The 57,671-nt window shown below is 61.0% G+C and carries 49 protein-coding genes and 1 pseudogene (2 of these 50 cut by a window edge); 23 read left to right on the top strand and 27 right to left on the bottom strand.

Translation table 11 applies throughout. From position 1 onward, the window contains the following. From V7M64_RS06020 to V7M64_RS05995, 6 genes are all read right to left on the bottom strand, one after another. On the bottom strand, positions 1-442 hold the 5' portion of the coding sequence (locus V7M64_RS06020) for a hypothetical protein (RefSeq protein WP_333677783.1). The gene continues 50 nt to the left of window position 1, outside the view; 442 of the gene's 492 nt are visible here — the first part of the coding sequence; it begins with the start codon at positions 440-442; the stop codon falls past the left edge of the window. Between the two features lie 215 nt (positions 443-657). After that, complete coding sequence (locus V7M64_RS06015; RefSeq protein ID WP_333677765.1) at positions 658-2,181, bottom strand: glycosyltransferase family 39 protein; 1,524 nt, start codon at positions 2,179-2,181, stop codon at positions 658-660. A gap of 357 nt (positions 2,182-2,538) precedes the next feature. Then, positions 2,539-3,279 carry a LytTR family DNA-binding domain-containing protein gene (locus V7M64_RS06010; RefSeq protein ID WP_333677763.1) on the bottom strand — a complete coding sequence of 247 codons (741 nt, stop codon included), beginning with the start codon at positions 3,277-3,279 and terminating at the stop codon, positions 2,539-2,541. Continuing rightward, the gene (locus V7M64_RS06005; protein ID WP_333677762.1) at positions 3,276-4,391 is read right to left on the bottom strand and encodes a histidine kinase; all 1,116 of its coding nucleotides are present in this window, start codon (positions 4,389-4,391) and stop codon (positions 3,276-3,278) included. Before V7M64_RS06005 ends, V7M64_RS06010 begins: the two co-directional genes overlap by 4 nt. Before the next feature lie 114 nt (positions 4,392-4,505). After that, on the bottom strand, positions 4,506-5,492 hold the full coding sequence (locus V7M64_RS06000; protein ID WP_333677761.1) for a phytanoyl-CoA dioxygenase family protein: 987 nt from the start codon (positions 5,490-5,492) through the stop codon (positions 4,506-4,508). Between the two features lie 252 nt (positions 5,493-5,744). Continuing rightward, entirely contained in the window at positions 5,745-6,911 is a 1,167-nt protein-coding gene (locus V7M64_RS05995; protein ID WP_333677760.1) for a family 16 glycoside hydrolase, read from the bottom strand. A gap of 379 nt (positions 6,912-7,290) precedes the next feature. On the opposite strand from V7M64_RS05995, the gene V7M64_RS05990 reads away from it, so the two are divergent. Further along, complete coding sequence (locus V7M64_RS05990; protein WP_333677759.1) at positions 7,291-7,725, top strand: SMI1/KNR4 family protein; 435 nt, start codon at positions 7,291-7,293, stop codon at positions 7,723-7,725. Positions 7,726-7,868: 143 nt separating this feature from the next. Here V7M64_RS05990 and V7M64_RS05985 read toward each other — a convergent pair whose 3' ends face one another. Beyond that, entirely contained in the window at positions 7,869-8,477 is a 609-nt protein-coding gene (locus V7M64_RS05985) for a pentapeptide repeat-containing protein (protein ID WP_333677757.1), read from the bottom strand. A 668-nt stretch (positions 8,478-9,145) separates the two neighbouring features. Between V7M64_RS05985 and V7M64_RS05980 the strand changes: the two genes are divergently transcribed. The 5 genes and pseudogenes from V7M64_RS05980 to V7M64_RS05960 form a co-directional block, all read left to right on the top strand. Next, positions 9,146-9,811: a response regulator transcription factor gene (locus V7M64_RS05980; protein WP_333677756.1), complete on the top strand. Its 666-nt coding sequence runs from the start codon at positions 9,146-9,148 to the stop codon at positions 9,809-9,811. Beyond that, a complete protein-coding gene (locus tag V7M64_RS05975; protein ID WP_333677754.1) occupies positions 9,808-11,127 on the top strand; it encodes an ATP-binding protein in 1,320 nt (439 codons plus the stop codon). The genes V7M64_RS05980 and V7M64_RS05975 overlap by 4 nt, the downstream gene beginning before the upstream one ends. Before the next feature lie 62 nt (positions 11,128-11,189). Further along, positions 11,190-12,086: an alpha/beta hydrolase gene (locus tag V7M64_RS05970; protein WP_333677752.1), complete on the top strand. Its 897-nt coding sequence runs from the start codon at positions 11,190-11,192 to the stop codon at positions 12,084-12,086. Beyond that, positions 12,083-12,661 (top strand): cytochrome b/b6 domain-containing protein, encoded by a 579-nt coding sequence (locus V7M64_RS05965; RefSeq protein WP_333677750.1) that lies wholly within the window; start codon positions 12,083-12,085, stop codon positions 12,659-12,661. Before V7M64_RS05970 ends, V7M64_RS05965 begins: the two co-directional genes overlap by 4 nt. 124 nt (positions 12,662-12,785) lie before the next feature. Then, positions 12,786-13,420, top strand: a pseudogene (locus V7M64_RS05960) (transposase); the annotation flags it as partial. 179 nt (positions 13,421-13,599) lie between these two features. Here V7M64_RS05960 and V7M64_RS05955 read toward each other — a convergent pair. Next, complete coding sequence (locus V7M64_RS05955) at positions 13,600-14,625, bottom strand: dienelactone hydrolase family protein (RefSeq protein WP_333677748.1); 1,026 nt, start codon at positions 14,623-14,625, stop codon at positions 13,600-13,602. Positions 14,626-14,757: 132 nt separating this feature from the next. Between V7M64_RS05955 and V7M64_RS05950 the strand changes: the two genes are divergently transcribed. Further along, positions 14,758-15,267, top strand: coding sequence for a hypothetical protein (locus V7M64_RS05950; RefSeq protein ID WP_333677746.1), 510 nt, complete (start codon positions 14,758-14,760; stop codon positions 15,265-15,267). A 56-nt stretch (positions 15,268-15,323) separates the two neighbouring features. Then, entirely contained in the window at positions 15,324-15,773 is a 450-nt protein-coding gene (locus V7M64_RS05945; protein WP_333677745.1) for a hypothetical protein, read from the top strand. A gap of 38 nt (positions 15,774-15,811) precedes the next feature. Here the strand turns inward: V7M64_RS05945 and V7M64_RS05940 are convergent, their stop codons facing one another. Further along, positions 15,812-16,267, bottom strand: a complete 456-nt coding sequence (locus V7M64_RS05940) for a hypothetical protein (RefSeq protein ID WP_333677743.1) — start codon at positions 16,265-16,267, stop codon at positions 15,812-15,814. Positions 16,268-16,689: 422 nt separating this feature from the next. Between V7M64_RS05940 and V7M64_RS05935 the strand changes: the two genes are divergently transcribed. Genes V7M64_RS05935 through V7M64_RS05925 form a run of 3 tightly spaced genes read left to right on the top strand, consistent with a single transcriptional unit; the run spans position 16,690 to position 18,466 of the window. Further along, positions 16,690-17,058, top strand: a complete 369-nt coding sequence (locus V7M64_RS05935) for a PadR family transcriptional regulator (protein WP_333677742.1) — start codon at positions 16,690-16,692, stop codon at positions 17,056-17,058. Then, positions 17,055-17,996, top strand: coding sequence for a sensor domain-containing protein (locus V7M64_RS05930; protein WP_333677741.1), 942 nt, complete (start codon positions 17,055-17,057; stop codon positions 17,994-17,996). Before V7M64_RS05935 ends, V7M64_RS05930 begins: the two co-directional genes overlap by 4 nt. Positions 17,997-18,001: 5 nt before the next feature. Next, complete coding sequence (locus V7M64_RS05925; protein WP_333677739.1) at positions 18,002-18,466, top strand: DUF1579 domain-containing protein; 465 nt, start codon at positions 18,002-18,004, stop codon at positions 18,464-18,466. A gap of 34 nt (positions 18,467-18,500) precedes the next feature. Here V7M64_RS05925 and V7M64_RS05920 read toward each other — a convergent pair whose 3' ends face one another. Then, a complete protein-coding gene (locus V7M64_RS05920; RefSeq protein ID WP_333677738.1) occupies positions 18,501-19,700 on the bottom strand; it encodes a DUF1501 domain-containing protein in 1,200 nt (399 codons plus the stop codon). A gap of 17 nt (positions 19,701-19,717) precedes the next feature. Further along, a complete protein-coding gene (locus V7M64_RS05915; protein WP_333677737.1) occupies positions 19,718-21,262 on the bottom strand; it encodes a DUF1800 domain-containing protein in 1,545 nt (514 codons plus the stop codon). Between the two features lie 161 nt (positions 21,263-21,423). Between V7M64_RS05915 and V7M64_RS05910 the strand changes: the two genes are divergently transcribed. Continuing rightward, positions 21,424-22,023 (top strand): class I SAM-dependent methyltransferase, encoded by a 600-nt coding sequence (locus V7M64_RS05910; RefSeq protein WP_333677736.1) that lies wholly within the window; start codon positions 21,424-21,426, stop codon positions 22,021-22,023. A 151-nt stretch (positions 22,024-22,174) separates the two neighbouring features. Here V7M64_RS05910 and V7M64_RS05905 read toward each other — a convergent pair whose 3' ends face one another. The 4 genes from V7M64_RS05905 to V7M64_RS05890 form a co-directional block, all read right to left on the bottom strand. Then, positions 22,175-22,441 (bottom strand): GIY-YIG nuclease family protein, encoded by a 267-nt coding sequence (locus V7M64_RS05905; RefSeq protein ID WP_333677735.1) that lies wholly within the window; start codon positions 22,439-22,441, stop codon positions 22,175-22,177. 196 nt (positions 22,442-22,637) lie between these two features. Then, on the bottom strand, positions 22,638-23,444 hold the full coding sequence (gene agaR, locus V7M64_RS05900; RefSeq protein ID WP_333677734.1) for a transcriptional repressor AgaR: 807 nt from the start codon (positions 23,442-23,444) through the stop codon (positions 22,638-22,640). After that, complete coding sequence (locus tag V7M64_RS05895) at positions 23,441-24,736, bottom strand: amidohydrolase family protein (RefSeq protein ID WP_333677733.1); 1,296 nt, start codon at positions 24,734-24,736, stop codon at positions 23,441-23,443. Before V7M64_RS05895 ends, agaR begins: the two co-directional genes overlap by 4 nt. 137 nt (positions 24,737-24,873) lie before the next feature. Beyond that, positions 24,874-25,791, bottom strand: coding sequence for a fructose-bisphosphate aldolase (locus V7M64_RS05890; protein ID WP_333677732.1), 918 nt, complete (start codon positions 25,789-25,791; stop codon positions 24,874-24,876). 92 nt (positions 25,792-25,883) lie between these two features. Between V7M64_RS05890 and V7M64_RS05885 the strand changes: the two genes are divergently transcribed. From V7M64_RS05885 to V7M64_RS05860, 6 genes are all read left to right on the top strand, one after another. Continuing rightward, positions 25,884-27,041, top strand: coding sequence for a tagatose-6-phosphate ketose isomerase (locus tag V7M64_RS05885; RefSeq protein ID WP_333677731.1), 1,158 nt, complete (start codon positions 25,884-25,886; stop codon positions 27,039-27,041). Then, positions 27,038-27,970, top strand: coding sequence for a carbohydrate kinase family protein (locus V7M64_RS05880; RefSeq protein ID WP_333677730.1), 933 nt, complete (start codon positions 27,038-27,040; stop codon positions 27,968-27,970). The genes V7M64_RS05885 and V7M64_RS05880 overlap by 4 nt, the downstream gene beginning before the upstream one ends. Continuing rightward, positions 27,967-28,893, top strand: a complete 927-nt coding sequence (locus tag V7M64_RS05875) for a 1-phosphofructokinase family hexose kinase (RefSeq protein ID WP_333677728.1) — start codon at positions 27,967-27,969, stop codon at positions 28,891-28,893. Before V7M64_RS05880 ends, V7M64_RS05875 begins: the two co-directional genes overlap by 4 nt. 639 nt (positions 28,894-29,532) lie before the next feature. Then, complete coding sequence (locus tag V7M64_RS05870; protein ID WP_333677727.1) at positions 29,533-32,364, top strand: TonB-dependent receptor; 2,832 nt, start codon at positions 29,533-29,535, stop codon at positions 32,362-32,364. Positions 32,365-32,528: 164 nt separating this feature from the next. Beyond that, positions 32,529-34,532 (top strand): enterotoxin, encoded by a 2,004-nt coding sequence (locus V7M64_RS05865; protein WP_333677726.1) that lies wholly within the window; start codon positions 32,529-32,531, stop codon positions 34,530-34,532. 98 nt (positions 34,533-34,630) lie between these two features. Next, positions 34,631-36,502 (top strand): beta-galactosidase, encoded by a 1,872-nt coding sequence (locus V7M64_RS05860; protein ID WP_333677724.1) that lies wholly within the window; start codon positions 34,631-34,633, stop codon positions 36,500-36,502. A gap of 102 nt (positions 36,503-36,604) precedes the next feature. Here the strand turns inward: V7M64_RS05860 and V7M64_RS05855 are convergent, their stop codons facing one another. The 3 genes from V7M64_RS05855 to V7M64_RS05845 all read right to left on the bottom strand — a co-directional run bounded on the left by V7M64_RS05855 (position 36,605) and on the right by V7M64_RS05845 (position 40,769). Further along, positions 36,605-37,945 carry a carbohydrate porin gene (locus V7M64_RS05855; RefSeq protein ID WP_333677723.1) on the bottom strand — a complete coding sequence of 447 codons (1,341 nt, stop codon included), beginning with the start codon at positions 37,943-37,945 and terminating at the stop codon, positions 36,605-36,607. A 172-nt stretch (positions 37,946-38,117) separates the two neighbouring features. After that, positions 38,118-39,950 carry a translational GTPase TypA gene (typA, locus tag V7M64_RS05850; RefSeq protein ID WP_333677721.1) on the bottom strand — a complete coding sequence of 611 codons (1,833 nt, stop codon included), beginning with the start codon at positions 39,948-39,950 and terminating at the stop codon, positions 38,118-38,120. 540 nt (positions 39,951-40,490) lie between these two features. Then, positions 40,491-40,769 carry a hypothetical protein gene (locus tag V7M64_RS05845; protein ID WP_333677720.1) on the bottom strand — a complete coding sequence of 93 codons (279 nt, stop codon included), beginning with the start codon at positions 40,767-40,769 and terminating at the stop codon, positions 40,491-40,493. A gap of 477 nt (positions 40,770-41,246) precedes the next feature. Here V7M64_RS05845 and V7M64_RS05840 point away from each other — a divergent pair, with 477 nt between their 5' ends. The 3 genes from V7M64_RS05840 (at position 41,247) to V7M64_RS05830 (ending at position 44,307) form a co-directional block, all read left to right on the top strand. Further along, a complete protein-coding gene (locus V7M64_RS05840; protein WP_333677719.1) occupies positions 41,247-42,992 on the top strand; it encodes a 3-hydroxybutyrate oligomer hydrolase family protein in 1,746 nt (581 codons plus the stop codon). A 177-nt stretch (positions 42,993-43,169) separates the two neighbouring features. Then, complete coding sequence (locus tag V7M64_RS05835) at positions 43,170-43,679, top strand: peptidylprolyl isomerase (protein WP_333677717.1); 510 nt, start codon at positions 43,170-43,172, stop codon at positions 43,677-43,679. Between the two features lie 199 nt (positions 43,680-43,878). Next, complete coding sequence (locus V7M64_RS05830; RefSeq protein ID WP_333677715.1) at positions 43,879-44,307, top strand: YidB family protein; 429 nt, start codon at positions 43,879-43,881, stop codon at positions 44,305-44,307. A gap of 76 nt (positions 44,308-44,383) precedes the next feature. Here V7M64_RS05830 and V7M64_RS05825 read toward each other — a convergent pair whose 3' ends face one another. Then, a complete protein-coding gene (locus V7M64_RS05825) occupies positions 44,384-44,638 on the bottom strand; it encodes a GlsB/YeaQ/YmgE family stress response membrane protein (RefSeq protein ID WP_333677714.1) in 255 nt (84 codons plus the stop codon). 208 nt (positions 44,639-44,846) lie between these two features. On the opposite strand from V7M64_RS05825, the gene V7M64_RS05820 reads away from it, so the two are divergent. Together V7M64_RS05820 and V7M64_RS05815 are read left to right on the top strand one after the other, a co-directional pair. Then, positions 44,847-46,046 carry an aminotransferase class I/II-fold pyridoxal phosphate-dependent enzyme gene (locus V7M64_RS05820; RefSeq protein WP_333677713.1) on the top strand — a complete coding sequence of 400 codons (1,200 nt, stop codon included), beginning with the start codon at positions 44,847-44,849 and terminating at the stop codon, positions 46,044-46,046. A gap of 69 nt (positions 46,047-46,115) precedes the next feature. After that, positions 46,116-47,102, top strand: coding sequence for a malate dehydrogenase (locus tag V7M64_RS05815; RefSeq protein WP_333677711.1), 987 nt, complete (start codon positions 46,116-46,118; stop codon positions 47,100-47,102). 107 nt (positions 47,103-47,209) lie between these two features. On the opposite strand, the gene V7M64_RS05810 is transcribed toward V7M64_RS05815, so the two are convergent. From V7M64_RS05810 to V7M64_RS05775, 8 genes are all read right to left on the bottom strand, one after another. Beyond that, positions 47,210-48,283 (bottom strand): SRPBCC domain-containing protein, encoded by a 1,074-nt coding sequence (locus V7M64_RS05810; protein ID WP_333677710.1) that lies wholly within the window; start codon positions 48,281-48,283, stop codon positions 47,210-47,212. Between the two features lie 177 nt (positions 48,284-48,460). Next, positions 48,461-49,186 (bottom strand): UDP-2,3-diacylglucosamine diphosphatase, encoded by a 726-nt coding sequence (lpxH, locus tag V7M64_RS05805; protein WP_333677709.1) that lies wholly within the window; start codon positions 49,184-49,186, stop codon positions 48,461-48,463. Beyond that, complete coding sequence (locus V7M64_RS05800) at positions 49,183-49,884, bottom strand: peptidylprolyl isomerase (RefSeq protein WP_333677707.1); 702 nt, start codon at positions 49,882-49,884, stop codon at positions 49,183-49,185. Before V7M64_RS05800 ends, lpxH begins: the two co-directional genes overlap by 4 nt. 124 nt (positions 49,885-50,008) lie before the next feature. Next, a complete protein-coding gene (locus V7M64_RS05795; protein WP_333677706.1) occupies positions 50,009-51,526 on the bottom strand; it encodes a Ppx/GppA phosphatase family protein in 1,518 nt (505 codons plus the stop codon). Between the two features lie 133 nt (positions 51,527-51,659). Next, positions 51,660-53,807, bottom strand: a complete 2,148-nt coding sequence (ppk1, locus tag V7M64_RS05790; RefSeq protein ID WP_333677704.1) for a polyphosphate kinase 1 — start codon at positions 53,805-53,807, stop codon at positions 51,660-51,662. A 133-nt stretch (positions 53,808-53,940) separates the two neighbouring features. Further along, a complete protein-coding gene (gene phoR, locus V7M64_RS05785; protein ID WP_333677782.1) occupies positions 53,941-54,999 on the bottom strand; it encodes a phosphate regulon sensor histidine kinase PhoR in 1,059 nt (352 codons plus the stop codon). A gap of 250 nt (positions 55,000-55,249) precedes the next feature. Continuing rightward, complete coding sequence (phoB, locus tag V7M64_RS05780; protein ID WP_333677702.1) at positions 55,250-55,939, bottom strand: phosphate regulon transcriptional regulator PhoB; 690 nt, start codon at positions 55,937-55,939, stop codon at positions 55,250-55,252. 137 nt (positions 55,940-56,076) lie between these two features. Further along, positions 56,077-57,671: the 3' portion of a M48 family metalloprotease gene (locus tag V7M64_RS05775; RefSeq protein WP_333677700.1), read on the bottom strand. The gene runs 100 nt beyond the window's last position; only the last 1,595 of its 1,695 coding nucleotides appear in the window; its start codon lies beyond the right edge, outside the window; its stop codon occupies positions 56,077-56,079.

Below are 57,671 nucleotides of genomic sequence, written 5' to 3'. Positions count from 1 at the left end.
TCGGATCACTGGTGACAAGACAGTTGTAATCTTTGCCTGAGTTAAGAATCAGCACCGCGGATGTCGACGTCTTGAAGTCGGGGCTGATCGAAAACAAAACGTATGCATCCGGCAGTGCGGCGGGGCGGAATGCGCCAAATGCGTACTGGTTCGCAAGGCCCAGTGGCGATAGCGATATCGTGTACCCCAGCCGCTGGGTGGTGGTATGTGGCGACGGTAGCGACAATGACGCGCTCATGATTCGCGACTTTGCGTTGATCCAATATTGGGTCGTGACCATTACGCCAAGGTACCGGGAATCGGGTGCTGACACCTGCAGGCTGCAAGCGCCGGTGTCTTTTGGGTCGGGCTGACCTGTCCGCGACGTCGCGACTACGTGAGATAGCAAGGCCGGTACACTCCCCGCAGAAGGTGATGCGAAAGCGGCATCCCCGTATGACATGGCGATCAGCGATGAAGTACCGAACGCCAGCAAATAACCAAGGCGATGGATTATAAAGCGCATATGGGCTCGTTCCTTGCTGAAGGGATGCAGCGAATGGCCTTTATCCAATGATATGCCGGTCATCAAAGTAATGAAAAGTACCGGTTTCATTCATCCTCTATGGATGGCTCAAATAACCTTCCTTCTTCGCGGCGGGCAGCTTGCACGGGAGCTTATCCAAATTCCGGCCCGCGCTTCCAAAGCTCGCTCAGTGGCTTGCGCATATGGCTGCACACGAAGATATCGGGGTGGTAGCGACTCTCTTCATTGGCGATGCCCAGCGCGTTGGTGTTGTGGCCGGCAAGGCGGCAATCGCTGAACAGCTTATCGGCATCCTCTTTCGAACTTCCCACCAGGATAACGGCGCTGGCTGATGTCTTTGGATAACCGCGTAGCCATCCGGAATTGACGGTGGTGATTGGCATGGGCAGGTGGTAGCGCGGGCCCAGCAGGGCGATGGCGCCGTACTCGCCATAGTTCCCGACGCCAATGGCGACGTTCGCTTGCTGTTCGGCAGGCAAGGCATCACGGATGGCGGCCACTTTTGCAACGAGTTCATTCCAGCCGATCTCTTCGCGGAGATCGCCATTGTTACGCAGCGCGTAGTCGCGCAAGGGACCGCTTGATGCGAATGGAACGATACGAAGCGACGCATAAATGCCGATGGCGAAGACGCCCGTCAGCATCAGTGCGGCAATCCCAACACGCCAGGCGGGGCGCATGGCGAGCAACCATCGCTCTCCCAGCACAGCGCCCATGGCGAGAAGCATGGGGTAGGTGCCGCAGGTGTAATAGAAGCGCCCACGCGCAGCCAGGAACAGCAGCAGCGGTACCACGTACATCCAGGCGAGCATGCGATAGCGGCGATCCTTGAAGTAGCCGAACAGGCCCGCCAGCCAGACCGGCGCGGCGAACAGATTGGCGTTCAACAGGAACTGGTCGCGCAGGAAGCCATCCGCACGTCCCTCGCCGATGTCCCGTGCATGGATGCTTTGCAGAAAATGGTAGGAAATGAAATCGTGCCTGATGAGCCAGACGAGGTTGGGGATAAATAGGAGTAGCGCGATGACGCCGCCGCTCCAGAACCAGCCATTCGTGACATATCGCCGCGCGTCGGTAAGCAGCACGCCCGCCAGCACGCCGGCAAGCTCGAAGGCGATAGAGTATTTGGTTTGCATGCCAAGGCCGGCGAGTATGCCAATCGCTATCCACCAGCGTGGCTCATCGTCACGCAGCAAACGGATTGCGCACCAGGCGATGAGCACCCACCACAGCAAGTCGAATGACGAATACTGGAATTCCGTCGCCTCGAACATCGGCACCGGTGACAGCGCTACCGCGACGGCTGCAAAAACCTGCGCCAGCCGGCCGCCACCCAGGTCGCGTGCCATCAGGCCGCTAGCCAGAATCACCAGCACCTGCGCCATCACCGAAAACAGCCGCAACCCCACAAGCGATAGCCCGAACATCTCCAGGCCCAGGTGTTCCAGCACGGCAGTCAGGGGCGGGTAGGGCACAAAGCCCCAATCCAGGTGCTGCGCATCGCTCAGGAACTGCCATTCATCCCGATGAAATCCGTACTGTCCGTTGGTCAACATGTGGACTACGCCGAAGATCACGGCAATGGCGAGTACCGGCAGGGTGTCCTGCAGATAGCCCGGGACAGTCCGCTGAACGGAAAGGCTGGTCGCTGCCATGCATGCATCCTTTAAACAGGTCGGTTGTTTGACAGGCACCTCTGCGGTTCCCAGCGCTATGCCAGTACTTCGCCAGTGTTTCAGCGTATATCTGCTCCTCTCCTGCGTGTAGTAGGGAAGGCCAGGGTGGGGGCGAGCGCAGCGAGCGGCAAAACGCACAACATCGGCTTCGTCCCCAAAAGGTTAGGGGACGATATCCAGCTGCGCGCTAAAGTCCAAGCAGCCCACCCCGACCCTCCCCTACCGGCGCAGGGGAGGGGCAGAACTCGCTCCCTCGCAGTTTGAGAGTTTGATCGACAGGCGAGCAGCCGGCAGCGATCTTGGGGCGAGTGGAGGCGTCGGTGTGGCGAGAGGGAATTACTGCCCCATGCGCGCAAACAGCGCTTCGCGATACCGCCGACTAAGCCGGAGAATGCGGCCGTTATGCAGATGAAGTTCATAGTCGCCCTTGAAGAGCGGCGCGAGCGATCCAATGCAGCCGATATTGACGGCGGTCGATTTATGGATACGCACGAAGCGCTCATTACCAAGCTGCGATAAAAGATCCTGCAGTGTCCTTCGCAACAGGTAGCTGCGCGAAGACGTATGCACGTGAACGTAGTTGTCATCGGCTTCAAGCCATTCAATGCACGCCACATCGATCAGCTGCAATCGTTCGCGATCCGGTACAAGCAGGCGCTCGCAGGCCGGCGCCCGTGCTCGCCCCATGGCTACCGCCGTCGCGCCGGACTCGTGGGCGTGCTGCCTTTCCCGCACACGCTGCACGGTACGCGCGAAGCGATCCAGGTCATAAGGCTTGAGCAGATAGTCGACTGCATTGAGGTCAAACGCCTTCACCGCATGTTCGTCGAAGGCCGTCACGAACACGATCAGTGGTGCGAGGGATGGTTCCAGTTGTGCGGCGACCTGGAGTCCTGTCAAGGTCGGCATCTGCACGTCAAGGAACGCCACGTCCGGGCGGTATTGCTCGATGTACCGTGCCGCGGACAATCCATCTTGTGCCGATCCGACTACCGTCATGTCCGGTTGATCGGCAACCCAGCGTTCAAGTTTCTCGCGAGCCGGTGCCTCGTCGTCGGCAATCACCGTGCGGATCATGCGAGGGTGCTCGCCAGCGGTATCAAAACGCGTGCGGCAACGCCGCCGCCCTCGTTGCGAACCAGCAGCGACGCCGCATTGCCGTAGATGATGCTCAGCCGTTCCCGGCAGTTGCGAAATCCCACTCCTTCGCGGTGCTCCGGCGTCAGCAGGGAGCCGGAGTTGCTGACGACGATTTCCAGCGTGCTGTTTTCGCGCCGCACGCCGATCGTGATGCATACGGGCGTCACCGCGGGTTCGACAGCATGCTTGAACACGTTTTCAAGCAGGGGTTGCAGCAGCAATGCCGGCACCGGAACGGCTAGCAGCGTCTGATCGATTTTCCAGCTCAGCGCCACACGATCGCGGAACCGCTCGTGCATGATGCCCGCGTACAGTTCAAGCGTGCGAAGTTCTTCGGCAAGCGGCGTCATCTCATGGTTGATCGATCGAAGACTGATACGCAGCAAATCGCCCAGCGCCGCTACCAACCGATCGGCTCGCGCGACGTCCGTATGCATCAAGGCCGAGACGGTATTGAGCGCGTTGAACAAGAAATGCGGACGCAGCTGGCCTTGCAACTGCGCAAGCTGCGCCTCGGCCAGTGCTTTCTGTGTTTGCAGCAGGCGATGCCGCTGAAGCTGCCATTGCCCGTAGGAATCGACGCCAAACAGAACGCCAAGCCACAGTCCCGTAAAAATGGTCAGTTTGGAACTCTCGTATACAAGGACGAAGCTCCAGCTTGAGTGCTCATACGTGCGGCCCATCAGCGCGTACGCACCCTCCCGCATGGCATACACGGCGGCAATGAAGGTGACGGCGACCAACGGCAACCATCGCAGGTAGCAGCCAAACCAGACCAAGGGCCGGTCCAGATACGCCGCATGACGCCCGCGAACCCTAACCGCAAGCAACATCCACGCGGTTAGCACCAGTGTCGAACTTCCTTCCCAAAGGACCGGTTCCCACCACTGCGTATGCGGATCGTGGAGTGCATTCTCGATGGCCACGCAGATCATGAGCAGCCAGAACGCCGCCCACCATGCCCATAGCGTGGGCATCGTTTTCGAAGAAAGCGTCGCGTCGCCGCCGGTGCGAATGCCCGCTGACGATGGGCGAGATAGCAGGTTCATGGCTGAGGAGTGTAGCCGTACCTGTGGCGATGGGCGTTGCCCGTGTGGCCAGCGGGGCAAGGGAGGGGTGAAGCGGATGCGGCGAGGTATCAAACATGCGCTGAATCCAGCGGATCAAGACTTCCACTCTTCGGTGTAGGCAAAGCGCGTGGGCCGCAGCGACATGTATTGCACGACGCGCGGTCGCTGCGCGCGGTTCGGACTGCTGCCGTGCGGCAGCAGGTGATGCCAGATGATCATGTCGCCGCGCCTTGCGGCGATCGGCTTCATCGTCAATGTGCGTCCTGCATGGCTATGCACGTTCGCGCCTTCGGGAACGCTTTTCAGCCACTGCTTCAGTTTGCGGTGAAATCCGGGTACGCAGCTGAAGGCCCCCTGGTCCTCCGCAACGTCGGCGAGATATACGATGCCCTGCAAATCAAGGCAGTGCGGCTCAGCGAGCGTGGCGTCCCAATGCAAATGCGGTCCAGGAAACGGCCAGTCGGCGCGTTCCGGCGGATTGAATCCGCCCTGGTCGATGGTTACCCACAGATCTTCGCGTCCCCACAGCTGGGCATGGGCCTTGTGAATACGTGGCGAGCGACGATTGGCGACCAGCGCCGGATGCCGCATTAGCGGCACCCAGATGGAATGACCCAGTGATTGGCGGTACCAGGAATCCGGATCATCGCGGCTCATGCCTAAAAAATCGTAGATGGCCATCTCGGCGGCTTCCGCGGCTTCCACGCTGATCGCGTCGCGCAGAATGACGTAGCCATGCTCGTGCCAGTGTGCGAGCTCGTCCGCATCCAGGCCTTCAACGTCGTCGAGATTGCCGACTTCGGCGCCGACGGTTTCGCCGGCGAGCGCACGCCGCAGGCGAACCAGCGCGGCTTCCGTCAGTTCGTCGCCATGGCACTCCCGTACCCAGGCTTCGAATTGCGCATAACTCGGCCGTTGGTGATGCAAATAGCGCAGGGTTTCCAGCACATTGAGGCGCAAGCCAGCCAACAGGGTCTTGGCGACGTCCTGCGGTAGCGGCGCGGCCGATCCTGGCGCGCATTCGCGAGCCCAGTAGGTATGCAGTTCCTTGATACCAAGGCTTGTCCCCGTTTCAATCATTCGTGCTCCTCGCGGCTGACACATAACGGCAACGTCTGCATTTAGCGAATGGCAAAGACCTTCAGAACTCAGTTACGGCGACAGCCAGTCGAGCGGTCGGCCAGGCGTGATGCGGCTACTTGGTCGATGCCGCCCTGGATTGCGGTGCGTGGCCCTTAGCGATCGAAAGGACTTGGTCGATGGCATCCGCGACGATTTCGGACGATCGTACTGGATCTCCCATCTCGCGTCCGTTCCGGTGGAGTGTAGCGATCATTTCTGCGTGATACCTGCGGCCTGGTCCAGTTGCATGATGAAGCCCCAGCCGTAGCTTCCCCGCATGTCGGGCGTATTGTCATCCAGGGCTACCATGATCTCGTTCGCACCTTTGTGCAACGGAAGATCGAAGCTGCCGTTTTCCAATGAAAGTCGACCATCCGGCCGTTTGCGTCCTCCTTTTACGTTGTAAAGGTTCTTGCCGGAGAAGACGGGCTTGCCGTTTGCATAGACCCAGATCTCACGCAACCAACCTACCGATACATGTCGGACCTGTTTACGATCCGACTGCATCGTGGTGCGCAGCCAAATGAGCTGGCGAGGCTGGCCTTTGGGAATGGGCGCGTGGTTTCTGCTCAGATTGATGAGGCCACCGAAATCGGCAGTCACGGGTGACCAACGTGACGTGGATCCCGGCATTTTCGTGAGGTTGGGTTCTTCTGTCGCGGCGAGTGCAACAGGGCTGCTTTCCCGCCAGTGAACGAGATAACGGCGATCGTTGGCTACTGGATCCGGAACAGGTTTGGCATCGACGCCATCGCTTACGCCAGGTTGGAGGACGACGTTGGCGTAGTACGCCGTTCCCTCAAAGGCAATGGTGCCCGTGGGCGAAGCTCCCTCCAGATGTGCAACCCGCAGCGATGGCTCGGTTCGTCCATTCACATACACGCTCATGCGTTTGCCGGATATGACGAGCCTGATGTGATTCCACTCGTTTTCGCGAAAAGGTGCCGGTGCCTGATATTGAGGATAGACGTCCCAAAGGATGCGACCGTTGATGATCGGTGCGTATTGCAGGCAGTCCTGGGAGGCCGGGCAATCGGCGCCGACGCGGATATAAAGCATGTCCGCGTTGTCGCCGTCTTTCTGGTGGAAGCGAATGCCGGGGAATTCTTCGCCCACGGGCTTGATGTCGAATTCGATGGTGCCGTCTTTGAATTGAATGGCTTTGGACGCGACGAAGCCTCGCTCGCTTTCTGACGTCACCTGGAGGATGCCATTCGGAAATGCCTCGCGTGCGATGAATGTTGCGTTGTGGTCGGCCTGCCACGCATTGGCAACCAGCGGGACATTCACCGTCGTAGGGATATCGGATGAGGCACAGGCCAAAGCACTGCTCAGCAGGCTGAGCGCTACTATCGAACGAGCAAATTGCTTTTGCATAACGGTCTACCGAGGGGCGTGCGCGCACCCTAATAGAGCGTTTCAAAGGTGTCTGGACAGATGATGCGAAACGGACGGTCGGCGCCCTGAGTGGGCATGGCACCAAAGTGGGTGCGCCTTGGAAAACCAAAGTCTGTGCAATCCGGAATCGATATGTGCGCACTTTGCTTGTTGGTGCGTGGCAAGTGTATACATGCCTAGTTAAAACAATTAGTTAGTTTTCTCGTTCCTGCCTCAAACAGCCCTTTGACAACCAAAGTATGTGCTGAAACCATTCAGAGCAGGTCAGATATCGACCCGAAGCAGACTCTCACGATCAGAGTAAATCCCGGGAAAATTTTCACTTTCGCAATGGCTATCGCCGAAGGTTGAACTCGAAATGGACAACCCTATTACGCTACGCGATATCTTTCGGGAATACTCCTTTGGAGAGCCTGCAACGCCCGAGATGCTGGATCGTGCGGAAGCCAAGCTCGGACACGCTTTGCCGCCTGTCCTACTCAGCCATTTTCTAGCATTCAATGGCTTCAAGGGGCCGACAGCCGCGGACTTCTTCTATTCTGTCGACCAGCTAGTCGAAATGACGCTGTTCTTCCGTTCGGAAGATTACTTCCCTGGATTTCTGGACACCGCTGTTGCATTTGGTGATGACGGCACGGGACCTTGCTGGCTAATTCGCATTGATCAACCCGATACGATTATCGAGTGGGATGCAGAATGGGGCGAACACTATGACGTACTGCCAGGGTCAATAGCAGATGTCTGGCTGGCGAGAAAGGCCGCTTACGACAGGATTGCGGCGCGAGCGCCGTGATACCGGACGCATCCGCTTCCGACCCGAAGCAGACCTTGCAAAAGTGGCAATTTGAGCGACATGCGCGGTAAGTTTCTGACGCATAAGAATTACGAGCGTCCTGCAAAGCCGCGAAGGTCTGTGTAGTACCTGGAGAACTACCCTTAGGTGTCCGCGGGGGTGCGGGGTCTGGGCACCTTGGGTAGCGAGTTGGGCCGGTGGTCTCGGTCCAGGCTTTTCAGGTGGTCAAGAAAGATTTGACTCACGAAAGAGCCCTCCATTCGTGCGCCCGTAACCTGCGGATACTGACGAAATTCAACTGACCTCATGTCGCAGGTGCGCAACCAGGCATGCCGAAAATCAGTGGCATCCATAATGGCTTTGTCAAAGAAGCATGTGCGGAGGCGCGCTTGTGCCATTACGGTGCGGTCCAGAATCGCGCCTCTGAATGACGAGCCTTCGAACTCAGACGAAGTGAAGTCGACCAGGGTTAGGTCCGCGCCATAGAAAAATGCAATTCCCAGGGAACAGCGGATGGGTTCCCTGTAGCCGTTGAGATTGATGCCTTCAAGTTGGAGAGGGGGTAGTTCTGAGAAGGGGGAAGTGAGCTTCCTCAATTGCACAGCCAGCGCTTTTTGACTGGCATGCAGTGCTTGCTGATTACCTGATCTCGCGGCCTCGCGGTTCGCTTCGGCCAACACATGCAGCTGTTTTGCCAGCTCGTTTGCTGTTTCGGGCATGATTGTGATTGTCCCCGCCTGGGTGGATGCCATGGCCCGACCTGATTGATCAGGATGGGCGAGGAAGGAGTCGATTCTGCCCTTTGCCTGCGACCGTGTCGATGCCCCTTATTGGCGCGCATAGTTACATGACAGCCAGCCGCGCGCACCTCCCCGTGTACGGGCATCGTCACTTTTATACCTACTGGACAATCGCCTTGCTCACGCTCGATAACGCGTCGGGATTTAAGTCCCCCTTGGTGAAGTCGGCAGCAGATTGGTGCGATGTGGTCGTTCCTGGGAAACAACGTATCCAGGCAGCCTGGTGCTGAGCGTGGGGGCCGAGGAGCGCTTACGGCTATCTTTTAGCTGGCAGTGGGACGTGACGCGGATTAGGTCCGCTTCCACCCAAAGCAGACACGAACATACTGGCCACTACCATGGCGATCCAAGAAGCAAGGCAGAGGCGATCATGAGGTTTAGTAAGAGGAAAGGATTACTTTTTCTGCCGCTTTCTTTCGCGGTTTTTTTTCGCTAATCGTGTCAATTGCAGCGCGAGAAGATCGATGAAGCCTCAAGAGGGTAAATCAGCTGATGTTTGTAAGGCTGCAGTATTACTCGATATCATCTTAGTGGACACTATCTCGGCGATGGCGCAGTTCTCTTGTTTAGCGGGTCAGTTCGCTTTTTGACAACTTTTGCAACTTGAGTACTCCGAAGTTATGCGCATCCTGCTAATTGAAGACGATGTCATGATAGCCACGGACCTAAGCAGGTCGATCAAAGAGGCAGGTTACGCTGTGGACTGGGTTCAAGACGGCGTCTCCGGTCAAGCCGCCCTCGATGGTGGCACGTATGCAGCGATCGTGTTGGATCTAGGGCTTCCGCGTCGTTCCGGTTTACAGGTACTGCACACGATGCGCAAAGGTTGCGACGCAACGCCTGTCGTCATTCTGACAGCAAGAGATGGCGAAGATGAGCGCGTGGAAGCCCTCGATGCTGGTGCGGATGACTATGTCGTCAAACCATGCTCATTTAGAGAGCTTATGGCGCGTCTGCGCGCGGTCATCAGGCGGCGCGACGGTCACGCGCAGTCGTTGATCGGAACAGACGGTTTACAGCTCGATCTCGCCTCTCGTGAAGCCGTGCATAGAAACGTAAGACAACCGTTGTCGGCTCGCGAGTTTGCTGTTCTACATGCGTTGCTTGAACGTCCTGGATCCATACTTTCGCGAGAGCAATTGGAAAGTCGCGTTTACGGCTGGAACGAGTCGATTGGAAGCAACGCCATTGAGGTGGTTATTCACGGCTTGAGGAAGCGGCTCGGTGCGGACGTGATTCTGAACGTTAGGGGCTTGGGCTGGCGCGTTCCAAAGGACGATGCATGACGTCGCTGAAGCGTCAGCTTTTTGTTTGGCTTTTGCCGCTTTACATCGTTACGGCGGTTGTGGCGATGATGGTCAGCTATCGGCAATACGAAACGAATATCGGCGCCTTTATGGACGGCCAGCTTCACGGTCTGGCCAATAGCCATATCCAGCAAATCACGCTGTCTAAAAGGCTTCCCGTTTTACCGTCAGTGGACGAGCAACACAGCGAGCACGACGGCACTCCGATTGTTCAATTCTGGAGCAGCGACGGCAGGCTGATATCCGGTTCGCGGCCAGTGCCTGGCTTGACACTACAGAGCGCCGATGGCCCGCGCGATGTTGAAGCGGATGAAAGCTGGAGGGTATATACCCTGTTGGCGTCGCCGATTAGTGTGCAGCTGGTGCAGAGCAATGCATTTCGGCACCGGGTCATGTGGCACTCAGCGTGGAAGTCGGCAGAACCAATTGCCATTTTGATACCGCTTTCCATAGTCTTGTTGTGGTTCGCCGTGCATCGATCCCTGCGGCCGCTAGGCCGACTTGTCCATACAATTTCCGAAAAGGACGAGCGCGATTTCGCTGAACTACCCATCGACCGTTCGCCGAAAGAAATCGCGCCATTGCTTGTATCGATGAATGGCTTGCTAAAGCGGTTGCAGATGGCCTTCGCTACACAACAGCGATTTGTGCAGGACGCTGCGCACGAGCTGCGAACGCCCTTGGCAGCCTTGGTCTTACAAGCAGAACGCTTGCGGGCGAAATGGGGCGACACGTCGAATGAAGAGCTCGATCGACTAGAAGCCGGCATCCAGCGGCTACATCGGCTTGTCACGCAACTTCTTCGGCTTGAGCGGCAAGAATCGTTGGCTCGCAAACAGGAATTGTCTGTTATAGAAATCGGGAACGTCCTCAAGGATTCCATCACTGATTTACTTCCGCTCGCCGATCAGCGACGAATCGACATTGGCTGCCGCATTTCTGAAGTCGTTCGACTTCGTGCTGATGTTAACGACCTGCGCAGCGTGTTCGACAATCTTCTCGACAATGCATTGCGCTATACCCCGGCTGGCGGAGCCGTTGACATCACGCTGATGCGCCAGGGTGATGGTTTCGTTGTCGACTTTCTCGACACGGGCCCCGGCATACCGCCGGCGTTGCTTGAGAGGGCGTTCGATCGCTTCTATCGCGTACTCGGCCAATCCGCGCCGGGGAGCGGACTTGGACTCGCTATCGCCCGATCGGCAGCACTACGCAGTGGCATGCGCATCGAGTTGCAAAATCGCTCTGATCGAAGCGGACTTCTTGCGCGCGCTCACTTGCCTCGCAGCACTTAATTTCCACCTAAGTATCGCTAGCTAGATTGCGGCGCATCCTAACTGATTGATCGGATGTCGCCATGAAGCTGAAATACGGGTGGTGTTTGTTGGCGCTTCTCGCCATGTCAACGCGATCGGAAGCGGCAACGCAGACCGGATCGGTCGACGTTGGCGATCATGTGCGCATTCACTATCTGCAGGCGGGGCCAGAGAACGCCACTCGAACGCTGTTGTTCATCCCTGGCTGGACCATCAGTGCGTCCATTTGGTCCAAGCAAGTCGCTTATTTCGAGGCACGTGGGTATCGCGTCATCACGATCGATCCTCGTTCGCAAGGCGGTTCCACGGTCGTTATGACGGCCAATGCGCCGGAAGACCGTGCATCGGATATCGCTCAGGTCATTGCACAATTGAAGTTGCACGACATTGTGCTGATCGGATGGTCACAAGGTGCGCAGGATGTGGCTGCATACGTTGCACGATACGGTTCGGCCAACATAAGCGGGTTTGTGCTGGTCGATAGCCCAGTCAGCGGAGGTGTCAATGACGTTCGGGAAAATCCCGGATTCGTCTCCAACGTTATGCAAAGCGTCAGCGCTTATGCAAGTGATCCTCCTGCTTATATCGACAGGCTAATGCACGCCATCATCAGCACGCCTACGCCGCCGCAGGTCTACGCAAAACTGGACGAAGAGGCTCTAAAAACACCTAGCGACGTGGGTGTTTCCATGCTCGTCCAAGACCTATTCACCGTCGATCGCCGGCCAAGCCTGCGACAGTTCGCCAAGCCCACGCTTGTCGTGGCGTCATCGAAGAGCCCGCTGCTCGATCAGCAACGGAAGATGCTTGAGGTGCTGCCATCGGCACGTCTTATCGTCATCGAAAAAGCAGCACATGCCGTGTTTTTCGATCAGCCGGACGAGTTCAACCAGGATCTCGATGCCTTCATTACGTCACTGCGCGGCCAAAAGTCATGACATATGTTTCCGCCAGAGAGTACGACGGCGCCACACGCTACTTGCACGGTGCTTTGGCAGCGGGTGTCGTAATTCAGCTGCTATTGAGTGCCGCCATGACGGTACCAGCGGGCCGGGGTCTGGGTACGCAGAATTGGCATAGGGCGGCCTTTGAGTTGCATGCGAAAGTCGGCCTCTTCATCACCGCGGTTTGCGTTTGCCATTGGATATGGATTTTCCTGCCGCGAGCGAAGCCTGGATATCTGCATCTGTTTCCATGGATTAATCTGGAGGGCCGCGTTGCACTGCGACAGACCTTCGCCATGTTGGCGTCGCCACATCATCGGCCACTGACGTTGGGGCCGCTAATCGGAACTGTCCACGGTTTAGGGTTCTTGGCCGTCACTGGCAGCATGGTGTGCGGCGTTATCAATTATCTGGGTTACTTTCTTGGCGCCCCCGTTCCCCGAATCGTGCTGCATTACGCGGGCATGGCCCATATCACATTCGGTTATTTGATCTGGGTTTTCGTTGTTGGGCACGCCGCGATGGCTGTCGTGCATCGCGCCAGCAGCTGGATTCCAAAACGCTTATAGAACCAGATATTTCTCGATAGTAATTTGCTCTTTGCTTAGAAACGCCTGCTTTGGGTCCAGCCTGTGTGAAAACACCCCGTAAGACGCACGACTTACTCTAGCGGCAATCCGGGCGGAGTGCCTCATGAAGCGATTCGTGGAAGGGCTGAGCCGATCACAGAGCCTGCTCTTCCCCGAGCGGCTGGACGATTATATCGGCGATGACAATCCCGTCCGTATAATTGACGTCTTCGTCGATGAACTGGATCTTGGCTCGCTGGGGTTGAAAGCATTGAGCCCGCCCTCACGGGGCGGCCCCGTTACCACCCGGCCACGCTGCTAAAGATTTACATCTACGGTTACCTCAACCGCGTGCCATCCAGCCGACGCATGGAGCGCGAAACGCAGCGGAATATCGAGCTGATCTGGCTTACCGGGCGATGCTCGCCTGATTTCAAAACCCTGGCCGATTTCCGCAAGGATAATGGACCGGCTATTCGCCGTGTTTGCAGCCAGTTCGTACTGCTGTGCCGACGCATGCAGCTCTTTACCGATGCCGTCGCTGCCATTGACGGTAGCAAGTTCAAGGCCGTCAACAGCCGCGACCGCAACCTGTCTGAGGCCAAGCTCAAGGCGCGCATGAAGCAATTGGAAAGCAACGTAGCGCGCTACTTGGACGAACTGGATCGCGCCGACGGCGAACCGGGCCAACTGCCCGAGGCGCGCGTAGCCCACCTAAAGCGCAAGATCGCCACCGTCCGCGAACATATGCATCAGCTCGCGGACATCGGCGAAATTTCGGAAGATTGAGCGCGCTGTCCCACAGGCTCATCCATGCGACAGGCCTCTTGACTCGCCAAGCGGTTGAAGCCGTCCATCACGCGCCATATCCCGATGGTTTGACCAAGGGACACCACCCTGGCGCTCCCGCTCGCATGCCGTTGCGATGAAGGCATCGCTTACTTGATCCCTCCAGCGCCCCTGAGATGGGTGGCGAAGAAGCGGACGACCTCGGCGTTCATCGCCTTGTGCGCGGCAACGCGATCAAAGCCGCCAGGGTCTTTGCACAACGCGGGCGGCTTCAGGAGCCCGCACGGCGCCAGGAAGGATAGATGCGTGGCTCCCGGCAGTGTGTGGGTCTCCGCGTGGTCGCCGAGGCCCTGCTCGATGATCTGGACGTTGGTCGCATAGGGCACGGTTTCATCGTTGGCCCCATGCCAGACCTGCACCGGAATACGGACATCAGACAGGCCACCATGGTCGAATGTGAAACCCAGTCCTGGGGCCGCCACGACCGCGGCACGGATGCGCGCGTCACGCTTGAAGACGCCCGCGCCTGTCGAGCTAGTAACTAGAGGCGATCCCACCTGCGCGAGGACCTTGCAGATGAACTCTGGCGTGCGCCGACAGTGGTTGGCAATGGCCGTCATGTCCGGCGTGCCGCCAGCCAACGTCAGCACGGTGAAGCCGCCGGCGGAGAAGCCGAAGGCGCCCACGCGCGATTGATCGACTGCATGTGCGTTTGGCCAGCGCTGCAGCACGTAGTCCAGCGTGGCGCGTACCTGCTCCGCGCGCTCGTTGAAGAGCGCCGGAGAATCCTGCCGGCTTCGATCCGCGTAATTGTCCCCCGCGTGCGTCGGCGCGGCGACCACGTAGCCGGCGCTCGCCAGATCCATGGCCAAGTCGACATGGCTGAGCGCACTGCCGTCATTGCCGTGGGAGATCACGACCACCGGTAGGCCAGTGCCCAGGACCGGCGCGTCGCGCGCGACACTCAGCAAATTGCCGCCAATGAACGTCGTGGCGCGCGGCACGCCGGTCGTCGGGTACCAAAGCGCGACCGCAATGGGCCCGCTGGGGCTTTCGACCCGCACAACCTGGAAGCCAACCGGCTTGTCTGAGCGCCTGGCCGTGCTGAAGACGTAAACCCCGAGCACGACGAAAAGCACCGCCAGAAGGGCGGCAAGCCGTTTAAGCCACTTCATGTTATCCCCGGATGAGCTCGTAACTGCCAACAGCGTGGCCACTTTTCGGTGGCCGCCTTCCCTACTCGACGGTCAAATCGCCAGCACCCCAACGGGGATGCGCCATGAGACCTCGGGCACGACAGACAGTCAATGGGCAGTTCGGCACTGTGTCTCCCGGTACGTGGTCGTCAGGCGCTGTTGTCCGAGGGGGCTCGCCAATGTCCGCCACCCGAAGCGGACACATTTCTGACCCACCGCGGCAGCTATTCGGAACAGAATTGGTTGAATATGGGCTCGTTGTGGGGCAACTTGAGACTGATCTTCCAGATCCTCCTAGCGGCACTAATTGCACCCTTCGTCGCGGTTGCGGTAGGCGGCCTTTTGGCCGTGAATTGGGCTATGGATGCGTGGGCTGGCCACAAATTTGAGCAAATTCAATGGGGCGAGTCCGAAGCTTCCGTTGTGAAGCAGATGGGCAAGCCGAATACGGTGCGACGCTGCGGCGAGAACCTTTGGTGGGGCGATGACGCCCATTACCGAGGGAGGAATAATGGGTCGTGCGTGACTGAAGTTCACTACGAGTATTTCCTTAGCGCTTGGGCGGTCGGCTATTCGAAGGACGGCCTGGTCGTTTCGAAGTACCACCACTTTTCGGAATAACTTCGTACGCTCTGAATGTTCGTTTTCGACCCGAAATCAAGAAGGATCTCGCAACGATGATCGCATTTCTAAAATCGCTTGTTCCTGTTAGCTGGGCGTGCCTACTCGTTGCATGCGCAAGTTTTGCACTGGCCATCTATGCCTGGCTTCCGTTGGCGAATCACTCTTCTGCGATGATGTTCCCATTGGTTTGGTCGACCATGCTGACGGGCTTTTCTTGCTATGTATTAATGGCAAGACATCGCATGGTTTCCGCTGGCACTATTCGAAAGATTCAGTTCAAGCTTTCAATGCCTCGCTTCTATTCATTCGCGGTGTTCTTTTCGCTTGGGTATTTGTTGCTAATTTTTTTAGGATCCTTTTTGATCTATCCTCAGGGAGTCGATTTGGGTACGGCCGTGAACTTACGTATTGCATCAGCATTCACATTATTTCTAAATATTGCAGCGATACATTTTTCGCAATGGTCGGGACTAAGCCTGCGGGCGTATCGCGCCTTGAAATAACTGCTGATTTAGCCAATACCCGCCACCCGAAGCGGAAACTATCGGCCGGCAGTTGCAGGGCTCTGGACTTTGTAGTGATCGCGCGCGGCTTTGAACCCAAACAGATAGATCGAGCAGATGACAGCCCAAATCAGAATTCCCAACAAATTGCCCTCATCAAATGGTAGCGGATTTGGCGCTCCCCAAATAACGTGAGTAATTTCAAAAGGCAGACACTGCAGAACCGGAAGAACTACCAGAGCAATCCTTGTCCACGCTTGACGACGAACAACGCCGAATCCGAATGCGAGCATAAATAAGCCGCCTACCAACACGGCGACAGCTACCCGCGTATGCCAGAGCTCATTCCAGCCCAACGATTTTTGCCCTACAGGGAAGTTGGAAAAACCCGGTATAAACGCCCCTGCGATAAACATCACACCAATGAGCATGCTTGCCAGCGCAACGATTTGAAGCGGCTTTGACTCTGGAAGATGAAACGGTTGTCGCGACATTTGGTCTCCCTTGCCAACATCCGATAGGTCTTTTGTTGTGGCCGAGCTGGAAAGATTGATTCTAAATAGCAATGGCCACTTCGGGTGGCGGACGTTAAAAGGATGCCTGCGGCGTGTGTGAACGGCAACTTGAACGTTGTCCCTTGGCCGCCGCAGTCGCGTCGGTTCTAGTCAGAGCGGGCCGTTATTCCTGAAATTGGCCCCAAAGCCTATGGACGGTTCAGAGAACGATCTCAATGCCTGTGGTCGATTGACACCAAAACATGTGCGGCCGCTCTGACATCAAAATGTGTGCAACGCGCACATATTTTGGTGTCATGCCCACAAGGCGGCACAGGCGCAGCCCATGACTTCATGCCTATGCACTAGTACGAACTTCGCACTACTATTCTCTCCACGATAAGTGGAAGGGCAGGGCAGCCGTGGAAGACATTGCGGCCCAAATCAAGAAATTTCAGAAAGAGCTGTCGGCAGGGACGGTGTCGCTGGTTTTGCTGGCGGTGCTGGGGCAGTCGCGGCAGCCGTTGTATGGGTATCAGATTGCCAAGCGTCTGGAAGAGCTGGGGAACGAGGGCGTGCTGGCGGGCAAGCAGAGCGCGCTTTACCCGGTGCTGCGCAACCTGGAAGGGAGCGGCCTGTTGGCCAGCGAGGTGGAGCCCTCGGTAAGCGGGCCGCCGCGGCGTTATTACCGCATCACCAAATGGGGACGTGAGGTGCTGCGCGAGTGGATTGCGGCGTGGGGGGCTACGCGCGATTCGGTAGACAAGGTTCTGCAAGGAGACTGGCGATGAATGCGGATGCACCAAAGATGCCAAGGACGATTGCCGAATATCTGGAACAACTGCGCGCAGCGCTGCGTGGCGCGGATCCGGCGTTGATCCAGGATGCGTTGTACGACGCAGAGGAGCACCTGCGTGCCGAACTGGCTGATCAGCCAGGGCGCGGCGAGGCGGACATGCTGGCGAAAGTGGTCGGCAGTTACGGCGCGCCGGAGGAAGTGGCAGATATTTACCGCGACCAGGAAATAAAGATCCAGCGTGCGCTGCGTCCACCACGGCCGGCGAAACAGTCTTCCTGGGTGGGGCAGTTCTTTGGCGTGGCGGCCGATCCACATACCTATGGTGCACTGTTCTACATGGTGCTGTCGCTGGCCACGGGCATCTTTTATTTCACCTGGGCGGTGACGGGGCTGTCGCTGTCGGTTGGCTTGCTGGTGTTGATCATTGGCATTCCGTTTGCGCTGTTGTTCCTGGGTTCGGTGCGCGTCTTGGCGCTGGTGGAAGGCCGCATCGTGGAAACCATGCTTGGCGTGCGCATGCCGCGGCGGCCGGCCTTTTCCACACGTGGCATGTCGTTCTGGCAGCGCATCGGCGCGGTGCTCAGTGACCCGCGGACCTGGGGCACGGTGGGTTACATGTTGCTGATGCTGCCGCTGGGCATTGCGTACTTCACGATTGCGATAGCCATGCTTGCTACCTCGTTGGCATTGGCCTTGGCGCCGATAGGGAAGGCAGTGCTGAATTCGCTGGACGTGCCCTACTCCAATTGCGACGGTCCATCGCAGCTATGCGGTTTTGTGTCCTGGTGGAACAGCTGGCCGGGCACGATTTGCGCGTCGCTGATCGGTATTGTGATGTTGTTTGCCACGTTGCACATCGTGCGCGCGCTTGCTTATCTGCACGGTCAAATCGCCAAGCATTTGCTGGTGGCAGGCAGCGCGAGGGAGTGAGCGCCATGGACGTTGTGGAAGGCAATGTGCTGGACGCATTGGTAGGTGAGTGGTTGGGCGATGAAACAATCGCGACCACCCGCTGGGGCCATGGCGGGCCGGCGGCAGGCCACGTGAATGCGCGATTCGACCTCGGCGGCAGGGCGCTGTTGCTGGATTACCGCGAAACGCGCGATGGCAAGCTGGCGTTGCAGGCGCATGCGGTGTTCGTGGCCGGGCAGGAGCCGGGTGAGTATGCACTGTATTGGTTCGATAGCTACGGTTTTGCGCCCGTGCAACCGGCGACGGGGCATTGGGATGGGAAGCGGCTGGTGTTCCTGCGCAGTTCGCAGCGTGGGCAGACGCGGCACATCTATGAGTGGCTGGCGGATGGGGTCTATCGGTTGGTGTTGGAGAGCTCGTTTGATGGTGGGGTGAATTGGGAACGGGTAATGGAAGGGGAGTACCGCCGCATTGAGGATGTTGCGTAGGCTGCGATGGCAATCCCGGCATTCAATATCCAACCTACACCAATTGCAGATCGCGCGGTTTCGCCTGCGGAAATACATCCTGCAGCTGATTGCCGCGCAGGCCCCAGACGCGGCCCAGCAATCCGCTATATACATCCCGATAGTTGTTGAGCACCTGGTAATCGCGGTTCTGCAACAGGTTCTGCTGCGTTACCGCAAGCTGCTCACCGGCCATGCGCCCGCCATTGACCTTGCCGCCCAGTACCCAATGCACCGTGCCGTGGCCGTGGTCGGTACCGCGGTCGCCATTCTCGCGGAACGTGCGGCCGAATTCGGAAACCACCACCACCACGGTGTTGTTCCACTCGTTGCCGAGCGCGGCGGCGTAGGCGGCCAGTCCGTTGCCGAGGTTGCGCAGATTGTTGGCGAGGCCGCCGGTGACGTTGCCCTGGTTCACGTGCGTATCCCAGCCGCCGACGTCGACGAAACCTAGGCGGTATTGATCGCGCATCAATGCGGCAATGCGCTGCGTTTCCTGCGCGAAGCCGGAGGCGTTCGGCGCGCCGCGGCTGGCGGCGGTCATTTCCTTTTGCAGATCCATCGATACCGAGCTGCGCAGGCTCAGGCCATCGGCAGCGGCGGAAGCAAGCGGCGTGTTCCTGTACATGCCGGCGAGGATGGAAGACTGGCGCTGGTCGAAATTCGCCTTGGTATTGCCCTTCAGCGAGATGTTGGGAATATCCTTGCCCGCACCCTGGAAGCTCAACGGCAGGCTGTTGGTGAAGGCGATGGCGGGTACGCCGGTAAGCTGGCTGGACAGGCGCGCAAGGAAGCCGGAGCGATAATTGCCGTTGGCGTTCAACGGTTCGCCGCGTTCGATGCTGTCCTGCGTTTCGAAGTGGCTGCGCGAGAGGTCGTCCGTGCCGGCAAATGGAATGAAGGCGATCTGTTTCTTTTCCCACAGCGGATAGATCGAATCGCGCAATACCGGATTCATGCCCCAATGCGCATCGAGTGGCAGTGCCGCGTTCGGGTTGTTGGCGTCCGGTTTGGCGATGGCGATGGTCGGGCGCGATTCGTAGTAGAAATCGCTGCTGTGGGGCACCAGGAAGTTGTTGCAGTCATAGCCGCCGCGCAGGAACACGAACAGGAAGCGCGGCGAGCCGGCGGGGGCTGCAAAGAGACGGCCGGAGAAAGACAGCGCAGGCAGTGTGGCGGCGCTGGCGGCGGCGAGCAGGAATTGGCGACGGTTCATGACGGTCCCTCTTTGGCTCAGCGGTAATTGAAATCAGGGGAGGACAGCAGAAAGGTATTCCACTCCGCCGGCGAGTTGGCCTTGGCCAGTGCATCGCGGGTGGCGCTGGAAAGTGTGGGTTCCAGGGTTTGCCGGAACAGCGCGGAGTTCAACATCGGTGGCTCGGCGCGTTGTACTCCACCGTCCGCATTGGCAAACAGGCGGTTGCGTCCGCTGCCGATCGCGCGCGCCACGTCGAAGCGTTTCGCCATCTGGCCCGAGCTGGACCAGCTTGCGTTGTCGCTGGGATAGCCGTCCGGCGTGATGTGGCCGTACAGCGGTTCGGCCATCTGGTTGAGCCAGTTCACCAGCGGATCGGCATCGGTGATCGGTTCGCCGTCGTAGCTCATGCGCATCGCGGAGGCCACGAATTGCATGGGGTCCTTGAATTTCTTTCCGGCACCGGTGGTGGCGTATTTGGAAAGGAACATGGTGCGCAGCACGGCGGCGATATCGCCATCGGTGTTCTGGAAGGTGTTGGCCATGGCATTGACCAGCGCGGGCGGCGGATCATCGGCAATGAAATAAACCGCCAGCTGTTGCGAGATGAAATGCGCACATGCCGGTTGATGCACGATCAGGTCCACGGCTTGTTCGATTTCATCAAAGCCGCTGCCTTTGATGGTGTGCCCAAGAAATTGCTTGGTGCTGTAGTCGTGCCGTGCCGGCAGGAAGACGAACAGGCCGTTGCGCACCACGCCAGGGCGCCGATTGAAAAAACGGCCATCAACGCCATCGATGATATTGGGGCCTTCGCGCGGCGGAATGATGCCGGCGCCAGTCAGGATCAACGATAGCTGCTGCACATCCTGTTGCGTGTAGCCGGCATGCACGCCCAGCGTGTGCAGTTCCATCAATTCGCGTGCGTAGTTTTCGTTGGTCTTGCCGCGCACGTTGTGTGCATTGTCCAGATACAACTGCATGGCCGGGCTTTCCAGCGTGGCCATCACCAGGTCCTTGAACTTGCCCAGCGCGTGCGGGCGGATGACGTTCTCTTCGTAATCGGTGGCGAACAGGCCCACGGCGGCCTTGGGAGCGTAGATATTGAAGTGGTTGAGCCAGAACCAGACCATCTGCTCTTTCAGCTGGTTCTGGCCGTAGATGGCGCGCAGCAACTCCACTTCCTCGCTTTGCTTGTAGAGAACGCGGCGATACATCTGGAAGTCTTTCTTGGCCATTTCCTTGGCGCTGGTGTCGGCGGCGTCGACCGCTTTGACCTTTTTCGCTTCGGCGCGATAGTCGGCGATGAGCTTGGCGGGCGAGGTGTTGTAGACCTCGTAACTGTTGATCAATGGCGCGATGGCGGCCGGCAGGGGATCATCGCCGCCGGCCAGTTGCTCGTCGAGAAAACGCGTACGGCCCAGTTCGCGATAGCGTTCGACGGTAACGCTGTCCAGCCCGAAGCTGGCGCGGCGCAGCCAGGCGATATCGTCTGCGTCGAGTGGTGCGTTGCCAGCGGCCCACAGCGGCAGCGCCGCGGCAAGCAACAGCAGGCCCAGGTATTTCAAGCGTGGTGTGGGCATGGTTGGTGGTCCCCCCTTGGCACATAGGCACTCAACGCCCGGTTGCCTGTTGCGCTGACCGAGCCAGGTGCGAGCGTAAGGAAATATTCGGCTGTGATTCACGAATTTGCGCCGTGTCTGTTAAAGCGCGGTTACCATCGTCGCTCCCACGGAGCTGAAGCATGCGCAAGACTTACGACCAGGCCTATTTCGACAAGTGGTATCGCGACCCCAGGCACGCCGTGCGTTCGGCAGCGGCATTGAAGCGCAAGGTGGCGATGGTAGTGGCGCAAGCCGAGTACTACCTGGGGCGGCCGATTCGCAACGTGCTGGATGTGGGTTGCGGCGAGGGTGTGTGGCGCGCACCGTTGCTGGCATTGCGGCCGGACGTGGCGTATCGCGGGCTGGATTCCAGCGAGTACGCGGTGCGCCGTTATGGCAGCCGCCGGGATATTGGCCTGGCGCGCTTCGGGCAGCTGGCGGAACTGCGCTTTGATACGCGTTTTGATGTGATCGTGTGCACGGATGTATTGCATTACCTCAAGCCGGCGGAGATTCGTGCGGGCTTGATCGGGATCGGGGAGATGCTGGAAGGAATTGCGTTCCTGGAGGTGTTTACCAATCGCGATGATCTGGAAGGCGACCGGCATGAGCTGACGCTGCGCTCACCGGCGTGGTACCTGCGGGAGTTTCGCGAGGTGGGCTTGTTGGCGTGCGGGTCGCATTGTTATCTGGGGCCGCGCTTGGAGCGGCAGGTGGCGGCGTTGGAGCGGGCTTGGTGATGGGTTGCCGTGGTCGTCATTCCGGCGAACGCCGGAATCCAGTTAAAACATGGCGTGCGAAGCACTCGACATAAAAAAAATAGGAGTGCTACGCACGATGTATTTGACTGGATTCCGGCCTTCGCCGGAATGACGATGGTGGGAGATGGCGCTAAAGGATGGAGGGGTAGAGGTCGACCCATTCGGGGTTGCTTTCCTCGATAAGGCGGAGTTTCCAGGCTCGCTTCCAGCCCTTCAATAGTTTCTCCCTGCTGATGGCAGATTCCATGGTGGCGTGAAGCTCGTACCAGACCAGCAGGTGGGCATGGTATTGATTGGAAAATCCGGGCGCGAGGTTGTTCTTGTGCTGCCAGGCGCGTTTGATCAAGTCGCTTGTAACGCCGATGTAGAGCGTGCCGTTTCTCTGGCTGGCGAGCATGTAAACGCAGGGTTGTCTTTGATTCCCGAAGGGCATGTCCTTGCCTTATCGTCATTCCGGCGAAGGCCGGAATCCAGTTAAATACGTCGTGCGAAGCACGCCTAACCTTTTATGTTGAGTGCTTCGCCCAACGTGTTTTTTACTGGATTCCGGCCTTCACCGGAATGACGGTGAGGGGATATGTGGTGTAAGGCGGTTACACCAGCATCACGCCAACACCCGCACTGCGCAGCGCCTCAATCATTTCCTCCTGCGCACTTTCATCGGTAATCACCGTATTCAACGTCGACACCGGCGTAATCACCGAAAGGCTGCGCTGCCCCAGCTTGCTCGCGTCGAACACCGCGATGGTTTCGCGGGAGACGCGGATCATCAGCGCATTGAGCGAGGCTTCCAACGGATCGGGCGTGGTGACGCCGACGGTGGGATCGATACCGTCCACGCCCAGAAACAGCTTGTCGGCGGAGATGCGCGACAGCGCCTGTTCCGCATCCGGCCCCACCAGTGAATAAGCAGTAGGGCGCAGCAAACCACCGAGCATCATCACGCGGATGTTGGGCAGGCCGGAGAGCTCCAGCGCGATGTTGAGTGCATTGGTCACCACCGTCAGCGACTCGAATTTCATCTGCCGGATCTGCCGCGCGATTTCCGCGGTGGTGGAGCCGGAATCGAGGATGATGGTGTCGCCGTCATGGATGAGCTTGGCGGCTGCCTGACCGATGCGCAATTTTTGCGCATGCGAGCGTGTTTCCTTGATGTTCAAGGGCACGTCGTTGGTGAAGGTCTGGGTGGCGGGCAGGGCACCGCCGTGCGAGCGGGCGATGGCGCCGACGCGGGCGAGGGATTCCAGGTCGTTGCGGATGGTGACGGTGGAGGTGCCGAAGCGGGTGGCGAGTTCCTCCACCGTGGCGCGTCCGTTGGCTTCGATGTATTCGACGATCAGGCGTCGGCGCTCTTCGACAAGCAGGCGTTGCGTGGGGGCGGCGGCGCGGGGTTCACTCATGAGGGGGCGAGCTTTAGCAGTCTGGCGGCGTTGTCATGGTATATCTTGCGCAGCACGCTGTCTTTCAGGCCCAGCCCGTAGATCGACCAGCGGCCTTGCGGGGGCACCTCGGCGGGGGCGTAGTCGAAGTATTCGTCCTCGGTTTCGAGAAAGCGGTAATAGATGTCGTAGAGCTCGTCGCAGAACAGCTGCTGCGGTACGTCGTCGCCGTAGGGCGAGGGCACGGCGTCGGTGCCGAACAGGATGCGGTCCTGGTATTTGTCGAAAAAGCGCTGCGCCGTGCGCGGCTGGCGGCCGAGTTCGCCGATGCGCGCGCTGATGTCGACCAGGGTGTTGGGGAAGCGGTCCAGGCAATCGGCCACCGCTTGAAGGTTTTCCGCCCAGTTGCCCACGTGCATCAATGCGAAGGTGGTCTTCGGGTGGCGGGCAATCACGCGGTCGCGCGCGGCGAGCAGTGCTTCGTTGCTGGGGAATTCCGGGCCGTAGAACGACCAGTCCGGGTGCTTGCTGAGTTCTTCGTAGCGCTCGTTGTGCTCGTCGGTCGGCAGGAAAAATGCTTCCGGATCGGAAACGTGCATGAATACCGGCATGTCGTAGGCGGCGCAGGCTTCCCACATCGGATCGAAGCGGCGATCGTCCACCGCGACGAGCGGGCCGCTGTCCAGCTGTTCGCGCAGGTACAGCCCCAGCGTTTTCAGCAGCTTCAAGCCGCGTGCGCCGATATGGTGCGCGTGCGCGATGGCATCGGCTTGAAACTGCGAATAGTTCGCGTGCGGAAAGTATTCGAATGACGGCTCGGTGAGTGTGATGAAGCGCCCCGGCGCGGCTTGATCGAACAGCGCGATGCTTTGCTCCAGGCCTTTGCCGACACCGCCAGTGAGATTGACCAGGGTGCGGATGCCTTTGCGATCCATCACCGGCAGCAGGTCTTCCGGCTGGGCGAACACGGTGATGTCTTCACCGACCGACACGCCGCTGCGCACGTGCGTGGACCAGGTGAGATGGGTGTGTGCGTCGATTACCGGGAAGGGTGGTTTTTCGATGCGCGTTTTCGGCACGCGCAACATGCTGCGCGGTTTGAAGTCTTTGAGGCGAAGGTCGTTCTTGCTGCACTCGGGTGCGGTTTGCAGCGGGTTTTTGCCGCTGGCTTGAAGGGTGCCGGCGCCGCGGGGTGGGGCACAGCAGAAGCAACCGGCGCGGGTTTGGGCGCGGAAGTACCAGGGTCGCGAGGCTGATTTTTGCTGGCGGTTTGGCATGGCTGACGAGTTGTCCAGATGCTCGGGGTAATACACACCGTCATTCCGGCGCAGGCCGGAATCCAGTTAAATACACCGTGCGCAGCACTCATCATTTTTCATGTCGTGTGCTACGCACGTCCTATTTGTACTGGATTCCGGCCTGCGCCGGAATGGCGGGCAAAGAACGCGCGTCAGCGCGGGTATTTCGCCATGATCTGATGCACCTGCCGCACCAGCGCAAGCGCCTGATCGAGCGGACGCAGCCACATATTGCGACCAAACATCACACCCGTCGCGCCGGCGGCCATGTAGAACTCCACCTTGCGCAGCACGGCGGCATCGTCGTCGTTCTTTTCGCCACCGGAGAACAACACCATGGTGCGGCCGGCCGAGCGCACCACGCGTTGCGTGCGGGTGGGGGCATCTTCCTGCAACGTGTCGTACGGCTTGGGCGTGTTGGCGGTGCTGTCATCGGGCTCATGCAATTTCACGATGTCCGCACCCAGCTCCAGCGCAACCCGTGCAGCGTAATCCTGCGCATACAGGCTGCCCTTGCCGCCCTTGGCATCGATCGCCGTGCCGCGCGGATACGACCACAGCACCAGTGGCATGCCGAAGCGTTCGCAATCCTGGCGCACTTTTTCGAACTGGCGAAACTCGTCGTGCTGGCGCGGCGAGCCGACGTACATGGTGTAGCCCACCGCATCCGCACCCAGGCGTACCGCGTCTTCCACCGAGGCGAACAGCGGCGAGGTGGCTTCCGCATCGCTGGGGATGTTGGTTTTGCCATTGAGCTTGAGAATCAGCGGAATTTGCCCGCACCAGTCGCCCAGGTACTTTTCCGCCAGGCCCACGCCCAGCGCGATCGCGGAGAAATTACCCTCCACCGCAAGGCGGAACTGATACTCCGGGTCGATCGCCGGAGGATTGGGAAAGAAATCCGTAGGTCCGTGTTCCAGCCCCTGGTCCAGCGGCAGCACTAATAAGCTGCCATTGCGGGGGCCATGGCCGTACATCAGCCGCCATAGGCGCGTGCGCTTGCCGTGGGAAAGAGCAAGCCTGGAAAATTTTTCGGAAGCTTTCGAAAGCTCTTGTAAGTGATCTTTCATTTCGAATACTCTTGAGTCGTCATCGAATGATTTCACATTCGGGCAAATCGGACAAAATGTCAAGTCTTCATAAGAAAACGAAAGAAAACGACATGCTGGCGGCCTTGCTGGAAAAGCCTGCCGAGGCCCAGCATGCCGCCGGCTATGCCAATACCCTGCGCGAGATCCTGCAACAGCCCGCCACCTGGCAGCACACCTTTCAGCGTGTGCATGACGCGGCGGCGCAAGCGCCGCTGGGCAAAGCCCTCGATCCGCGCCCGGCGCAGCTCGTGCTGACCGGCTCGGGCAGCTCCATCTATATCGGCGAATGCCTGGCGCCCCTGCTGCAAGCGGCGCTCGGCATGCCGGTGCAGGCGATCGCGGCGGGCACCTTGCTCACCCATTGGCGCAGCGTACTGCCGCCAGGGCCGGGCTTGCTGATCTCGATGGCACGTTCCGGCGACAGCCCGGAAAGTGCCGCGGTAGTGGATACCTTGCTGGCCGACGCGCCTGCGTGGCGGCATCTGGTGATCACCTGCAACGCCGAAGGCAGGCTGGCCACGCAATACCGCGAGGAGCCGCGCGTGAGCGCGCTGGTGCTGGACGAGCGCACCAACGACCGCAGCCTGGTAATGACCAGCAGCTTCACCAACCTGGTGCTGGGTGGCCTCGGCTTGCTGCGCGATGCCTTGCATGCCGAGGCCATCGAACAAGCTGCCGCGAATGCGCAGCGCATCGTCGATACGCATGTGGACGCGATCGCCGCGCTGGCCGCACGCGACCTGCACGCGGCCGTCTATCTCGGCAGTGGTGCGGCGTTCGGCGCCGCGCGCGAAGGTGCCTTGAAGATGCTGGAGATGACGGGTGGCAAGGTGGTCACGATGGCGGAAACCTTCCTCGGCCTGCGCCATGGGCCGATGTCGTTCGTGCATCCGCACACGCTGGTAGTCGCGATGCTGTCGGCCGATCCCACTGTGCGCCATTACGAATGCGATGTGCTGCGCGAGCTGTCGCGCAAGCAACTCGGCATGGCGAAACTGGTGGTGGGCGATGATATTCCGGCGGACTTGCTTTGCGCCGGCGACGTGGCGATCACGACCTCCGCCAGCGCGTCGAACCCGGATGTGCCGCCCTTGCTGGCGGGCGTGGTGGTGGCGCAACTGCTGGCTTTCTTCCGCTGCCTTGAACTGGGCGGCAAGCCGGATACGCCTTCCGAAGGCGTGCTGACGCGCGTCGTCGAAGACTTCGCGCTGCACGGAGCCGCGCCATGAGCACGCCGGCGCGCATCCTGGCGATCGGCGAGATCAACGTCGACTTCGTGTTCAAGGGCTGCCACGCCTTTCCCGCAGCGGGGCAGGAGGTGCTGGCGGAAGATTTCCTGATGACGCCGGGCAGTTCGTCGATGATCTGCGCGATGGGCCTGGCGCGCCTGGGCAATGCCGTGATGTTTCACGGCCTGCTGGGTGCGGATGCCTCCGGTGCGTTCTGCATGCAGGCCTTGCGCGATGCCGGCATCGACGTGTCGACGCTGAGCCCCGATCCTGCCTTGCGCACCGGCGTGACGGCATCGCTCTCTACCCGGCAGGATCGCGCGCTGGTGACCTACCCGGGGGCGATGTCGGAACTGCGCGCGGATGAAATCGTCGACGCGTGGCTGCAAAGTGCCGGCCATCTGCACATCTCCTCGTATTACCTGCAGAAAGGCTTGCGCGCGGATTGCCGCGAATTGTTCGCGCGTGCAAAGCGGGCCGGACTCAGCACTTCGCTGGATCCGGGTTTCGATCCGGCCCAGCAATGGGGCGCGGACCTGCTTGAGACCTTGAACGAGGTCGACCTCTTCCTGCCCAACGAAAAAGAATTGCTGGCCATTACCGGCTGCAGCGATTTGCACGCAGCCTTGCGCTTCGTGCAGAACGGGCGCACGCGCACCGTGGTCAAGCGCGGGCGGCTAGGTTGCACCAGCCTGCAAGGCGCGCAATGGCTGGACGTGCCGGCGTATGCCATCGATGCCGTCGATACCACCGGCGCCGGCGATTCCTTCGATGCCGGCTTTCTGCATGCATGGCTGCGCGAGATGCCATGGCTCGATTGCATGCGTTGGGGCAGCGCGTGCGGCAGCCTGTCCACGCGCGGCATCGGCGGCACCACGCGGCAAGCCACGGCGGATGAAGCGCAAAGGCTGATAAGGACCACGCCATGATCACCGTCGCCGGCTTCAATACCGCGATCGATCGCTTCATCCAGATCGACGCCTTGACGCCCGGCGAAGTGCACCGCATGCGTGCGGAAAAAATCTATCCTGGCGGCAAGGGAGTGCATGTGGCGCAGACCATCGCGGCGCTGGGCGAGCGCGTGCGGCTGGTCGGACCGGTCGACGATGCCTACGAGTCGTTTATTGCGCGCCAGTTGAGTGCGCGCGGTGTGTTGTTCCGTGGCGTGGAAATCGAAGGACATCTGCGTCAATGCTTCGCCCTGCAGGAAACAAGCGGCAGCATGACCGAAGTGCTGGGGCAAGGGCCGCAGCTCAGCCAGCTCGAGCAGGACGACCTGCTGCGCGAATTCGGCCGCAGCGCGGAGAAGAGCGATCTGGTGATTCTCTCCGGCAGCCTGCCGCGCGGCTTCGCCGATGATCTCTACGCCGGCCTGGTCGACTTTGCGCACGATCTCGGCAAGCCTTGCCTGGTTGACGCATCGGGCGAGGTGTTGCGCCAGGCCGTGGCCGCAAAACCCTTTTTGGTGAAGCCCAATCGTGACGAAATCAGCGCGCTAGTCGGTCATCCGGTAGTCGACGTCGAAGCTGCGCAGCTGGCAGTGACTGCACTGCGCGAGCGCGGCATCGCGATGCCGGTGGTGACGCTGGGCGAACTCGGTGCCATCGCCGCGGACGATACCGGCGTGTGGCACGCACAGCTTGCATCAAAGCCATTACGCAATGCGGTGGGTTCAGGCGATTGCTTTCTTGCCGGCATGGCGGTGGCGATCAAGCGCGAGCTGCCGCTGGAGCAGGCGCTGCGCTTGGCGGTGGCTTGTGGCGTGGCGAATGCGGAATCGGAAGAGACCGGGTATGCGGAGCGCGGCAGGGTGGATGCGCTGGTGCCTGGCGTGACAGTGCGCCGGCTTTAGCGGGTGCATAAGGAGGTTCGTGATGATGTTTTATATCGAACTTCAATCTGCCGAATCTTGCTCCCTCCCCTGTGCACAGGGGAGGGTTGGGGTGGGGTTGCATAGGCTTGCTGCAATGCCAGCCAACGCCTCATCGTCATTCCGGCGCAGGCCGGAATCAGGTTCAAACATGCGTCCGAAGGACACGTCATTTTTTATGCCGAATGCTCCGCACGGCGTATTCAAGCTGGATTCCGGCCTGCGCCGGAATGACGAGATCAAGCATTTCGCAAGATGGAATAACTTCACCTGCGCCCTCCCTTGCACGAGGGGAGGGAGTGATTTCCAGCAAGACAGGAGCTTTCAGCATCCACAACAAGTCCGCCGCGCAAGGGGATCTTTCGCTCGGACATGACACGCGCACGCACGGACCCGCTCCGTGCCATGCCGCAAAACAACACGGGAGGGTAGTTCCAGATGTTTGCGAAAAACACGGGATGCCGCGAAGCGACGCGCGGCACAACGGCCCCGGCTTGCCGCAAAAAAGCCTTGGCCTTGCAAATAACGATGGTGCTGGCGGGTTTGTCTCTGGCTGGATATGCCAGCGCACAAACTACCTCCAGTCATAATGATGCCGACCAGGCAACGACCAGGAAGCCGGTGAGTTTGCAGGCCGTCACGGTGACGGGTTCCAACATCCCCAGCGTGGACGTGGCAGACGCGCAACCGGTGGTGACGATCAGTGCGGCAGACATTCAGAAACAAGGCTTCGCCACCGTCGGCCAGTTATTGCAGAACGTTTCTTCCATGTCACCACCGGATCTGAGCCGCAGCGCGCCGGGCGATCTGGGCCCGAACCAGGGCGGCGCCTTTATCGACCTGCGTGGCCTGGGTGCAATGCGCACGCTGGTGCTGGTGGATGGTCAGCGTATTGGTGCCGCGCATGGCGGCTATACCAATATCAACGTGATTCCCACGGCCATCGTCGATCACATCGATGTGCTCGCCACCGGTGCTTCGGCGGTGTACGGGTCGGACGCGATTGCCGGCGTGGTGAACATCATTACCAAGAAAAACTTCAACGGCGTGCAGCTCGATACCTATAACGGCGAGTACGTGCCGCACGGCGACGGCCGCCAGACGCAGAGCAGCGTCACGCTCGGCAAGAGCACCGACAAATTCGGCGTCGTGCTCAGTCTGTCGTATCAAAACCAAAGCCCGGTTTGGGCGGATGATCGGCCGTTCTCGGCGTACCCGTATACCGCGCGGCATCCGTATTACGGGTTGAGTTCTTACGACACGCAACCGCAAATCCGCAATGCGCCGGCTTCGTTCGCCGGTGGCGGCAGGTTGGTGCTCAACCCTGGCGGCAATCCGATGAATCCTGCCGATTACCACAGCTATGTCGGCCCCACCTATGGAGCTGATGGCGATATCGTCAACCCCGGCGACCAGACCTACAACAACAACAACGCTCGCCGCACGATGGTGCTGACGGCCGACCGCACCAAGAACCTGTATCTGGACGCGCACTACAAGGTCACCGACAACATCACCTTCAAGTTCAACTACGGCTACAACGCCGACTACGAGTACGCCAAGTCCGGTGTGCCGCTGTTCTATTCCGGCATAGGCGGGCACGGCGCCTTTCCTTCGCTGCTGTCCCAATACAGCTATTACAACCCGGTGTATGGCGTGAAGGATCTCAGCATCGCCCAGCGCATCGCCGACGACAGCTATCGCAGCTACAACGATCCCAAGAATTACCGATACAGCTTTGGCGTGGATGGTGTGTTCAGTCTCGGCACGCACGATTTCAATTGGGACGTCTACATGTATGACAGCAAGATCAGCGGCGTGAACGTGCGCACGGGGTATTTCAACCTGGTCAATGTCGCCAACGGCCTGGGGCCGTCGTTCCTGCAGGACGGCACGGTGGTGTGCGGTACGCCGGCGCACGTGATTGCCGGTTGCGTGCCGATGAATCCGCTGGCGCCACTGACGCCGCAGATGCTCAACTACATCGCGATCGATAGCGTCGAGCATTACGGCAGCAACGAACGCGCATGGGTGGCCGACTTCGGCGGCAATCTGTTCGCGCTGCCGGGCGGCGACCTGACGTTCTCCACCGGTGTGCAGCATCGTGACGAATCCGGTTACGACAGCCCCGATGCGTTTGCCTATACGGGCGCATCCACCGATGGTGGCGTGGCGCCGAACAGCGGTGCCTACAACCTCAACGAGGCGTATGCGGAAATCAACGCGCCACTGCTGAAAGACTTGCCCGGCGCGCAAAGCCTGAGCCTGGACGTCGCCACGCGCTATTCGCGCTACAGCAACTTCGGCAGCACCACCAACAGCTCGTTCAAGCTGACCTGGAAGCCGATCAATGACGTGCTGTTGCGTGCCAGCTATGGCACGGGTTTCCGCGCGCCGACCGTCAACGATCTTTACCAGGGGCGCTATCCGGCCGGCACGTTCACCGATCCTTGCGATGCGGTGTACGGCTCTTCCGCGTACGGTCAAAGTCCGGTGGTGGCGCAGCGCTGCCTGACCGGCTTCGGTGGTATTCCAGGCGTGGCGGCGGATTTCCGCCAAACCGACAACACCGGTGTTCCCATCAACACACCGAGCGGCTCCGGCTACATGCCGAGTACCAACTGGACCGGCGGCAACCCGAAGCTGCGGCCGGAAACCTCGTACAACGGCGACATCGGCCTGGTCTACAGCCCGTCGTGGCTGCCCGGCTTCGATGCCACCGTCGACTGGTGGGCATACAACATCCGCAACCTGATCACCGGCATCAGCAATGACCAACTCTTGGCCGATTGCTACCAGTACAGCATCACCTCCGCCTGCGGCCAGTTCCAGCGCGATCCGGCTACAGGGCAGATCATCGACCTGCTGAACCTGGAAACGAACGCGGGCTGGATGAAAGAGCGCGGCTACGATTTCTCGGCCAATTACCGCTTCCCGCAGACGCGCTTCGGCGACTTCAAGCTGGGTATGAACGGCACCTATCTTACCGAGTTCAACATGCTGCCGACGGTGGGTTCCAACGTCGTCTACATGGCTGGCAACACGCAGAACTTCTACAGCGCATGGCGGCTACGCGGCAACGTGACGTTGAGTTGGAGCTGGCACAACTTTGGCGCCAGCTGGACGGCACGCTATTTTTCGCCGTACAAGTCCAATTGTGCATTCGATCCGTCGTTGGGTATCACGGCTTTCCCGTGTACCTTGCCGGACTATTACGCGCCGGGCGTGGGCGTAATGCCGCAGACGCAGGTTCCCTCAGTGACCTTCAACGACGTGCAGGTGTATTGGAACGCGCCGTGGAATGCGACCCTTTCGCTGGGTGCGAACGATATTTTCAATCGCGTGAGTCCGAACGTGTATGGCGGCTATGCGAGCGGGGATACGCCGTTTGATTTCAATTCGTCGTATGACCTGGGGAGGTTTGTGTATATGCGGTATCAGCAGAGGTTTTGAGGTTCGTCATTCCGGCGAACGCCGGAATCCAGTTCAAATACGTTGTGCGCAGCACTCAAAATCTTTATGTCGTGTGCTGCGCACGCCATTCTTTACTGGATTCCGGCCTTCGCCGGAATGACGGTGAGGCATGATTCGAGATCAGCGTAGACATGAGGCATTGCATGTATCGAACCCACTATAAAAAAGCATTGGCCGCGAGCCTGGCGTGCATATGGCTAGGTGCACACGCCAACGACACCGTCGTCCTCAACCCAGGCACACCCGCCTACGCCATCACCCAAGGCCAGGCCAGCTTCGGCAACGCCGCCATCGACGCGCAATGGCAAGTAGCAGACGGCAAGCTCTCCGCCATCACCATCACTGGCCGCGACAATGGACAAGTGCTGAAGGTCGACGAACTGTTCGCCTTGATGCTGCCCAACAAGCAAGCGATCAAGGCCGGCGATATGCAACTGCTGGTCCCGCCATCGGAACAGGTCTTAGCCGCCGATGCAAAAGCTTCCACGCTTGCCGATCGCCAACCTGGCAAGGCCGTCCGCGCCGTGTTCGGTGACGAAGATCATCGTTTCCGCGTGCAATGGTTGCTTATCCAGCGGGAAGGTTCACCTTATCTGCGCGAGCAGATCGTCATCACTGCGCTGAAGCAGGATGAACCGCTGACCGGCGTTTCGCTACTACCTTCCAGCATGGATCACGCCGAAGTGGACGGCGTGGTAAAGGGCTCGCCAGTCGTGGCAGGCAATCTCTACATGGGCCTGGAAAATCCACTCTCCGACAGCGAAGTGCGCGGCAAGCATGTGATGCTGTCGATGGCGCGCAGCCTGCCGTTGCGCAAAGGGCAATCCATCACGTATTCCGCCGTGGTGGGCGCGGTGCGCGATGGCCAGCTGCGCCGCGATTTCGCCACTTATGTGGAACGCGAGCGGGCGCATCCGTATCGGCCGTTCCTGCATTACAACTCCTGGTACGACATCGGTTATTTCACGCCATACACAGAAGCCGAAGCGCTGGATCGTATCAACGCCTTCGGCCAGGAGCTGACGGTGAAGCGCGGCGTGAAGCTCGACTCCTTCCTGTTCGACGATGGCTGGGACGATCGCTCCGGCAGCTGGAACTTCAGCAAGGATTTCCCGCATGGCTTCGTGCCGCTGAAGGAAGCCGCTGCCAGATACGATGCCGCGCCGGGCATGTGGTTGTCGCCATGGGGCGGGTACAGCACGCCGAAAGAGGAACGGGTAAAGAATGGCAAAGCGGCCGGCTATGAAATCGTCAACGATGGCCTGGCGCTATCGGGGCCCAAGTACTACCAGCGCTTCCACGACGTGGTGATGAAGCTGCTCAACGAAGACGGCATCAACCAGTTCAAGTTCGACGGCACCGGCAACGCGAACAGCGTGTTCCCCGGCAGTACGTTCGATAGCGATTTTGCCGCGGCGATCGAGCTGATCAAGGATATCCGCGCCGACAAGCCCGATACCTTCATCAACTTGACCACCGGCACGTGGGCCTCGCCGTTCTGGCTGCGCTATGCCGATTCGATCTGGCGCGGCGGCGAAGACGATTGGCATGCGGGCGTGGGTACCGAGCGCGAGCAGTGGATTACTTATCGCGACCAGCAGACCTACGAGAACATCGTGATCCAGGGGCCGCTGTTTCCGCTCAACTCGCTGATGCTCCACGGCATCATCTATGCGCAGATGAACAAGCGCTTGAATACCGATCCGGGGCATGACTTTGCCAACGAAGTGCATTCCTACTTCGCCACCGGCACGCAGTTGCAGGAGATGTACATCACGCCGTCGTTGCTGGGCAAGGATGACTGGGACATGCTGGCTGCTGCGGCGAAGTGGTCGCGCGCCAATGCCGACGTGCTGCGCGATTCGCACTGGATCGGCGGCGATCCGGGGCGGCTTGATGTGTACGGCTGGGCGGCGTGGTCGCCGGAGAAATCCATCATCACTTTGCGCAATCCGGATGCACGTTCGCAGACGGCGGTGATCGATCTGCAGCGGCAGTTGGAATTGCCTAAAGCTGCGGCACGCCTGTTCCATGTGCGTGATGTGTGGAAGAGTGGTGGCGATGTGCCGGCGCAGTTGGATGCTGATCGTGTGAGCACGGTCACGCTGGCGCCGTTCGAAGTATTGACCCTTGAACTGACGCCTTGAGGTAACCTCCGGCGGTTGTGCCATGTAACCCCATGGCCGTCATTCCCGCTTTCGCGGGAATGACGGCCATGGAGACGGCTGTTCTTTTCGAGGGATTCATGCAACGACGCGACTTTCTTCGATTCGCCGTGCTGACGCCGCTGGCAGCAGCACTTCCGCTGGCCGCGCAGGAAACCACCGCCAAGCCCGCCATCGAACCCACACCCGACGGCAAACCCCATCGCTTCGAACTCAGCCGGCAGCACTTCCTGCTCGATGGCGCGCCGTTCCAGATCCGCAGCGGCGAGATGCATCCCGCGCGCATTCCCAACGATTACTGGCGGCACCGTATCCACATGGCCAAGGCGATGGGCCTCAACACCATCGCGATCTGCCTGATGTGGAACTACTTCGAAAGCGAACCCGGCGTGTGGGACTTCAGCACCGAGAACCGCGATTTCGTGCGTTTCCTCAAGCTGTGCCAGGAGGAGGGCATGTGGGTGTATCTGCGCCCCGGCCCATATGTGTGCGCCGAGTGGGATCTGGGCGGCTTGCCGGCTTACCTGCTGCGCGACCCTTCCATCCGCGTGCGCACCAAGGACGATGCACGCTACATGCAGGCGGTGGAGCGCTACATGGATGCGATAGGGCCGAAGATCGCACCGTTGATGGCAAACAATGGCGGCCCGATTTTGATGGTGCAGATCGAGAACGAATACGCCTCGTTTGGACACAACACGGCGTATCTCTTGCGCTTGCGCACGATGTGGCAGGCGCATGGGATCGACGGCCCGTTCTCGATTGCCGATGGCCTGGGCCAATTGCAGAAGGCCGGCACCTACGTGCCCGGTGCCGCGCTGGGGCTGGATGGCGATACGGATTTCGCCGCTGCGCAGGATATCGCCGGGGATGCACCGGTATGGATGAGCGAAGGCTATCCCGGCTGGCTGACGCACTGGGGTGATTTCACGTTCCAGCACGGCAACTATCTGCCGACGCTGCGCAAGCTGATGGAACAAGGCCGCTCCTTCAACATGTACATGGTGCACGGCGGCACCAATTTCGGCTTCACGGCCGGCGCCAATGTGCGCAATGACTACGCCAATTTCGAGCCGGTGATCACCAGCTACGACTATGGCGCGCCGATCAACGAACGCGGCGATCCCACGCGCGATTACCACGCTTTCCGCAAAACCATCGCCGCGCATTTGCCGCATCCGCCGGCCGAGCTGCCGCCGCCGGTGCCGCTGGCGCATTTCCCCGAGTTGATCGCGCAGCCCTATGCGTCGATCTGGGATAACTTGCCGCTGCCGTCGCGGCTGGTGAAGAAGCCCGATCCGAATGAAATGCTGTTTGCGCAGAACCAGGGCATGGTGGTGTACCGCAAGACGCTGCTCAACGGTGGCATGCTCAACATGGAAGGTTTGCGCGACTACGGCACGATCTTCAGCGACGGCAAATACCTGGATTATGTGTCGCGCGTGAACAAACCTGGCTTGCATGTAAAGAACTACGTCGACATTCCACCGCCGGCGAACGGCGCCGGTACGGTGGTGGATGTTCTTGTCGACAGCTTCGGCCACGTGGGCTATGGCCAGGCGATGTACGACTTCAAAGGCATTGTCGGTGCGGTCACGCTGGATGGCGAGGAGTTGCACGGCTGGCAGGCGCACAGCTTGCCCTTGGACGACACTTACATTGCCGGCTTGCCACCGATGCGTGCGGATTCGCCGTCACGCTTGCGTCCGGGCATGTTCTTCAAGGCGGTCTTTACGCTCGACAAGGTTGGCGATTGCTATATCGACATGAGCGATTGGGACAAAGGCTATGTGTGGATCAATGGCCATTTGCTGGGGCGCTATTGGCGCATCGGGCCGCAGCAGCGATTGTTCTGTCCGGGTCCGTGGCTATGGCGCGGGCGCAATGAAGTGCTGGTGTTCGATATGCACAAGGTTATGCCGACGGCGATCCGGTGCAGCGATCGGTTGTGAGGATAGGTGGCGTACCTTGGATGCGCCAATTCCCCTCACCGTCATTCCGGCCTTCGCCGGAATGACGGTAGGAAGATTTACGTAATGCATTAAACGCGGGCGTCAAAATTGAACGTGCGCCCGCAAACCCGCAAATCGCGCCGGCCCACGATCGCGGTTGTAGCCAGGATTGCGGATGAACTGCAGATCCGGGCTGATGGTGAGGTGATCGACTACCGCGATGCTGTAATACACCTCGGCAATCTGCTCCGGCCCATAACGCAGCCCACCATCGCCGAGCAGAAAACCCTGGCCGCCCAGCTGCAGATACCGGGCATGCTCGCGCGAGATACCGTCGATGGCGATGCCTACGCCAAGCCGGTCATCCGAACGATGCCAATGCGCGCCGGATAACTGAAAGCCGCCACTGAGCAAACGGTCGACCTCGGTGAAGACGAAGGATTCTGCATGGCCATCGTTCCACCCGGCACGCATGAAGAAACCGGTGTCGCCGTTGTCCGCAACCGGCAGCTCGCCGTTGATGCCGAAGCCGAACTTGTGCCGGCCAGGCTTGTCATCGGCATGGATATCGGGCACCTGCCCGGTGAGTTGGGCGATCTCGATGGCTTGTTGGTAAAAGCCAAAGTTGCCCTTGTCGTAATACCCGAGCAAACGCAGCGCCCAGCCATCGGGTTTCGGCTGCAACGTCAATTCAAGCTGCTGTCCGCTCGATGCGCCGAGTGATTTCACCAGCGCCTGTGCATTCGCTTCCACCGGCATGCGATAGATGCCATAGCGCAGCGCCCAGCCCTTCATCATCCAGCCGATCATCACGCCGTCGGTATAGCCGCGCGTATCGGAGGCAAAATCCCAGGCCGTGTTGTTCCACAGCGACCAGTTCATGAACTGCGTGCGCGTGGCGTTGGCGTAGCGGTTCTTGTCGAAGTCGTCGTTGGCGGCCATCAAGCCAATTTTCACTTCGATGTGCTTGACCGCTTCGCGGCCGGGCAACTGATCCTGGCCGCGCTGCACGTCGGTCGTTTCGTCGCCCAAGGGCAGCACCCAGCGTACAAAGTTGCGCGCCACGTAGGGCCGCTTGCCCAGGCTGGACACACCGGAGCGGATGATGTCGCCGTTGGTGAGTCCGCCCATTCCGGTGGCGTTGCTCACGCCTTCGCCTTTGAACATTTCCACGTCCCAGTAGTACTGGAAGTGCCAGGGCAGGGCGATGCCGAAGTAGGCGCCAAAAGTATGTGAGCGCGCCGTGGAGCCGTCTGGTTTCAGGCTGAGCGGGCTCGCGTAGGGCGAGTGCACGCGCGACTGGTTCTGGTCGACGAAGGTGTATTGCGCGCCGAGCCATTGGGGAATGAAGAGCGGGGCATCGCCGGCGTGCGAGCACAGCGGTAACGTTGCCAGTAGCAGGCATGGCAGGAGCTTGCGATGGCGTTTCGGCGTTGTGGTCATGAGTCAGTGACAAACAGGCCCGGGTGCGGTGGCGATGCTGCAGGGTGAATGACGAGGTGTCAAAGCTATGCTTGCGCCCGAACTCGCCTCCCTCCCAGAGGCAGCGGCGGGTTCGATAAGCCATAAAAAAGCCGCCTTGCGGCGGCTTTTCCATTCAATTCACGCGTTCCCGTCAACCAGCACTACGCGAAGCCTTCTTGCGATCGTTCTCGGTCAGGTGCTTCTTGCGCAGGCGGATTTCCTTCGGCGTCACTTCGACCAGCTCGTCGTCGTCGATGAAGTCCAGCGCCTGTTCCAGCGAGAACTTGGTCGCCGGGGTCAGCTGGATGGCATCGTCCTTGCCCGAGGCACGCATGTTGGTCAGCGGCTTGGGCTTGATCGCGTTGACGGTGAGGTCGTTGTCCTTGGCGTGGATGCCGACCAGCTGGCCTTCGTACACGTTGTCGCCTTCGGCGGCGAACAGCTTGCCGCGCTCCTGCAACGGCCCCAGCGAATAGGCGGGCGTGGTGCCGCCGGCGTTCGCGATCATCACGCCGTTGAGGCGCTTGGCGATCTGGCCTTCTTCCTTCGGGCCGTAATGGTCGAACACGTGGAACAGCAGGCCCGAACCCTGGGTGAGGGTCTTGAACTGGTTCTGGAAGCCGATCAGGCCGCGCGCCGGAATCATATATTCCAGGCGCACGCGGCCCTTGCCGTCCGGTTCCATGTTCTTCAGCTGGCCCTTGCGCACGCCCAGGCGCTCCATCACCGGGCCCTGGTGGATTTCTTCCACGTCGACCACCAGCTGCTCGAACGGCTCCATCTTCTGGCCATCGATTTCCTTGATGATCACTTCCGGACGCGACACGGCCAGTTCATAGCCTTCGCGGCGCATGTTCTCGATCAGCACCGACAGATGCAGTTCGCCGCGGCCGGAGACCAGGAACTTGTCGGCGTCGGAGCCCTGTTCCACGCGTAGCGCCACGTTGTGCACCTGCTCGCGCTCCAGGCGGTCCTTCAGCTGACGGCTGGTGAGGAACTTGCCGCCAGAAAGGTCCTTGTTGCCGGCGAACGGCGAGTTGTTCACCTGGAAGGTCATGCTGATCGTCGGTTCGTCGACGGTCAGGGCCGGCAGCGCTTCGGGCTTGTCCAGCGCGCACACGGTGTCGGAAATGGTGAGTTCCTGGATGCCGGAGATGGCGACGATGTCGCCGGCTTCGGCGCTGTCCTGCTCGATGCGCTCAAGGCCCAGGAAGCCGAGCACCTGCAGTACCTTGCCCTGGCGCTTCTTGCCGTGGCGGTCGATCACGGCCACCGGCATGTTCTTCTTCAGCGTGCCGCGCTGGATGCGGCCGATGCCGATCACGCCGACGAAGTTGTTGTAGTCCAGCTGGCTGATGCGCATCTGGAACGGACCGTCCGGATCCACTTCCGGCTTCGGCGCGTGGTCCATGATGGCCTGGTACAGCGGCGTCATGTCGCCTTCGCGGGCGTCCTGGTCGAGCGAGGCGTAGCCGTTCAGCGCCGAGGCGTAGACGATCGGGAATTCCATCTGCTCCGGCGTGGCGCCGAGGCGGTCGAACAGATCCCACACCTGCTCCACGACCCATTCCGGACGGGCGCCCGGACGGTCGATCTTGTTGACCACCACGATCGGCTTGAAGCCCATCGCGAATGCCTTCTGCGTGACGAAGCGGGTCTGCGGCATCGGGCCGTCCATCGCGTCGACCAGGATCAGCACGGTGTCCACCATCGACAGCACGCGCTCCACCTCGCCGCCGAAGTCGGCGTGGCCTGGGGTGTCGACGATGTTGATGCGGTTTTCACGCCACGTGATGGCGGTGTTCTTGGCCAGGATGGTGATGCCGCGTTCTTTTTCCTGGTCGTTGCTGTCCATCACGCGTTCGGCCAGCACGGTGCGTTCGGACAGGGTGCCCGACTGCTTCAGCAGCTGGTCGACGAGGGTGGTTTTGCCGTGGTCGACGTGGGCGACGATGGCGATATTGCGCAGATTTTCGATGGACATGAGTGCCAGGCTTGGGCGGGCTGTAGGGCCGCCGCACAGGTTTTGGTCAGGGTTAACCTGTGGATTATACGGGGTTATGTGACAGGTTGCTTGCGGGGGCTTTTGCTCCCTCTTCCCTCCGGGGAGAGGGCTGGGGTGGAGGGTCAACCTTGAGGGATCGATGTATTCGCCACGGGGCCGTCATTCCCGCGCAAGCGGGAATCCATTTTGATCTTCGCCTTGCCGCGTCATTTCGCGACTTGAAGCATTGCCTGCGGCGCTTTCGGTCCCTAATGGGACCTGGTCACTTTCTCTTTGCGTGCCCCCACCCGCTTCGGGAACGCGGGCGAACAGCGCATGCTGGCCCGAAGGGCTGAGGGGCAGCATGCCCGGGGTAAAAGAAAGTAACCAAGGAGAAGGCCACTCCAACGGACGCGCTTGGCGGGCATCCATGCCCGCCAAGTCCGTGAAGGGCAGGCGCGCGTCCTGCGCGGCCAGTTAGCGGCGCATGCGCCGCTAACTGGCTTGTTCTTCGCGTAAGCATTGCTTGTGCAATGACTGTCAGGCCTCCACGTCTTCCTCTTCTTCTTCGTCCTCTTCATCTTCTTCGAACTGCGCCAGCTCTTCGACGCGCACGAAGTTGGCGGCCTCGTCGGCGAAGACGATGTGCTTGCCGTCGGCGCACATCGGGCGCACGGCTTGTGCCTTGTTGCCGCCGTCGAGGATTTCCACCAGGGCGAAACAGACCAGGGCGGCGGCGCTTTCTTCGCCGCTTTCGTCGTAGACGGCAACCCAGCCGTTGGCGGGAAGGATCTGCAGGATGTTCGTTTGCTTGGACATGGCGGCTCCGCGTGCTTGAAAGGCGCGCAGCTTGCCCGGCGTGCATGACATTGGCAAGCGCGCAGGCGGATGTACACGCCGCGGTGCGAAACCCATGCCCGGCAGGCGAGATGGAACACGCCTGTCACCACAAATACCGCCACCTTCTTGATCGCGGTTGCATGCGCTTTCGCCGTGCGCTCCTCAATTCCGAAACGGTCGGCAATTTGCTTGTTGAGAAACCTTCCGCAAGCCATGCCCGCACGCGGTATGACTGCTTGGCCAAACGTGCGAGGCGTGCAGCAAGATCCGCGGGCGCGGACATGACCGTGGCCGGCGCTGTCGCCAGATGCGGCGCGGCATGTTGTACTTTCGTGCGATGGCAGCCCGGCGCGGGCTTGCTATGGCGGGAAAACGACCATCCATTACTCGTTGAAGAGCATCGCCGCGCCGGCCTCTTTTGACTGGGCCACGCAGGCGTTTGCAAAGGAACCTTCGATGCAAGGGGTCGATTTCGTGCAAGGCGAAGTGAGCGTCACCACGCATCGCGACCACGATGATTTACTCAGTTCGGGCCTCGGTCTCGATGGCCTGAAAGGGGCGCCGGCACCATTTGCCAACCCGGCCCATCCCACCTCGCCGGAACTGCGCCGGCGTGCGATCCAGACGAGCTGGAAGGGCATTGCCGATCTCGGTCCGCTGGGAGGATATGGCACGGTTTACGGTGGCGTGCCCGATGTGCCAGGGCGCGAATACCAGGCCTTCGCAAAAATTCCCGGCGCGTATCAACCGCATCGGGTGCTGGTGCAGGTGCCGGATCATTTCGACCACGCGCATCGCTGCCTGGTGGTGACGGCGTCGTCCGGGTCGCGCGGTGTTTACGGCGCGATCGCACTCGCCGGTGCATGGGCCCTCCCGCGCGGATGCGCGGTGGCGTATACCGACAAAGGCACCGGCTCCGGTTATTTCGACTACGCCGACAACAGTGGCGTGGCGTTGAATGGCGAACGCGCCAAGCGCGGCACGGCGATGCTGGAGTTCGAGCCGGCCGAAACGAAAGGCGAGGGCATAGCTTTCAAGCACGCGCATTCGGGCGACAATCCCGAGGCCGATTGGGGACGCGATGTGTTGCAGGCGGCGCAATTCGGCCTGGCGATGCTGGATCGTGCGTTTCCCGCGCAGGCGCCGTTTACGCCGCAGAACACCAGGATCATCGCGACCGGGCTTTCCAACGGCGGCGGCGCAGTGTTGCAGGCGGCGGGAGCGGATGCGCATCACATGCTCGCTGGCGTCGTGGCGCTGGAGCCGAACGTGCACATGCCTGACCGCGGCAGCGCGCTGTATGACTACGCCACCGAAGCGGCGATGTGGCTGCCGTGCGCCTTGATGGATGCGCGCTTTGCCTCGGCGCCGTTTGCACGCGATGCCAACGGTGCGCCCCATGTGGCATGGGCTGCGCGTTGCGCGAGCCTGCATGCGCAAGGTCTGCTGAAAGCCGCCGCTCCCGAGCAGCAGGCGGCCCAAGCGCATGCGCATCTGCGCCGCGCGGGATGGACGGATCAGGCGATGGCCACCGCGGCGGCGTCGACCGCGTTGGATTTGTGGCGTGCAATCGGCGCGGCGTATGCGTCGGCCTATCTGCATCGCGATGCCGCCAACATGCCGTGCGGTTATCACTATGCTGCCGTGGTCAACGGCAAGCCGGCCGTCGCCGACGAAGCCACGCGCGCGAGTTGGTGGGCGGATGGGTCCGGCATTCCGCCGGGCCATGGCATCGGCCTGCTCGGTGGTACCGATGCAAGCGCCGATCCGCATCTGGTCGGTATCACATGCCTGCGCAAACTGTGGACAGGCAACGATGCCGATGCGCGGGCTTTGCATGCATCGGTGCGTGCACTGGCGGCGAAGTTGCCGCGCAAGGATTTGCCGATGTGGGTGTTGCACGGGGCGAGCGATGGTTTGCTGCCGACCGCGTTTACCTCCGAACCCTATGTGGCGTGGCTGGAGGCGGAAGGCCGGCAGCCGTTGTATTGGAAGGTGCCCTATGCGCAGCACTTCGATGCGTTCCTGGCGTTGCCGGGGTTTGGCGACAAGCATCTGCCGTTGCTTCCTTATGGCTATGTGGCACTCGATCGCTTGTGGGCGCATCTGTTCCAGGGTCAGCCTTGGCCGTCCGCGTTGCCGACACCCGCGGGCACGGCGCGTGGTGCCGGGGCGTTGCAGAAGGGCATGCTTGGCTTGTGATGACCGTGCCGCACGACGGGGATGAAATCGCAGCTTCTTGTGGTTTCTGGTGCTGGCATTTCATCCGGCCCAAGGGGATATGGCCCGACTTGTTACAACCGGCCTTCGCTGGCGTTATCCTTGCTGGCCGCAGCCCTTCGGGGCATCCGAGCTCCGCAGAACCTTCAAGGAATACCCATGGCCATCAATGTCACGATCACTACCAACCGAGGCCCCATTCACCTGCGCCTGCACGAAGACAAGACTCCGGTGACGGTGGCGAGTTTCGTCAACCTGGCGCGTCGCGGTTATTACGATGGCCTGTCGTTCCACCGCGTGATCCCCGACTTCATGGTCCAGGGCGGTTGCCCGGAAGGCAGTGGCCGCGGCGGCCCGGGCTACCGCTTTGAAGACGAGTTCCATCCCACGCTGAAGCACGACAAGCCGGGCATCCTGTCCATGGCCAACGCCGGTCCCCGTACCAACGGCAGCCAGTTCTTCATCACCCATGGGGCCACGCCCTGGCTCGACGGCAAGCACAGCGTGTTCGGCGAAGTGGCCGGCGGTGACGACCAGAAGGTGGTCGATGCGATCAAGCAGGGCGACACCATCGAGAAAGTGACGGTGGAAGGCGACGTGGATGCCTTGCTGGCGGCGCAGGCCGAGCGCGTGAAAGAGTGGAACATGGTGCTTGATCAGCGCGGTTGAGTGCCGCTTCCCATCGCCAGCAACTTCTGCTCGTCATCTCGGTTTTCGCGGGCATGACGGTTGCGGGGTTTCCGGCGAGCCGGCGCCTTCGGGCAGCGGTATGTTGAAGAAGCCCGTGCTTTCACGCCACTGTTACGCATGTGTAGGCACGTCCACATAGAATCCACCTGCTTGGATTCATTCCCAAAGGAGAACAGCCATGTCGTTACTCGACAGTTTGGGCAGTCTGTTAGGCGGCAATCAGGGTGAGGGTGCCGGTTCGCTGATTTCGATGGCCGGACAGTTGATCCAGCAGGCCGGTGGCGTGCAGGGCCTGGCCGACAAGTTGCAGCAGCACGGCTTGGGCGATGCGGTGCAGTCCTGGATCGGCAGCGGTGCCAACCAGGCCATCTCCGGCGATCAACTCAATCAGGTGTTGCAGAAGACCGGCCTGGATTCGGTGGTCAACCATGCAGCCGGCAAGCTGGGCGTCGATCCGGGCCAGTTGATCGGCCAGTTGGCGCAGGTATTGCCGCATGCGGTGGATCACGCCACGCCGGATGGCCAGGTGCCTGCGAGCGGTGGGGGTTTCGACCTCTCCATACTGGGCGGTCTCGCCGAAAAGCTGCTCGCCGCACGCCCCGCCTGAGCGGTACGCGCTGAACAAAAAAAGCACGGCGGAAAAACCGCCGTGCTTTTTTGTTGCCTGCAAGAAACGGCCGGCCTCAGTGCTGGATGAAGCGCAGCAGATACAACAGGACGATCGCGCCGACGATCGACATGATGAAGCCTGCCGTGTGGAATTTCTGCCCTGGCTCCGGCTTCTTGAACAACATGCCGATGAAGCCGCCGATGACCGAACCGACGATACCCACGATGGTGGTCATGATGAACCCCATGTGCTCGGCGCCCGGCACGATCCAGCGGGCGATAAGACCGACGATGAAACCGACAATGATCGACCAGATGATACTGAACATGGATATCCCCTTGCGTCTTGAAAGACGTTGCTGTTGATCACATGACACCCCTCCGCCCGGTCTTGCGGCGGCCCCGCGCCATCATGCCAGCGAGCGATCCTGGATCAACAGGAATTTTCTGGGTCTGTCCCTCCGTCCTCGCGGGACCACGCATCGCTACATGCTAAAATCCGCCGGTTTGCTGTCCTGCACCCCATCGAGGAAAGCCATGCCCCAGCTCGCCCAGCGCATCGGCCGCGCCAAACCCAGCGCGATCATGGTCATCGCCGAAACGGCCAAGCAGCTCAAGGCCGCCGGCCGCGACATCATCAGCTTCTCGATCGGCGTGCCGAACTTCCTGCCTGGCGAACATGTATACGCAGCAGCCCGCGAGGCGCTCTCGCATGACAGCGGCCAATACGGCAGCAACCGCGGTTCGGATGCGCTGCTGGATGCGTTCCTCAAGCACATCGAGGCATTGGGCTTTACCGGCTACGGACGGTTGAACCTGTCGGTGGGCATCGGCGCCAAGCAGGTGCTGTACAACCTGGCCGAGGCATTGCTCAACGACGGCGACGAGATCTGCTTCCCGGCACCGTACTGGACCACCTATCGTGATATCGCCGACATCGTCGGTGCGAAAGCCAACGTGCTGCATTGTGGTCCCGACCAGAACTACAAGCTCACGCCGCAGCAGCTGGAAACCGCGCTGGGGCGCAAGCCGAAAGTGTTCCTGTTCAACAACCCGTCCAACCCCACCGGCATGGTCTACACGCGCGAGGAAATCGCCGCGCTGGCGGACGTGCTGGTGAAGTATCCGGATACGTGGATCGTCACCGACGACATCTATAACTCGATGGTGTTCGATGGCATCGGCTATCACAACTTCGTGTTCGCGCGGCCGGAATTGCGCGATCGATTGATCTTCGTCGATTCGATTTCCAAGACCTACGGCATGCCGGGTTGGCGCGTCGGTCTGATCGCCGGGCCGGAGAACGTGGCCAAGGCAGTTACCACGCTCAATTCCAATCACATCACCAGCGTGCCGGAAGTGATCGCGGCGGCAGCCATTGCCGCCTTCAGCGGTCCGCAAGACGTGCCACAAGCCAAGTGCAAGGAATTCGCAGGCAAGCGCGACGTGGTGCTGGCGGCGCTGGCGAAGATTCCCGGCGTGGTGTGCCCGCGACCACAAGGCGCGTTCTATGCGTTCCCGGATATCTCGGTGGCGTTCGGCAAGAGCCACGACGGCACGCGCATCGAAACCGACGTGGATTTCTGCGCCGCCTTGCTGGGCGCCAAAGGCGTGGCGTGCGTACCGGGCTCGGCCTTTGGCGAACCGCGTGCCATGCGCATTTCCTACACCTGCCCCACGGCACAGTTGGAGCCAGGCCTTGCACGTATTGCCGAGTTCTTCGCCGAGCTGAGTTGATGTGTTCACCCGGCCCGCGTCGTTACGACGCGGGCTTTGTCGTTTTATGCACCTGAAGGAGTTGCCACGATGAAAGCCCCCGTTCGTGTTGCCGTGACCGGCGCAGCCGGCCAGATCGGTTACGCCCTGCTGTTCCGTATTGCCGCCGGCGACATGCTCGGTCCGGATCAGCCGGTGATCCTGCACTTGCTCGAAATCACGCCCGCACTGCCTGCGCTGCAAGGCGTGGTGATGGAGCTCAACGATTGCGCGTTCCCGCTGCTGGCCGGCGTGGTCGCCACCGATGACGTCAATGTCGCTTTCAAAGATGTCGATTACGCCCTGCTGGTCGGTGCGCGTCCGCGCGGTCCGGGCATGGAGCGCAAGGATCTGCTCGAAGCCAACGGCGCCATCTTCGCGCCGCAGGGCAAGGCGCTGAACGATCACGCCAAGCGCGACGTGCGCGTGCTGGTGGTCGGCAACCCGGCCAATACCAACTCGCTGATCGCACAGCAGAATGCGCCCGATCTCGATCCGAAGTGCTTCACCGCGATGGTGCGCCTGGACCACAACCGCGCGTTGTCGCAGCTCGCCGAAAAGACCGGCAAGCACACCACCGACATCAAGAAGGTCACCATCTGGGGCAACCACAGCTCCACCCAATATCCGGACTTGCACCACGCTACCGTCGGCGGCAAGCCGGCGCTGAGCCTGGTCGACCAGGCGTGGTACGAGAAGGAATTCATTCCCACGGTGCAGCAGCGCGGCGCCGCGATCATCAAGGCGCGTGGTGCTTCCTCAGCTGCTTCGGCCGCGTCCGCCGCGATCGATCACATGCGCACCTGGGCGCTGGGCACCGCCGAAGGTGACTGGGTGTCGATGGGCATTCCGTCCGACGGTTCCTACGGCATCCAGCCGGGCGTGATCTACGGCTACCCGGTGACGGTAAAGAACGGCAAGTACGAAATCGTGCAGGGTCTGGAGATCAACGATTTCTCGCGTGCACGTATGGATGCCACGGATAAGGAACTGCGCGAAGAGCGCGCGGGTGTCGAGCATTTGTTTGCGAAGAAGTAATCGTTAGCTTCGCTATTGCCGGGCAAACGGCCACCCATCCGGGTGGCCGTTTTTCTTTGCAGGTTGGGTTACCCCCGGATCAAGGCAACCCAGCTACGCAACCGTCGTCAGAACCCGGGCGGCGCGGTTTGCGCAAAGCTTGCACGGCGTGCGATCACCTCGTGCCCGCGCATCACATTGGCAAACGAAGCGAGGATGTCTTTGCTCTCAGGATGGTTGGCCAGGTACGCGATGATCGGCGCCAGCTCCAGGTCGGCAAGGCTTAGCCGTTCGCCGACGAGGTAGTCCCGCTCGCCATACGCACGATCGAGAATCGTCAGCTGCTTGTGCATGTCGACGATGGCGCCGTTGATCACGGCGCGATTCGGTGTGCCGCCGGGGCCCTTCGGCAACGCGAATTGCAAGACGAAACGGCGGATCATGGCGTCGTAGCCGTAGCAGTTGATGCTGCTGATCCATTGTTCGGCCCTGGCCCGCTCAGCCGGCGTGTCCGGCATCAGCCTGGGGCCCGGATGGGCTTCGTCGATGTAGCGCAGGATGGCTGGCGATTCGAACAGCACGAAATCGCCGGCGCGGAAGGCGGGGATTTTGCCGAAGGGGTTGAGTGTGTTGACGACGTCGCTATGCGGTGGCTGCGGGTCGAGGGTATAGGAGATGCCTTTTTCGATCAGCGCCATGCGCACCGAACGCACGTACGTGCTGCGCGGGTCGCCCACCACGCTGATTCGGCTTTCCGTCGGTTGCGGCTTGCCGGCCAGCATATGCGCGAGGCTTTCGAGGGAGGAGGTCCAGCCGCCTTGATGCGAATCGCGCACGTCCTCGCTGGCAAAACCGGCATGGTCGAGGGTCAGCTCGGTGCGTTCTCCGCGTTCGGCGAAATGCAGGGTCACCAGCGTTTCCGGGCCAAGCTCGCCGTTTGCCAGCCAGGCCCAGGTGAAGGCGATTTTTTCGTGCGGAACAAGTTCGCGGAATTCGCCGACCACCATGTATACCGCGCCGGCCGGCGAATGCATTTCGTAGCGGTATTTGCCGCCGGTTCGCGCATCGATATCGGCGCGCGGGATGCTAAAACCTTCGGGGCCGAACCAGCTCTGGATGGCCTCTTTGCTGGTGAAGATGTTGTACAGTTTTTCTGCTGGCGCATCGAAGATGCGATTGAACGTGAGTGAGAGAGGTGTCATGGGCGTGAGGTCGAGGAAATAGACCATACGCTAAGCGGAGCTTGATGCCGGGTCTGTCGGGCGCAGCTGAAAAACGGCCTGCGGGTGCGCCTTCAGAAGGGGTGCTCTATTCCTACGCACGCATGGGCAGGTTTGCGGCCCAGCCCGCGTTGCCGGTGGGCATGACGCGCCTTGTCGTCAGTCGCTGATGGTGCGCAACTGGCTGCCTTCCGGGCCGACGCGCAACACCGAGCCTTGCTCGTACCAATCACCCAGCACGATGCGTTCTGCCGTTTGGCCGTCCAATTGAAAATGATGAATCGCAGGGCGATGCGTGTGCCCGTGGATCAGGTGCGTCACGCCTGCGTTGTGCATGGCCTGGGCGACCGCGTCGGCGTTCACGTCCATCAGTGTTTCGTCCGCGCCGCTGGTGTAGCTGCGGCTTTCGGCACGAGCTTTCGCGGCCAGGGTGCGGCGCGCCTCCAATGGCATGGCCAGTACTTGCGCTTTCCACTCCGGCGAGCGCAGTTGGCGACGCAGTTGCTGGTAGGCGACGTCGTCGGTGCAGAGCACGTCGCCGTGCATCAACAGCGTGGGGGTACCGTACAGATCGTGCACGGCACCGTCTTCGATCAGTGTCATGCCGGCGCGTTTGGCGTAGGTTTCGCCGAGCAGGAAATCACGGTTGCCGACGATGAAATACACCGGCACGCCGGCATCGCGTACGGCCGTGGTGGCGCGTGCGATGCGATTGGGAAGCTTGGCGTCGTCATCGTCGCCCACCCATGCCTCGACCAGGTCGCCGAGGATGTACAGCGCATCGGCCTGGCGGACTTCGTCGCCCGCGAGATAGTGCTCGAATAGCGACGTGATATGCGGACGGCTATCGTCCAGGTGCAGGTCGGAAATGAACAGTGCGGTCATTTTTTTGACTTGCGCGGTGCCGGCGCCGGTTTCACCGGGGCTGGTTTTGCAACCGTGGCGGGTGCGGCCGGCGCTTCCTCGCCGATCACGCTTGCGCTTTCGATCACCACCAGCGGCGTGGGTACGTCCGCAGCGAACGGTCCCTGTGCATGCGTGGGCAGTGCGGCGATCTTGTCGACCACGTCCATGCCCTTGATCACCTTGCCGAACACGGTGTAACCCCAGGTGAGGCCGCTCTGATTGCCGACATAGTCCAGGCGGCGGTCATCCACCAGGTTGACGAAGAACTGCGACGTGCCCGAATTCGGGTCCGCGCCGCGCGCAACGGCGACGGTGCCGCGCAAATTGGAAAGACCGTTGTCCGCTTCGCTGGGTACGGGTGAATGCGTGCGGCGCGGTTGCAACTCGGCGGTGTAGAGGCCGCCTTGAATGAGATAGCCGGGGATGACGCGGTGGAACACCGTGCCGGCGTAAAAACCTTCGTGCACGTAGCGCAGGAAGTTCGCCACGCTCTTGGGCGATTTGTCTGCGTACAGCTCCAGCGTGATGTCGCCTTGCGAGGTGTGCAGCGTCACTTCCGGATTGGCGGCCGCGGACGTGGGAGCGGGAGCGGGGGTGGTAGCAGCGGGCTTGGCGGTCTGCGCAACGGCCAGCGGCGCAGCGAACAGGAAGAGGGCAGTCAGCAGGTACTTGGGCATGATGTGGGGGCGGTACGCTGAAATGTCCGCGCATGATACGCGGGTGGGCAGGCTGGGATGAAATCCAAGCACCTGAAGAGGAAGGGAAGCCGGGATTTCATCCCGCCTACCCGGTTGCTTCTCGTCACGTCGTGCTAATCGACAAAGCCACGCCCAGCTCCGCCATTGGCGTGGTTTCCTGCTCCAGGTCCGCCTGCGTCAGCGGGTGCTGTTCCACCCATGCGGCCGGCAAGCTCAGGCCCAGGCGCTGGGCGCTGGCCGACAGGCGTAGTGGCGGCAGCGATTCGGGGCGGCGCGCGCGGCGGAACAGCACCGCCAGGCGCAACAGGGCCGTGATATAGCGGGCGAGCTGGCGATAGCGTTGCGGCAAGGTGGAGAAGCTGGCCTTGTCCGGTTTGCGCCGATGCGCCTGCACGATGGTGGCGAGCAGATGCTGTTCCTGTTTGGAGAAACCGGCCAGGTCGGCGTTGCGCAGGATGTAGGCGCCATGCTGGTGATGCTGGCTGTGCGCGATGGCCAGGCCGATTTCGTGCACGCGCGCGATCCACGACAGCCATTCGCGTGCTTCGCCGTCCAGCTTCCAGCTGGGTGCGACCTGATCGAACAACATCAGCGCGGTGGATTCCACGCGCCGCGCCTGCGCGCGATCCACGCCGTAGCGGTTGGCCAGGGCATCGATGCTGGAGGTACGTGGATCGGTGCCGCCGGCGCGGCCGATCAGATCCCACAGCAACCCTTCGCGCATCGAGCTTTCGCATACCTGCAGGCGTTCGATGCCGAGCGCGGCGAAGGCGGCTTCGAAAATCACCACCGCACCGGCAAATACCGGCGCACGGTCTTCCGAGAGGCCCGGCAGTTTCAGCGTGCTGATCTGGCCTTGCTCCAGCAGCGCATCGCGCAAGGTGGCGAGCGAAGCGGGGGTGACGCCGTGGTCGGAGAACTTCATCGCCTGCACCACGGCGCCGATGGCCTTGGCGCTGCCGGACGAGCCGAAGGCATCGGTCCAGCCGGCTTCCAGGTATTCCTCCGCGAACTGCTGCAGCAACACGCCGATCTCGCCACGTGCACGCTGCCAACGCTTGCGCGTGAGCTTGCCGCCGGGGAAGAAGCGCTGCGTGGAGGCAATGCAGCCGACCTGAACGCTTTCGGTGTGCAGCGGGGCGAGGCCGCGGCCGATGATGAACTCGGTGCTGCCGCCGCCGATGTCGATCACCAGCCGGGGTTCGCGCGAAGTGGGCAGGTCGTGCGACACGCCCAGGAAGATCAGGCGGCCTTCCTCGCGGCCGGACACCACTTCCACCGGATGGCCGAGCGCCGCTTCCGCTGCGGTAAGAAATGCCTGCGGCGAAGCAAGCCGGCGCACCGTGTTGGTGGCCACCGCACGCACGCGGGCAGTGGGAATGCCGGCGATGCGTTGGCCGAAGCGAGCCAGGCAATTGAGCGCGCGGGCGCGATGTTCGGCATCCAGGGTGCCATCCGCGCGCAGGCCGGCGGCCATGCGCACGGTTTCGCGCAGACGGTCGATCACCCGCGGTTCGCCGTGCTCCATGCGGGCAACGACCATATGGAAACTGTTTGAGCCGATGTCGACGGCGGCCATGAGCTCGCCATCCTTGATCTGCATCTGGTCACCGAGGCTCATAGAGATGCTCTGTTCGAACTGTCGGCGATTCTCGCATGGATGCCGACATCATCAACCCTGGGCTTGCAGGTTGAGGTGACAATCCCGGCATCGGGAGGCAATAAAACGCCGGGATTCCATCCCAGCGTGCGCGCTAATGATCTTCCCGCAGCCTGGTCGGAAGCGCAGGACGAACCGGCGCCACCACCGCGCTGCACAGCTTCGCCAGCAACGCCTCCTGCGCCGAATGCGGCGTGTCCTCGCCCGGGGTGGCGCGCGTATAACGGCCGTCACTCTCCAGCAACCACGCATGCGTGTTGTCGGCGAGGTAGTTGGCGAGCGTTTCCTCATATATGCGTGCGGCTAGCTGCGGATCGAGGATCGGAAAGGCCACCTCAATGCGGCGCATCAGGTTGCGCTCCATCCAATCGGCGCTGGCGCAATAGAGCTCCGGCTCGCCATCGTTGGCGAACCAGTACACGCGGCTGTGCTCAAGGAAACGCCCCACGATCGAGCGCACTCGGATGCGTTCGGATACACCCGGCAGGCCCGGCCGCAACGTGCAGGCGCCGCGCACGATCAGGTCGATTTCCACCCCGGCCTGCGCGGCGGCGTAAAGCGCCTCGATCACGTGCGGTTCGTTCATGGCGTTGAGCTTGGCGACGATGCGTGCCGGCTTGCCGTTGCGTGCGTAGGCCGTTTCGCGCTCGATCTTTTCCACCACGTTCTTGTACAGCGTGAAGGGCGAATGCAGCAGGCGCTTGAGGTTGATCATCGGCCCGAGGCCGGAGAGCTGCTGAAAGATCTTGTGCAGGTCGTCGCCGAATTCCGGATTGGCGGTCATCAGGCCGATGTCGGTATACAACCGGCTGTTGGCTTGATGGTAGTTGCCGGTGGACAGGTGCACGTAGCGGCGCAGATGACCATCTTCGCGCCGCACGATCAGCATCATCTTGGCGTGCGTCTTGAAGCCCACCACGCCGTACACCACTTGCACGCCGGCCTCCTGCAACTGGGTGGCGAAGCGAATGTTGGCTTCTTCGTCGAAGCGTGCGCGCAGCTCGATCACCACGGTGACGTCCTTGCCGCTGCGCGCCGCTTCGATCAGCAAATCCACCAGCGGCGTGTCCTTGCCGGCGCGGTACAGCGTCTGCTTGATCGCCAGCACATCGGGATCCTGCACCGCCTCGCGCAACAGATCGACCACTGCGTTGAAGGACTCATACGGGTGATGCAGAAGAATGTCGCGCTGGTTGAGCACGTCGAAGATTTTCCGCCCGCCGCTCAATGCCGCCGGCAGGGCAGAGGTGAAGCGCGGGAATTTCAGCGCGGGATGGTCGAGTTCGTCATACACCAGCCCGGCGCGGATGATGTTGACCGGGCCGTTGCAACGGTAGACGTCGCTTTCTTCGAGATCGAAGTTGCCGATCAGCATCGACACGATCGATTGCGGGCAATCGGCGCCGATTTCCAGGCGCACCGGCCGCGCGTAGCCGCGCCCGTGCAGTTCTTCTGCCAAGGCACGGGCGAGGTTGTCCACTTCTTCCTCTTCCACGATCAGCTCGCTGTTGCGGGTGACGCGGAACTGGTACGACCCGGCCACCTTGAAGCCGGGGAACATCATGTCGACGAAGGACTGCAGCAACTCGGCCAGGAACACGTAGTGATCGCCTGGGCCGCACACCTCGTTGGGAATGCGGATGATGCGCGGCAATGAGCGTGGGGCGCGCACCAGCGCCATATGGCCCTCGTGGCCGAATGCATCGCGGCCCTGCAGCACCACGGCGATGTTGAGCGTCTTGTTGAGGATGCGCGGGAACGGATGCGCCGGATCGAGTCCCAGTGGCGACAGCACCGGCAGTACTTCGTTTTCGAAGTAGCCGTGCAGCCAGCGGCGCTGGCGCGGCGTCCACTGCGCGCGCGTGAGGAAATGGATGTTTTCGGCGGCGAGTGCGGGACCGAGTTCGTCCTGCCAGGTGGTGTATTGCGCGCTGACCAGGTCGAGCACGCGTTCGCGGATGCGTGCCAGCAGTTCGCCGGATGGGATCCCGTCGGGGCCCGGCGCGGCCGAGCCGAACTGGTGATGGTGCTTGAGCATCGCCACGCGCACTTCGAAGAATTCATCGAGGTTGTTGGCGACGATGCTGAGGTAGCGCAGGCGCTCCAGCAGCGGAATGCGGACATCGCGCGCTTGCGCCAGTACGCGGAAATTGAACTCGAGCGTGGCCAGTTCGCGGCTCAGGAACAGCTCGGGCTGGGGCGTTTCGGCAACGGCGGGTTGGGTGGCTTGACGGCGCGGCATCCACACATTCTTACCCAGGAGCCGGCACGGCGCCTATGTGTTTGTAGGTAGACGTTCAACGTTTTGTAATGGGCCCTTCAATCTTTTGGCCCTCATGCCCGCGAAAGCGGGCATGAGGGCCAAAAGAGACATTTCAGGTTTCCGCGGACCGGGACTCATGCATCTCCGGCTCCAGCAAGCGCTCGCGTCCAAAGCAGCAGGTAAAGGTGGAGCCCTGGCCCGGCATGCTGCGGATATCCATGCGCGCCTGATGCAAGCCCAGCACATGCTTGACGATCGAAAGCCCGAGGCCTGTGCCGCCGCTGTCGCGCGAACGGCTGGAGGAGACGCGGTAGAAGCGCTCGGTAAGGCGCGACAAGTGGTCGGCGGGAATGCCGTAGCCGGTGTCGGTGACCGAATAGCTGGCGCCTTCCGTGGTGCGTTCCCAGCGAATGGTGATGCGCCCGCCGGTGGGGGTGTAGCGCACCGCATTGCTGACCAGGTTGGAGAGCGCGCTGTGCAGGTCTTTGGGCGAGCCGAGCAGGTCGATGTTCGCCATGTTTTCCATGGTAATGCTGTGGCGGCCCTGGCTCAGGGCCTCGGCTTCCTTGCGCAGCGTGGCCAGCAGCGGCGCCATCGGCACGCGTTCTTCGCTGACGTGGTCCTGCGTTTCCAGGCGCGACAGCGTAAGCAGGTCTTCCACGATCTGGCCCATGCGCTTGGACTGCGCGCGCATCTCGTTGAGCACGGGCGCCAGGTGCGGCACGTCTTCGGGATCGAGCAGTTCCAGGTAGCCGTGAATCACGGTGAGCGGCGTGCGTAGTTCGTGCGACACGTTGGCCACGAAATCGCGGCGAATCTGCTCCAGCCGCGACATGTGGCTGATGTCGCGCGCCAACAGCAGGCGCTGGCGCGCGCCGAACGGCAGCAAGGTCACGTTGATGTGGCGGCTGGGCGCGCCCGGCGCGCTGACGTCGTTGAGCGGTTCGGGCGAGGGTTCTTCCAGCCAGCCGGCCAGCTCGGAGTTGTGCAGGCGCTCCCTCAGTACCACGCCGCGATCTTGCGGGCGGCGCAGGCCGAGCAGGCTTTCGGCGGCATGGTTGAACCAGCGCACGTGCTGGTCCTGGTCGAGCAGCACGATCGCGTCCGGCAGGCTGCCTGCGGCACGGCGTAGATCATGCAGATTGGCGGCTAGGCGTCGGGAGCGCATCATGAATCGGTCATGGCGGGAGGAGTCCGAGGTACCCACCGTGGGGTCGGACGGTAAGCTCATGATGGGCTTAGCAATGTGACGCAAATGCGTCAACAACAAGACAATCTCTGCTACCGCGATGAGCGCCACACCGGTCGCGACGTGGCCGCCAGCCAGCCAGCCGCCCCATGCGCCCACAAGCAACCCGCCGGCCAGCGCGAGGGGAAGTTTCCAGGCGCCTGCGACCGGGGTCTTCATGTCGATGCTTGCCTCAAGGGCTGGCCGAGAAGCGATAGCCGGCACCTCGGACGGTCTGCACCATGTCTTCCAGCTTCCACGGTTCGAGCGTCTTGCGCAGGCGGCGGATGTGCACGTCGACGGTGCGTTCCTCCACATACACGCTGCCGCCCCACACATGGTCCAGCAACTGCGCACGCGAATAGACGCGTTCCGGATGGGTCATGAAAAAGTACAGCAGGCGGTACTCGGTCGGGCCGATCGGTACCGGTTCATCACCGGCAAACACGCGATGCGCCGGGCCGTCGATGCGCAGCCGGCCCAGTTCCACCATGCCCGAGCCGTCATCGCCCTGGCTGCGCCGCAGCACGGCCTTGATGCGGGCGATCAGCTCGCGGGTGGAGAAGGGCTTGACCACGTAGTCGTCCACGCCGGCTTCCAGGCCGTTGACACGGTCCATTTCCTCACCGCGCGCGGTGAGCATGATGATGGGGATCTCGCGGCTCAGTTCTTCCTTGCGCAGGCGGCGGGCCAGATCCAGGCCGCTGGTGCCGGGTAGCATCCAGTCCAGCAGGATCAGGTCGGGCACCTGTTCGGCGATGGCCACTTGCGCGGTGCGGGCGTCCGCCGCTTGCGCGGTGTCCATGCCGGCCTTGCGCAGGGCGAAGGCGACCATGTCGCGGATGGAAGCTTCGTCTTCAACAATCAGGATGCGTTTGTGCACGCTAAGGTCCGGAGGGTGGCCTATGACGCAAATATTGCAGCGGTGCAATGTTACGAGCCAATGACAGGCTGTGAAAACAATGCCTTGGGGCGTGCCCGAGGCCATTGGATCGGTTGAGTTCGCTCAATGGAACCCACTTAGCGGCTATCGGCTCCCATGCTGAAACAAACTCTGTCCTTGCAGCCCGGCCCGAACTGTTGCTGCGTCTGGTCGGTGCCATCCGGATTGTCATCCGTGGAGATCCGCCGCTTGCGCAGTTCCATCACCAGCGGGGTGAGCTCGGCAATGTGGGCCTGGATCCGGGCGCGCGCGTAGTAGTCCAGGTCGTTGCGCTTGAGCAGCCCCTTCAATTGTTCCATGGCATCGAACGGCCGCCCGGACAAGTAACTGGCCTGGGCGTAGGCTTCGCCCGCGCGGACTTTCTCCCCGGCTGTTTCCGCCGCGCGGGCATAGGCGGTGAACAGGCTGGGCTCGTCCGCGTCTTCCAGCATCGGGCGCAGCAGTTCGGCGGCCTGGGCAGCCTGTTCCTTGTTGCCGCCGAAGTTGAGCGCATTGGCGTAGGCCAGGCCAATGGCCTTGTTGCGCGGCGATTCGGTGTTGAGTGCGGCGTAGATGCTCAGCGCGGAGGCGCGTTCGCCGGCCTGCAGGCGTGCATCGGCCATCGCCAGGCGCACGATGAGGTTGTCCGGCGACTTGTCCAGCAGGGGCTGCAATTGCACGATGGCCTTGGCGCCCTGGCCGCTGCGCGTGAGCGCCAGCGCGTACCCGTAGTGATTCTCCGGCGTGTTGTAGCGGCCATCCTGGCGGCCGAGCAGGCTGGCGTAGTAGTTGCTCATGCGATAGGCGTCATCGGACAGCACGCGCACGCGTTCGCGCATCAGCAGATACGTGCTGGGGCTCGAGCCCGCGCTGCGCTTCACAGGGAGCAGGGTGGTCGGGTCTTTCACGTAGGCGATCGGGGCGGTTTGCTGTACCCAGCGATTCTTGTCGAGCAGGTTGCCGTTTGGCTGCAATTTCTGGGCGGCAATCAACGCGCCGGCACGCGACTTGGCGTCGCTGATACGTTCGGCGGTGACGGGGTGATCCTGCAACAGGGAGGGTACCTGGAAGCCGCCGGAGTCGGCGCTCATTTGGTCTTCCATGCGCTGGAAAAAGCCGGCCATGGCGTTGGGGTCATAGCCGGACTTGGCCAGCGTTTCGATGCCAGTGCGATCGGCTTCGGCTTCATCCTTGCGAGTGAAGTTGATCTGCTTCTGCATCAGCACGCCCTGCCCGCCCAGCAAGGCGGCTGCCGCGGCCTGGCCGCCGGCGGCACCGCCCGCGGCGATCGCGCCGAGCGCGACCAGCGCCATCAGCGGCGTGTCCTTCTTGGCCGATTCATACGCGCGTTGCAGATGGTTTTGCGTGATATGGCCGATTTCGTGTGCCATCACGGCGGCCAGTTCGTCTTCGTTGCGCGTGATGACGATCAGGCCGGAATCGATGCCGATGTAGCCGCCCGGCGCCGAAAACGCATTGATGACCGGGTCCTTGGCGATAAAGAACGCGAAGTGGTCCTTCGGCTTGGCCGAATTGGCGACCAGGCGAAAACCGAGGCTGTTGATGTAGTCGTCCAGCAGCGGGTCGTCCACCACCATGTCCAGCGCACGCATCTGCTGCAACATCATGGCGCCGTAATCCTGCGCTTCCTGCGGTGAGATCAGTGCGTTGGCCGAACTGCCGAGGTCGGGCA

It is taken from the genome of Dyella sp. (genome assembly GCF_036746095.1).
Classification (GTDB): Bacteria; Pseudomonadota; Gammaproteobacteria; order Xanthomonadales; family Rhodanobacteraceae; genus Dyella_B.
Note: the sequence above shows the minus strand (reverse complement) of the source record. Positions and strands in the feature narration are given on the sequence as shown.

What these genes read in the sequence shown, in the direction of transcription:
- V7M64_RS05925 (WP_333677739.1), top strand. Translation starts at nt 18,002, where the DNA reads ATGGACGTTGTGGAAGGCAATGTGCTGGACGCATTGGTAGGTGAGTGG.
- typA (WP_333677721.1), bottom strand. Translation starts at nt 39,950, where the DNA reads ATGTCCATCGAAAATCTGCGCAATATCGCCATCGTCGCCCACGTCGAC.
- V7M64_RS05855 (WP_333677723.1), bottom strand. Translation starts at nt 37,945, where the DNA reads ATGACCACAACGCCGAAACGCCATCGCAAGCTCCTGCCATGCCTGCTA.
- V7M64_RS05915 (WP_333677737.1), bottom strand. Translation starts at nt 21,262, where the DNA reads ATGCCCACACCACGCTTGAAATACCTGGGCCTGCTGTTGCTTGCCGCG.
- V7M64_RS05930 (WP_333677741.1), top strand. Translation starts at nt 17,055, where the DNA reads ATGAATGCGGATGCACCAAAGATGCCAAGGACGATTGCCGAATATCTG.
- V7M64_RS05795 (WP_333677706.1), bottom strand. Translation starts at nt 51,526, where the DNA reads ATGAGCCTCGGTGACCAGATGCAGATCAAGGATGGCGAGCTCATGGCC.
- lpxH (WP_333677709.1), bottom strand. Translation starts at nt 49,186, where the DNA reads ATGACCGCACTGTTCATTTCCGACCTGCACCTGGACGATAGCCGTCCG.
- V7M64_RS05815 (WP_333677711.1), top strand. Translation starts at nt 46,116, where the DNA reads ATGAAAGCCCCCGTTCGTGTTGCCGTGACCGGCGCAGCCGGCCAGATC.
- V7M64_RS06015 (WP_333677765.1), bottom strand. Translation starts at nt 2,181, where the DNA reads ATGGCAGCGACCAGCCTTTCCGTTCAGCGGACTGTCCCGGGCTATCTG.
- V7M64_RS05965 (WP_333677750.1), top strand. Translation starts at nt 12,083, where the DNA reads ATGACATATGTTTCCGCCAGAGAGTACGACGGCGCCACACGCTACTTG.
- V7M64_RS05840 (WP_333677719.1), top strand. Translation starts at nt 41,247, where the DNA reads ATGCAAGGGGTCGATTTCGTGCAAGGCGAAGTGAGCGTCACCACGCAT.
- V7M64_RS05990 (WP_333677759.1), top strand. Translation starts at nt 7,291, where the DNA reads ATGGACAACCCTATTACGCTACGCGATATCTTTCGGGAATACTCCTTT.
- V7M64_RS05945 (WP_333677745.1), top strand. Translation starts at nt 15,324, where the DNA reads ATGATCGCATTTCTAAAATCGCTTGTTCCTGTTAGCTGGGCGTGCCTA.
- V7M64_RS05955 (WP_333677748.1), bottom strand. Translation starts at nt 14,625, where the DNA reads ATGAAGTGGCTTAAACGGCTTGCCGCCCTTCTGGCGGTGCTTTTCGTC.
- V7M64_RS05995 (WP_333677760.1), bottom strand. Translation starts at nt 6,911, where the DNA reads ATGCAAAAGCAATTTGCTCGTTCGATAGTAGCGCTCAGCCTGCTGAGC.
- V7M64_RS06010 (WP_333677763.1), bottom strand. Translation starts at nt 3,279, where the DNA reads ATGATCCGCACGGTGATTGCCGACGACGAGGCACCGGCTCGCGAGAAA.
- V7M64_RS05845 (WP_333677720.1), bottom strand. Translation starts at nt 40,769, where the DNA reads ATGTCCAAGCAAACGAACATCCTGCAGATCCTTCCCGCCAACGGCTGG.
- agaR (WP_333677734.1), bottom strand. Translation starts at nt 23,444, where the DNA reads ATGAGTGAACCCCGCGCCGCCGCCCCCACGCAACGCCTGCTTGTCGAA.
- V7M64_RS05970 (WP_333677752.1), top strand. Translation starts at nt 11,190, where the DNA reads ATGAAGCTGAAATACGGGTGGTGTTTGTTGGCGCTTCTCGCCATGTCA.
- V7M64_RS05820 (WP_333677713.1), top strand. Translation starts at nt 44,847, where the DNA reads ATGCCCCAGCTCGCCCAGCGCATCGGCCGCGCCAAACCCAGCGCGATC.
- V7M64_RS05810 (WP_333677710.1), bottom strand. Translation starts at nt 48,283, where the DNA reads ATGACACCTCTCTCACTCACGTTCAATCGCATCTTCGATGCGCCAGCA.
- V7M64_RS05980 (WP_333677756.1), top strand. Translation starts at nt 9,146, where the DNA reads ATGCGCATCCTGCTAATTGAAGACGATGTCATGATAGCCACGGACCTA.
- V7M64_RS05890 (WP_333677732.1), bottom strand. Translation starts at nt 25,791, where the DNA reads ATGAAAGATCACTTACAAGAGCTTTCGAAAGCTTCCGAAAAATTTTCC.
- V7M64_RS05920 (WP_333677738.1), bottom strand. Translation starts at nt 19,700, where the DNA reads ATGAACCGTCGCCAATTCCTGCTCGCCGCCGCCAGCGCCGCCACACTG.
- V7M64_RS05975 (WP_333677754.1), top strand. Translation starts at nt 9,808, where the DNA reads ATGACGTCGCTGAAGCGTCAGCTTTTTGTTTGGCTTTTGCCGCTTTAC.
- V7M64_RS05830 (WP_333677715.1), top strand. Translation starts at nt 43,879, where the DNA reads ATGTCGTTACTCGACAGTTTGGGCAGTCTGTTAGGCGGCAATCAGGGT.
- V7M64_RS05985 (WP_333677757.1), bottom strand. Translation starts at nt 8,477, where the DNA reads ATGGCATCCACCCAGGCGGGGACAATCACAATCATGCCCGAAACAGCA.
- V7M64_RS05865 (WP_333677726.1), top strand. Translation starts at nt 32,529, where the DNA reads ATGTATCGAACCCACTATAAAAAAGCATTGGCCGCGAGCCTGGCGTGC.
- V7M64_RS05885 (WP_333677731.1), top strand. Translation starts at nt 25,884, where the DNA reads ATGCTGGCGGCCTTGCTGGAAAAGCCTGCCGAGGCCCAGCATGCCGCC.
- V7M64_RS05950 (WP_333677746.1), top strand. Translation starts at nt 14,758, where the DNA reads ATGGGCAGTTCGGCACTGTGTCTCCCGGTACGTGGTCGTCAGGCGCTG.
- V7M64_RS05910 (WP_333677736.1), top strand. Translation starts at nt 21,424, where the DNA reads ATGCGCAAGACTTACGACCAGGCCTATTTCGACAAGTGGTATCGCGAC.
- V7M64_RS05835 (WP_333677717.1), top strand. Translation starts at nt 43,170, where the DNA reads ATGGCCATCAATGTCACGATCACTACCAACCGAGGCCCCATTCACCTG.
- ppk1 (WP_333677704.1), bottom strand. Translation starts at nt 53,807, where the DNA reads ATGCCGCGCCGTCAAGCCACCCAACCCGCCGTTGCCGAAACGCCCCAG.
- V7M64_RS06005 (WP_333677762.1), bottom strand. Translation starts at nt 4,391, where the DNA reads ATGAACCTGCTATCTCGCCCATCGTCAGCGGGCATTCGCACCGGCGGC.
- V7M64_RS05940 (WP_333677743.1), bottom strand. Translation starts at nt 16,267, where the DNA reads ATGTCGCGACAACCGTTTCATCTTCCAGAGTCAAAGCCGCTTCAAATC.
- V7M64_RS05825 (WP_333677714.1), bottom strand. Translation starts at nt 44,638, where the DNA reads ATGTTCAGTATCATCTGGTCGATCATTGTCGGTTTCATCGTCGGTCTT.
- V7M64_RS05875 (WP_333677728.1), top strand. Translation starts at nt 27,967, where the DNA reads ATGATCACCGTCGCCGGCTTCAATACCGCGATCGATCGCTTCATCCAG.
- phoR (WP_333677782.1), bottom strand. Translation starts at nt 54,999, where the DNA reads ATGATGCGCTCCCGACGCCTAGCCGCCAATCTGCATGATCTACGCCGT.
- V7M64_RS06000 (WP_333677761.1), bottom strand. Translation starts at nt 5,492, where the DNA reads ATGATTGAAACGGGGACAAGCCTTGGTATCAAGGAACTGCATACCTAC.
- V7M64_RS05800 (WP_333677707.1), bottom strand. Translation starts at nt 49,884, where the DNA reads ATGCCCAAGTACCTGCTGACTGCCCTCTTCCTGTTCGCTGCGCCGCTG.
- V7M64_RS05880 (WP_333677730.1), top strand. Translation starts at nt 27,038, where the DNA reads ATGAGCACGCCGGCGCGCATCCTGGCGATCGGCGAGATCAACGTCGAC.
- V7M64_RS05905 (WP_333677735.1), bottom strand. Translation starts at nt 22,441, where the DNA reads ATGCTCGCCAGCCAGAGAAACGGCACGCTCTACATCGGCGTTACAAGC.
- V7M64_RS05860 (WP_333677724.1), top strand. Translation starts at nt 34,631, where the DNA reads ATGCAACGACGCGACTTTCTTCGATTCGCCGTGCTGACGCCGCTGGCA.